This is a genomic window from Azospirillum tabaci (assembly GCF_014596085.1).
Classification (GTDB): Bacteria; Pseudomonadota; Alphaproteobacteria; order Azospirillales; family Azospirillaceae; genus Azospirillum; species Azospirillum tabaci.
On sequence record NZ_JACCJY010000018.1, the window covers coordinates 1 to 55773 of the forward strand.

General features: G+C 69.5%; 54 protein-coding genes, 1 other RNA gene and 1 riboswitch (1 of these 56 only partly in view). Of the genes, 40 read left to right on the forward strand and 15 right to left on the reverse strand.

The window, feature by feature from the left end:
• On the forward strand, positions 1–83 hold an 83-nt coding region (locus tag H0B54_RS16615), incomplete at its 5' end, for an NAD(P)(+) transhydrogenase (Re/Si-specific) subunit beta (protein WP_188261357.1).
• Positions 84–306: 223 nt separating this feature from the next.
• Positions 307–594: a DUF1330 domain-containing protein gene (locus H0B54_RS16620; RefSeq protein WP_188261254.1), complete on the forward strand. Its 288-nt coding sequence runs from the start codon at positions 307–309 to the stop codon at positions 592–594.
• Positions 595–665: 71 nt separating this feature from the next.
• Here the strand turns inward: H0B54_RS16620 and panB are convergent, their stop codons facing one another.
• Entirely contained in the window at positions 666–1490 is an 825-nt protein-coding gene (gene panB / locus H0B54_RS16625; RefSeq protein ID WP_188261255.1) for a 3-methyl-2-oxobutanoate hydroxymethyltransferase, read from the reverse strand.
• A 193-nt stretch (positions 1491–1683) separates the two neighbouring features.
• Positions 1684–1887, reverse strand: coding sequence for a 30S ribosomal protein S21 (gene rpsU, locus H0B54_RS29855; protein WP_012974546.1), 204 nt, complete (start codon positions 1885–1887; stop codon positions 1684–1686).
• Between the two features lie 216 nt (positions 1888–2103).
• Between rpsU and def the strand changes: the two genes are divergently transcribed.
• A complete protein-coding gene (gene def / locus H0B54_RS16635; protein WP_094304421.1) occupies positions 2104–2646 on the forward strand; it encodes a peptide deformylase in 543 nt (180 codons plus the stop codon).
• Between the two features lies 1 nt (position 2647).
• Positions 2648–3355, forward strand: a complete 708-nt coding sequence (locus H0B54_RS16640; RefSeq protein ID WP_094304419.1) for a COQ9 family protein — start codon at positions 2648–2650, stop codon at positions 3353–3355.
• A gap of 4 nt (positions 3356–3359) precedes the next feature.
• On the opposite strand, the gene H0B54_RS16645 is transcribed toward H0B54_RS16640, so the two are convergent.
• The 3 genes from H0B54_RS16645 to ssrA form a co-directional block, all read right to left on the reverse strand.
• Positions 3360–3737, reverse strand: a complete 378-nt coding sequence (locus H0B54_RS16645; RefSeq protein WP_094304418.1) for a TfoX/Sxy family protein — start codon at positions 3735–3737, stop codon at positions 3360–3362.
• 10 nt (positions 3738–3747) lie between these two features.
• Positions 3748–4317 carry an SspB family protein gene (locus tag H0B54_RS16650; RefSeq protein ID WP_094304416.1) on the reverse strand — a complete coding sequence of 190 codons (570 nt, stop codon included), beginning with the start codon at positions 4315–4317 and terminating at the stop codon, positions 3748–3750.
• A gap of 31 nt (positions 4318–4348) precedes the next feature.
• Positions 4349–4725, reverse strand: a transfer-messenger RNA (tmRNA) gene (gene ssrA, locus H0B54_RS16655).
• A gap of 96 nt (positions 4726–4821) precedes the next feature.
• On the opposite strand from ssrA, the gene thyX reads away from it, so the two are divergent.
• On the forward strand, positions 4822–5760 hold the full coding sequence (gene thyX, locus H0B54_RS16660; RefSeq protein ID WP_038528629.1) for an FAD-dependent thymidylate synthase: 939 nt from the start codon (positions 4822–4824) through the stop codon (positions 5758–5760).
• A gap of 31 nt (positions 5761–5791) precedes the next feature.
• Complete coding sequence (locus H0B54_RS16665; RefSeq protein ID WP_188261256.1) at positions 5792–7702, forward strand: O-linked N-acetylglucosamine transferase, SPINDLY family protein; 1911 nt, start codon at positions 5792–5794, stop codon at positions 7700–7702.
• Between the two features lie 36 nt (positions 7703–7738).
• Here the strand turns inward: H0B54_RS16665 and H0B54_RS16670 are convergent, their stop codons facing one another.
• Together H0B54_RS16670 and H0B54_RS16675 are read right to left on the reverse strand one after the other, a co-directional pair.
• Entirely contained in the window at positions 7739–8143 is a 405-nt protein-coding gene (locus H0B54_RS16670; protein WP_188261257.1) for a DUF983 domain-containing protein, read from the reverse strand.
• 60 nt (positions 8144–8203) lie between these two features.
• Positions 8204–8407, reverse strand: coding sequence for a hypothetical protein (locus tag H0B54_RS16675; RefSeq protein WP_188261258.1), 204 nt, complete (start codon positions 8405–8407; stop codon positions 8204–8206).
• A gap of 80 nt (positions 8408–8487) precedes the next feature.
• Between H0B54_RS16675 and H0B54_RS16680 the strand changes: the two genes are divergently transcribed.
• From H0B54_RS16680 to H0B54_RS16690, 3 genes are all read left to right on the forward strand, one after another.
• A complete protein-coding gene (locus H0B54_RS16680) occupies positions 8488–9456 on the forward strand; it encodes an ABC transporter substrate-binding protein (RefSeq protein WP_188261259.1) in 969 nt (322 codons plus the stop codon).
• A gap of 141 nt (positions 9457–9597) precedes the next feature.
• Positions 9598–10497, forward strand: coding sequence for an ABC transporter permease (locus H0B54_RS16685; RefSeq protein ID WP_188261260.1), 900 nt, complete (start codon positions 9598–9600; stop codon positions 10495–10497).
• Complete coding sequence (locus H0B54_RS16690; protein WP_094304404.1) at positions 10494–11291, forward strand: ABC transporter ATP-binding protein; 798 nt, start codon at positions 10494–10496, stop codon at positions 11289–11291. The genes H0B54_RS16685 and H0B54_RS16690 overlap by 4 nt, the downstream gene beginning before the upstream one ends.
• 22 nt (positions 11292–11313) lie before the next feature.
• On the opposite strand, the gene H0B54_RS16695 is transcribed toward H0B54_RS16690, so the two are convergent.
• Both H0B54_RS16695 and apbC read right to left on the reverse strand, forming a co-directional pair.
• Positions 11314–13122, reverse strand: a complete 1809-nt coding sequence (locus tag H0B54_RS16695; protein ID WP_188261261.1) for a monovalent cation:proton antiporter-2 (CPA2) family protein — start codon at positions 13120–13122, stop codon at positions 11314–11316.
• A gap of 189 nt (positions 13123–13311) precedes the next feature.
• Positions 13312–14484, reverse strand: coding sequence for an iron-sulfur cluster carrier protein ApbC (apbC, locus tag H0B54_RS16700; RefSeq protein ID WP_188261262.1), 1173 nt, complete (start codon positions 14482–14484; stop codon positions 13312–13314).
• Between the two features lie 184 nt (positions 14485–14668).
• On the opposite strand from apbC, the gene hflK reads away from it, so the two are divergent.
• The 4 genes from hflK (at position 14669) to H0B54_RS16720 (ending at position 18946) form a co-directional block, all read left to right on the forward strand.
• Positions 14669–15859: an FtsH protease activity modulator HflK gene (hflK, locus tag H0B54_RS16705; protein WP_188261263.1), complete on the forward strand. Its 1191-nt coding sequence runs from the start codon at positions 14669–14671 to the stop codon at positions 15857–15859.
• Between the two features lie 11 nt (positions 15860–15870).
• Positions 15871–16818, forward strand: coding sequence for a protease modulator HflC (gene hflC, locus H0B54_RS16710; protein ID WP_094304400.1), 948 nt, complete (start codon positions 15871–15873; stop codon positions 16816–16818).
• A gap of 127 nt (positions 16819–16945) precedes the next feature.
• A complete protein-coding gene (locus tag H0B54_RS16715) occupies positions 16946–17134 on the forward strand; it encodes a DUF2065 domain-containing protein (protein ID WP_188261264.1) in 189 nt (62 codons plus the stop codon).
• A gap of 255 nt (positions 17135–17389) precedes the next feature.
• A complete protein-coding gene (locus tag H0B54_RS16720) occupies positions 17390–18946 on the forward strand; it encodes a DegQ family serine endoprotease (RefSeq protein ID WP_188261265.1) in 1557 nt (518 codons plus the stop codon).
• An 84-nt stretch (positions 18947–19030) separates the two neighbouring features.
• Here the strand turns inward: H0B54_RS16720 and serB are convergent, their stop codons facing one another.
• Positions 19031–19942 carry a phosphoserine phosphatase SerB gene (serB, locus tag H0B54_RS16725; RefSeq protein ID WP_188261266.1) on the reverse strand — a complete coding sequence of 304 codons (912 nt, stop codon included), beginning with the start codon at positions 19940–19942 and terminating at the stop codon, positions 19031–19033.
• Between the two features lie 160 nt (positions 19943–20102).
• On the opposite strand from serB, the gene H0B54_RS16730 reads away from it, so the two are divergent.
• From H0B54_RS16730 to ilvC, 6 genes are all read left to right on the forward strand, one after another.
• Positions 20103–20603: a cupredoxin domain-containing protein gene (locus H0B54_RS16730; protein ID WP_188261267.1), complete on the forward strand. Its 501-nt coding sequence runs from the start codon at positions 20103–20105 to the stop codon at positions 20601–20603.
• 80 nt (positions 20604–20683) lie between these two features.
• Positions 20684–21676 carry a tRNA (adenosine(37)-N6)-dimethylallyltransferase MiaA gene (gene miaA, locus H0B54_RS16735; RefSeq protein WP_188261268.1) on the forward strand — a complete coding sequence of 331 codons (993 nt, stop codon included), beginning with the start codon at positions 20684–20686 and terminating at the stop codon, positions 21674–21676.
• 18 nt (positions 21677–21694) lie between these two features.
• Complete coding sequence (locus H0B54_RS16740) at positions 21695–22909, forward strand: aminotransferase-like domain-containing protein (protein ID WP_343068960.1); 1215 nt, start codon at positions 21695–21697, stop codon at positions 22907–22909.
• A gap of 306 nt (positions 22910–23215) precedes the next feature.
• A complete protein-coding gene (locus H0B54_RS16745; RefSeq protein WP_188261269.1) occupies positions 23216–24979 on the forward strand; it encodes an acetolactate synthase 3 large subunit in 1764 nt (587 codons plus the stop codon).
• Positions 24980–25029: 50 nt separating this feature from the next.
• The gene (gene ilvN / locus H0B54_RS16750; RefSeq protein ID WP_094304391.1) at positions 25030–25536 is read left to right on the forward strand and encodes an acetolactate synthase small subunit; all 507 of its coding nucleotides are present in this window, start codon (positions 25030–25032) and stop codon (positions 25534–25536) included.
• 163 nt (positions 25537–25699) lie between these two features.
• Positions 25700–26719: a ketol-acid reductoisomerase gene (gene ilvC, locus H0B54_RS16755; RefSeq protein ID WP_035672698.1), complete on the forward strand. Its 1020-nt coding sequence runs from the start codon at positions 25700–25702 to the stop codon at positions 26717–26719.
• A gap of 258 nt (positions 26720–26977) precedes the next feature.
• Here the strand turns inward: ilvC and phoU are convergent, their stop codons facing one another.
• Positions 26978–27682, reverse strand: a complete 705-nt coding sequence (gene phoU / locus H0B54_RS16760; protein ID WP_188261270.1) for a phosphate signaling complex protein PhoU — start codon at positions 27680–27682, stop codon at positions 26978–26980.
• Between the two features lie 183 nt (positions 27683–27865).
• Here phoU and H0B54_RS16765 point away from each other — a divergent pair, with 183 nt between their 5' ends.
• The 5 genes from H0B54_RS16765 (at position 27866) to mrdA (ending at position 33329) form a co-directional block, all read left to right on the forward strand.
• The gene (locus tag H0B54_RS16765; RefSeq protein ID WP_094304390.1) at positions 27866–28408 is read left to right on the forward strand and encodes a TIGR00645 family protein; all 543 of its coding nucleotides are present in this window, start codon (positions 27866–27868) and stop codon (positions 28406–28408) included.
• A gap of 465 nt (positions 28409–28873) precedes the next feature.
• Entirely contained in the window at positions 28874–29914 is a 1041-nt protein-coding gene (locus tag H0B54_RS16770) for a rod shape-determining protein (RefSeq protein ID WP_014240000.1), read from the forward strand.
• A gap of 90 nt (positions 29915–30004) precedes the next feature.
• Positions 30005–30874 (forward strand): rod shape-determining protein MreC, encoded by an 870-nt coding sequence (gene mreC, locus H0B54_RS16775; protein WP_094304389.1) that lies wholly within the window; start codon positions 30005–30007, stop codon positions 30872–30874.
• Positions 30871–31383 carry a rod shape-determining protein MreD gene (gene mreD, locus H0B54_RS16780; protein ID WP_035672710.1) on the forward strand — a complete coding sequence of 171 codons (513 nt, stop codon included), beginning with the start codon at positions 30871–30873 and terminating at the stop codon, positions 31381–31383. Before mreC ends, mreD begins: the two co-directional genes overlap by 4 nt.
• A 68-nt stretch (positions 31384–31451) precedes the next feature.
• Positions 31452–33329, forward strand: a complete 1878-nt coding sequence (gene mrdA / locus H0B54_RS16785) for a penicillin-binding protein 2 (protein WP_094304387.1) — start codon at positions 31452–31454, stop codon at positions 33327–33329.
• 24 nt (positions 33330–33353) lie between these two features.
• On the opposite strand, the gene H0B54_RS16790 is transcribed toward mrdA, so the two are convergent.
• The gene (locus H0B54_RS16790; RefSeq protein ID WP_188261271.1) at positions 33354–35015 is read right to left on the reverse strand and encodes a methyl-accepting chemotaxis protein; all 1662 of its coding nucleotides are present in this window, start codon (positions 35013–35015) and stop codon (positions 33354–33356) included.
• A gap of 254 nt (positions 35016–35269) precedes the next feature.
• Here H0B54_RS16790 and H0B54_RS16795 point away from each other — a divergent pair, with 254 nt between their 5' ends.
• Positions 35270–35947 carry a DedA family protein gene (locus tag H0B54_RS16795; protein ID WP_188261272.1) on the forward strand — a complete coding sequence of 226 codons (678 nt, stop codon included), beginning with the start codon at positions 35270–35272 and terminating at the stop codon, positions 35945–35947.
• A 17-nt stretch (positions 35948–35964) separates the two neighbouring features.
• Here H0B54_RS16795 and H0B54_RS16800 read toward each other — a convergent pair whose 3' ends face one another.
• Positions 35965–36627 carry a LysE family translocator gene (locus H0B54_RS16800; RefSeq protein WP_343068964.1) on the reverse strand — a complete coding sequence of 221 codons (663 nt, stop codon included), beginning with the start codon at positions 36625–36627 and terminating at the stop codon, positions 35965–35967.
• A gap of 231 nt (positions 36628–36858) precedes the next feature.
• Between H0B54_RS16800 and H0B54_RS16805 the strand changes: the two genes are divergently transcribed.
• The 8 genes from H0B54_RS16805 (at position 36859) to deoA (ending at position 45363) form a co-directional block, all read left to right on the forward strand.
• Positions 36859–37857, forward strand: a complete 999-nt coding sequence (locus tag H0B54_RS16805) for a BMP family lipoprotein (protein WP_211109415.1) — start codon at positions 36859–36861, stop codon at positions 37855–37857.
• A gap of 216 nt (positions 37858–38073) precedes the next feature.
• Complete coding sequence (locus H0B54_RS16810; RefSeq protein ID WP_188261275.1) at positions 38074–39609, forward strand: ABC transporter ATP-binding protein; 1536 nt, start codon at positions 38074–38076, stop codon at positions 39607–39609.
• Positions 39610–39724: 115 nt separating this feature from the next.
• Entirely contained in the window at positions 39725–40885 is a 1161-nt protein-coding gene (locus H0B54_RS16815) for an ABC transporter permease (RefSeq protein ID WP_188261359.1), read from the forward strand.
• Complete coding sequence (locus H0B54_RS16820) at positions 40878–41852, forward strand: ABC transporter permease (RefSeq protein ID WP_188261276.1); 975 nt, start codon at positions 40878–40880, stop codon at positions 41850–41852. Before H0B54_RS16815 ends, H0B54_RS16820 begins: the two co-directional genes overlap by 8 nt.
• Positions 41852–42280 carry a cytidine deaminase gene (gene cdd / locus H0B54_RS16825; RefSeq protein ID WP_188261277.1) on the forward strand — a complete coding sequence of 143 codons (429 nt, stop codon included), beginning with the start codon at positions 41852–41854 and terminating at the stop codon, positions 42278–42280. Before H0B54_RS16820 ends, cdd begins: the two co-directional genes overlap by 1 nt.
• A 15-nt stretch (positions 42281–42295) precedes the next feature.
• Positions 42296–43129: a purine-nucleoside phosphorylase gene (locus tag H0B54_RS16830; RefSeq protein WP_188261278.1), complete on the forward strand. Its 834-nt coding sequence runs from the start codon at positions 42296–42298 to the stop codon at positions 43127–43129.
• Positions 43126–44004: a deoxyribose-phosphate aldolase gene (gene deoC / locus H0B54_RS16835; RefSeq protein WP_188261279.1), complete on the forward strand. Its 879-nt coding sequence runs from the start codon at positions 43126–43128 to the stop codon at positions 44002–44004. The genes H0B54_RS16830 and deoC overlap by 4 nt, the downstream gene beginning before the upstream one ends.
• Positions 44005–44040: 36 nt before the next feature.
• Positions 44041–45363, forward strand: coding sequence for a thymidine phosphorylase (gene deoA / locus H0B54_RS16840; RefSeq protein ID WP_188261280.1), 1323 nt, complete (start codon positions 44041–44043; stop codon positions 45361–45363).
• Positions 45364–45403: 40 nt separating this feature from the next.
• On the opposite strand, the gene H0B54_RS16845 is transcribed toward deoA, so the two are convergent.
• A complete protein-coding gene (locus tag H0B54_RS16845; RefSeq protein ID WP_188261281.1) occupies positions 45404–47458 on the reverse strand; it encodes a phytoene desaturase family protein in 2055 nt (684 codons plus the stop codon).
• 213 nt (positions 47459–47671) lie between these two features.
• Between H0B54_RS16845 and H0B54_RS16850 the strand changes: the two genes are divergently transcribed.
• Complete coding sequence (locus H0B54_RS16850; protein WP_188261282.1) at positions 47672–48565, forward strand: DMT family transporter; 894 nt, start codon at positions 47672–47674, stop codon at positions 48563–48565.
• Between the two features lie 4 nt (positions 48566–48569).
• Here the strand turns inward: H0B54_RS16850 and H0B54_RS16855 are convergent, their stop codons facing one another.
• Positions 48570–48947 (reverse strand): STAS domain-containing protein, encoded by a 378-nt coding sequence (locus H0B54_RS16855; RefSeq protein WP_188261283.1) that lies wholly within the window; start codon positions 48945–48947, stop codon positions 48570–48572.
• 161 nt (positions 48948–49108) lie between these two features.
• Positions 49109–49206, forward strand: a riboswitch (TPP riboswitch).
• A gap of 69 nt (positions 49207–49275) precedes the next feature.
• Here H0B54_RS16855 and H0B54_RS16860 point away from each other — a divergent pair.
• From H0B54_RS16860 to H0B54_RS16885, 6 genes are all read left to right on the forward strand, one after another.
• Complete coding sequence (locus H0B54_RS16860) at positions 49276–50430, forward strand: ABC transporter substrate-binding protein (RefSeq protein WP_188261284.1); 1155 nt, start codon at positions 49276–49278, stop codon at positions 50428–50430.
• A 7-nt stretch (positions 50431–50437) separates the two neighbouring features.
• Entirely contained in the window at positions 50438–51322 is an 885-nt protein-coding gene (locus H0B54_RS16865; protein WP_188261285.1) for a branched-chain amino acid ABC transporter permease, read from the forward strand.
• The gene (locus H0B54_RS30265) at positions 51315–53054 is read left to right on the forward strand and encodes a branched-chain amino acid ABC transporter ATP-binding protein/permease (protein ID WP_343068962.1); all 1740 of its coding nucleotides are present in this window, start codon (positions 51315–51317) and stop codon (positions 53052–53054) included. Before H0B54_RS16865 ends, H0B54_RS30265 begins: the two co-directional genes overlap by 8 nt.
• Positions 53051–53761, forward strand: a complete 711-nt coding sequence (locus tag H0B54_RS16875; protein ID WP_188261286.1) for an ABC transporter ATP-binding protein — start codon at positions 53051–53053, stop codon at positions 53759–53761. Before H0B54_RS30265 ends, H0B54_RS16875 begins: the two co-directional genes overlap by 4 nt.
• A gap of 148 nt (positions 53762–53909) precedes the next feature.
• Positions 53910–55121, forward strand: a complete 1212-nt coding sequence (locus tag H0B54_RS16880; protein ID WP_188261287.1) for a hypothetical protein — start codon at positions 53910–53912, stop codon at positions 55119–55121.
• A gap of 70 nt (positions 55122–55191) precedes the next feature.
• Positions 55192–55773, forward strand: the 5' end (the start) of a protein-coding gene (locus tag H0B54_RS16885) for a chloride channel protein (RefSeq protein WP_246472571.1). The gene runs 1248 nt beyond the window's last position; only the first 582 of its 1830 coding nucleotides appear in the window; the start codon lies at positions 55192–55194; its stop codon lies off the right edge, out of view.

Here is a 55773-nt window from a genome sequence, read left to right on the forward strand (position 1 = left end):
AGCTGTTCTTCCGCCCCAACACCATGATGCTGTTCGGCGACGCCAAGAAGGTCACCGAAGAGGTCGTGAAGTCGATGGAGTGATACCGAAGGCGTTTGATGGCTTCCATCAAACGCCTTCGGTTCAAACCCGACAGCACATGGCGCAGCCATGTGCGAAAGGGGCATACGGCCGGCCGATCATGGAAATGTTCATGCGCCGGCCGTATGCCCCGCGCCGTCACGGCTGTGGGTTAGGATGAACCCCCGGGGCCGGTTCGCTCCGGGGGTTCTTTTTTGCCCTCACAAGAAACGGAGAGAGGATGCCATGCCCGCCTACATCATCGCCGACGTGAACGTGACAAATCCCGCGGCCTACGAGAACTACAAGAAGCTGACCCCGAACGCGGTCGCCAGGAATGGCGGACGCTTCATCGCCCGCGGCGGACAGGCGGAGGAACTGGAAGGCGGCTGGCAGCCCAACCGTGTGGTCATCCTGGAATTCCCGGACTACGCCACCGCCAAGGCCTTCTACGACAGCCCCGAATACCGCGAGGCGCGCGAGGCCCGGAAGGACGCCGCCGACTTCCGCATGATCGTGGTGGACGGCGCCTGACGCCCTCCGGAACAAGAAAAAAAGCCGTGCGGAGCCGCACGGCTTTTTTCTTTTGGAGAGGGAAGGGTGCCCTACGCCTTCTTGATGCCGAAGCAATGCTCCAGGCCGGGAAAGCTGCGGGCCTTCACCTCGGAGGCGTAGGTCGCTGCGGCCTCGCCGATGGCGGTGCCGAGCTGGGCGTAGCGCTTGACGAACTTGGGCTGGAACTCGCCGAACAGGCCGAACATGTCGTCGGACACCAGGACCTGCCCGTCGCAGGCGGGGGAGGCGCCGATGCCGATGGTCGGGATGGCCACATCCTCGGTGATCTGGCGGGCCAGCGACTCCATCGTGCCCTCGATGACCAGGGAGAAGGCGCCGGCCTCGGCGATGGCGCGGGCATCGGCGCGGATGCGCTCCGCCGCTTCCGGATCGCGGCCCACCGCCTTGTAGCCGCCGAGCGCGTTGACCGACTGCGGCAGCAGCCCGACATGGCCCATCACCGGCACGCCGCGGCTGGTCAGATAGGCCACCGTCTCGGCCATCTCCAGCCCGCCTTCCACCTTCACCGCCTGGGCGCCGCTCTCCGCCATGACGCGGGCGGCGTTGCGGAAGGCCACCTGGGGGCTCTCCTGATAGCTGCCGAAGGGCAGGTCCACCACCACGCAGGCGTGGCGCGAGCCGCGCACCACGGCGGCGCCGTGGGCGATCATCATGTCGAGCGTGACCGGAAGCGTGCTGTCGAACCCGTAGACCACCATGCCCAGCGAGTCGCCGACCAGAAGCAGGTCGACATGCGGGTCGAGCAGGCGGGCGACCGGAGTCGTGTAGGCGGTCAGGCAGACGATCGGCTCCCCGCCCTTGCGCGCGCGCAGCGCCGGCACGGAGACGCGCGGAGTGTCCTTGGATGCGCTCATTGGCGACCCTCCCCATGTATTTTCTTGGCAGACGTTCTTGTGCGGCGAAGCGGACCGCAGATGCACCAAAACCGCCCACGCGCAGGCGCGGGGCGGCAGGTGCAAGACACAAGAGGGGCAAGCGCGCGAACGCGCATGGATGCCCGGCGCGCCGGAGCGCGCCTGTCAATCCGGCGCGAAACGCGCCTGAGGATTAATAGCCCTCGCGCTCCATGCGCTTGCGGAGCAGCTTGCGGGTGCGACGCACCGCCTCAGCCTTCTCACGCGCGCGCTTCTCCGAGGGCTTCTCGTAGTTCCGGCGCAGCTTCATTTCCCGGAAAATGCCCTCGCGCTGCATCTTCTTCTTCAGCGCGCGGAGGGCCTGATCGACGTTGTTGTCTCGGACCAGAACTTGCACGTTAACCGTCACCTTTATCAAGTGAGCCGAGTTGCCATGAAGCAACAAACAGGCATGCGACAGGCATGCGCTTTCGGGCGCACCCCTTGTGTGGACCTTTATGTAGCACGGACGGGGCCGCCTGTGAAGCGGAGTCTTCCGATCCTGCGTGTCTCTAGGGGACAATGCGTGGGCAAAACGGTTGCCCGGCGGCCCATTGCGCCCAGATAATAGGGCATGGCCCTGTTGAAGATCGCCCGCATGGGACACCCGGTGCTGCGCAAGGTCGCAGACCCCGTGCCCGACCCGACGGCCCCGGAGATCCGGCGGCTGGCCTCCGACATGATCGACACCATGCTGGACGCGCCCGGAGTCGGGCTGGCGGCGCCGCAAGTGCATGAATCGCTGCGCATGATCGTGTTCCGCGTTCCCGCCCTGCGCTCCGGCGGCGAGTCGGTGGAGCCGACCGTCCTCATCAACCCGGTGATCGAGCCGCTGGATGGCGAGATGGAGCACGGGATGGAGGGCTGCCTGTCGATTCCCGAACTGCGCGGCGTCGTTCCGCGATTCGCGCGCATCCGCTACCGCGGAGTCGGGCTGGACGGCGAACCCATCGAGCGCGAAGCGGCGGGATTCCACGCACGCGTCATCCAGCACGAGTGCGATCACCTGGACGGCGTGCTTTACATCGACCGGATGACCGATCTGCGCTATCTGGCCTTCACCGACGAGGCGCATCACGTGACCGAGGCGCTGGAACAGCAGGAGGGGAGAGACTGACATGGATGCAGCGCTGGACATGGACGCGGTGCGGGACGACATCCTGCTGTCCACGCTTCCCAACATCGTCTTCGACGGCTGGAGCCTCCAGGCGCTGCGCGACGGCGCGCAGATGGCCGGCTACGACACGGCGACCATGCACCGCGCCTTCCCCGGCGGGGTGCCGGAGCTGGTCGAGCATTTCGGCGCCTGGACCGACCGCCGCATGCTGGCCGAGCTGGACAAGCACCCGCTCGACGAGATGAAGGTGCGCGAGAAGATCGCCCTGGCCATCCGCACCCATTTCGAGGTGCTGGAACCGCACATGGAGGCCAAGCGACGGCTGCTCGCCTACCTCGCCATGCCGCAAAACATCGCCATGGGGCTGAGCATGCTCTACCGCACGGTGGACGCCATGTGGTTTGCGGCGGGCGACACGGCCACCGACTTCAACCACTACACCAAGCGCGCCACGCTGGCCGCGGTGCTCAGCTCCGCGACCTTCTACTGGCTGGACGACCGGTCGGAGGGCCATGCGGAAACCTGGGCCTTCGTGGACCGCCGGCTGGACGACGTGATGAGCATGGGCAAGGCGATGTCCGCCATGGGCCGCGCCGGGCGCCTGCTCAGCCATCTGCCGAGTCCCGCGCGCTTCGCCCGTCAGATTCGCCAGCGTACCGGAAACGCTCCGGTGGACACAGCCTCCGCCCATATGGCGGAGAACATCTGACGGCTCAGGTCTCGGCCTTTTTAAGGGTGGTCTTCCTGCGGGGCGGCTTCTTGACGGCGGCGGTGCGGATCGCCGCCGCCAGGGCCGGGCGGGCCCAGAGCAGAAGCTCGTCCGGGTCGTCCAACGCCGAGTCGGGCGGCGGGAAATAGGGCAGGACCGTCGGCTTGTCGTCGAAGGGCTTGAAGGGGCGCAGGCCCAGCGCCTCGTAGTCCGCGCGGTTGCCGTCGTCGGTCTTGAAATACAGGACGTTGCGGGCGACCAGCGCGAAGACGACGCCGTCGCAATAGACCGCGTAACCGCCGAACATGCGGCGGGCGGTGATGGCCCCCAAGGGTGTCAGCGACTCGCACAGGAAACGGACGAGTTCGCTGACCGTGGCCATGGTGAAAAGCCTATTTTTTGCGGAAAGCGTCGAGCGCCACGACTTCGCCGCGCTTCGGCTCCTCGCCGGAGCGGTCCGAGTCGGGCTTGCCGGCGTCAGCCTTGGCCGCGTCGGACTTGGCGAGCTTCGCGATGGACGGCTTCGCCCCGTCCCGGCCGTCCGCTGCCTTCTTCTCCGGCGTCTCGCGCGCGGGGATGGTGGCGATCTCCGCCGATTCGGCGGGTTCGACGGGCTGGAACTGGAGGGCGAAATTCTCCGACGGATCGGCGAAGGTGGTGATGGCGGCGTAGGGGATGACCAGCCGCTCATGCACGTTGTTGAAGCTCAGCGTCACCTCGAAATGATCGTCGAGCGCCTCCAGCCCATAGAACTGGTACTGGATGACGATGGTCATTTCGTTGGGATACTGGGACGACAGATATTCGGGGATGTCGACGCCCGGGTAACCCGTCCGGAAGGTCAGATAGAAGTGATGATCGCCGGGGAGCCCGCGGTCCGTCACCTGGCGGAGCGCGTCACGGACGACACCGCGCAGGGCGGCCTCGACCATGCGGTCATAACGCAACTGCTCTCTCGGCATTCTTGGGCGGGTCCTTAACGCCAGACGGGTAAGTGTGGGCCTTCTGTTGCTAGGCGGCCCACGGCCCCACCCTCAGGTGCTACCCATCGGGGATTGATTTCGGTCAGTTACCGCTGTTAGGCGGCAACGGCGACCGGAGCAACGTTGTCGTTGGCAACTATTGCAATGGCCCGATAACGGCGGAACCATGCCGAGCGAAGACCATGCCTTTACCACGCGTGTCGATCCTATTTCGCCCCCAACGAACCCGCTCCCAACGGCAACGCCCGAGAGACCGGTGGTTTGTTTGGTGGAGGCGCCGGGTACCGCCCCCGGGTCCACAACGCTTATTCCGCAAGGCGTTTATCGCCATAGTCGGCTGCTGCCGACGGACCCAATATAGGCCCTTCGTCCGGATATGGAAAGGGGGTGCCGCGGATTCTGACCGGAGGCCCGTGCGAAGGGGGTGACTGTCCCGGTTCGCGGACGTAGAGTGCCGCCCGAATTTCAGTCCCCGGAGTACCCATGCCGATCACGCCCGAGCAGCGCGCCGAGATCGACCGCCTGCGCGCCGTCACCGCCACCACCCGCCGCGCCACCGTTCCGGCCCTGGAGGAGATCCTCTACGAGCCGATCGAGGTCCTGGACCACGGCTTCGTGCGCGTCGTCGACTACATGGGCGACGATTCGGCCGTCGTCCAGGCGGCGCGCGTGTCCTACGGCAAGGGCACGAAGAAGGTCACCGAGGACGCCGGCCTCATCAAGTATCTGATGCGCCACCGCCACTCGACCCCGTTCGAGATGTGCGAGATCAAGTTCCACGTCAAGCTGCCGATCTTCGTGGCCCGCCAGTGGATTCGCCACCGCACGGCGAACGTCAACGAATACTCCGCACGCTATTCCATCCTCGACCGCGAGTTCTACATCCCGACGCCCGAGAATCTGGGCGCCCAGGCCGTCGTCAACCGGCAGGGCCGCGGCGACGTTCTTCAGGGCGACGAGGCGGCGGCGGTGATGAAGCTGCTGCGCGACGATTCGGAGACGGTCTACGCCCATTACGAGGAGATGCTGAACCAGCGCGAGGACGGCACCACCATCGAGGAAGGGCGCCAGGGTCTGGCGCGCGAACTGGCGCGCATGAACCTGACGCTGAACTACTACACGCAGTGGTATTGGAAGGTCGATCTCCACAACCTTCTGCACTTCCTCAGCCTGCGCGCCGACCCGCACGCCCAGTACGAGATCCGCGTCTACGCGGAGGCCATGCTGGACGTGGTGAAGCGCTGGGTCCCCGCCGTGTTCGACGCCTTCAGCGAGTACCGGCTGGGCGGCACCCACATGTCGAAGACCGGCCTGGAGGTCGTGAAGCGCCTGCTCTCCGGCGAAGCGGTGACCCAGGAGGCCAGCGGCCTGTCCAAGCGCGAGTGGCGGGAGCTGATGGACCAGCTCGGCCGCGCCGAGTAACGCCCGCTTCAATCTCCGAAGGATCACCGTCATGACGCCGCCCCCGATGACTCCGCACGAGGCCGATGGACTTCACCGCCAAGGCCTCGTCGCGGCGCAGGCCGGGCGGTTCGACGAAGCCTTGGACCTGATTGGGCGGGCCATCGCCGCCTATCCCTCCGTCCCCGTCTGGTGGGCCAATTACGGGCTGGTGATGGAAAGTCTGGGCGACGTCGCCGGAGCGGCCAACGCCTATGCCGGGGCGCTGAACCTCGACCCGTCGCTGGAGATGGCGATGGACGGGCTGCTCACCATGGCGGAGGCGGTGCGCCGGGCCGGCGATTCCGCCCGCGCGGAGGCCTTCTTCCGCCGCGCCATCGCGCTGAACCCGAAGACGCTGGCCGCCGTCGCAAATCTGGGCGTGCTGTTGCGCGCCCAGGCCCGGCGGGCGGAGGCGGTGACGCTCTACGGGCGCGCCGGGCGGCTCGATCCGGCCAACTGGGCGCACCCCTACAACCTCGGCAACGCGCTGGCCGAGATGAACCGGCTGGGCGAGGCCGACGACGCCTATCGGGCGGCGTTCGCCCTCGCGCCGGGCCGGGCGGAGGTGCGGGCGAACCGCGCCACCCGCGTGCTCGCCATGCAGGGGCAGGCGGAGGAGGCCCTGGCGGAAATCGAAGCCGTGGTGGCGCAGCACGGCACCATCGATTCGCTGCACGCCTCGCGCCTCTACCTGATGCAGTTCGTGCCGGGGCTGACCATGCCGGCCATCGCCCAGGCCCACGCGGACTGGGGCGCCCGCTACCCCGACCGACCGGCACCCGCGGTGGCCGCTCCGGCGCCGAAGATCCGCATCGGCTATGTCTCGCCGGACTTCCGCGCCCATCCCGTGGGCTTCTTCCTGGAGCCGGTGCTGGCGAACCACGACCGGACGGCGTTCGAGATCGTCTGCTACGCCAACACCGCCAACCCGGACTGGAAGACAGAGCGGCTGATGGCCCACGCCGACCACTGGGTCTGGACCACGGGGATGGACGACGAGGCTCTGGCCCAGCGCATCCAGGCGGACGGCATCCACATCCTGGTCGATCTGGCCGGCCACACCTTCGGCAACCGCCTGCCGGTCTTCGCGCGCCGGGTGGCGCCGGTCCAGGCGACCTGGGCGGGTTATGTCGGCACCACCGGCCTGCCGGCCATGGACTATCTGATTTCCGACTCGCGGCAGAGTCCGCCGGGATCGGACGGCTGGTGCATCGAGGGCGTCGTGCGCATGCCCGACGCCTACGTCCCCTGGGCGCCGCCCGAGAACGCGCCGGCCGTGGCTCCGCTGCCGCTGGCGACGCGCGGTCACGCCACCTTCGGATCCTTCAACGCGCTGCCCAAGCTGAACGCGGAGGTCGCGGCGCTATGGGTGCGCGTGCTGGACGCCGTCCCCGGCTCCCGCCTGCTGCTGCGCACGCCGGGGCTGGACGACGCCGGCACCGCCGCCCACGCGCTGGCCCTGTTCGAGCGGGCCGGGCTCGACCCGGCGCGGGTCGATCTGCGGGGCGGGGCGCCGCACCGGGAGTTCCTGGCCGGCTACGGGGAGGTCGATGTGGCGCTCGACCCGTTCCCTTATTCGGGCGGTCTGACGACGCTGGAAGCGCTGTGGATGGGCGTGCCGGTGGTGACGCTGGGCGGTGACCGCTTCTGCGCCCGCCATTCGGTGACGCATCTCGCCTCGGCGGGGCTGTCCGCTCTGGTGGCCGACGGGCCGGAGGACTACATCGCCAAGGCGGCGGCGCTGGTGGCCGACCCGGCGGGGCTGGCGGCCCTGCGCGGCGGCCTGCGGGACCGGCTGGCGGCGTCCCCGGCGCTGAACGGCGTGCGCTTCACCCGCGCGCTGGAGGCCGCCTTCGGCGTGATGTGGCAGCGCTTCCAGGCCGGGCAGGGGCGGGCGAGCTTCACCCTGAACTTTGATTAAGCCAGCTTTGATTAAGCCAGCTTTGACTGAGCGGGATCAGGCGCGCTCCGACCCCGGCGCGCCGGTGCTCCACAGCAGTCCCAGCACCACGCCTTTGCAGCGCGGCAGCAGCAGGCCGGTCAGCAGCAGGGTCAGCAACGGCCAGATGGTGAGATGCACCCAGGTCGCCGGCTCGTAGCTCTGCTCGACCGACAGGACTGCCGGGATGATGATGTGGCCGACGATCAGGATGGTCATCCAGGGCGGGGCGTCGTCGGCGCGCAGATGGCCGAACGCCTCGCCGCAATGGGTGCAGTGGTCCACCGGCTTCAGGTAGTTCCTGAGCAGGCGCCCGCGTCCGCAGGCCGGGCACTGCCCCATCAGCCCGCGCAGCGCCGCCGTCGTCTTCGACCGCGCGCCGTCTTCCGCCCCATCGTTCACCGACCTGTCTTCCGCCGACATGACCCTACCCCTGCGTTCCGCTCCCCGAAGGGCTTCATATGGGGAGGGAGCGACCGATCGTCACGCCGTTCCGTCGCCCGCACTCCGGGGTTGCGCCACACGCAGGGCCTCCACGCGGCGGGCGATGTTCTCCAGCCGCATCTGAAGTTCATGGGCGCACAGCGCGTGCGCGGCGGCGCGGGCCTCCGCTTCGATGTCGGCGATGGCGGATTCGAGGGCTTGGAGTCGGGCTTGGAGTCGGGCGTCGCGCGGGTCTTCGCTCATCGGATTCCTGCTCCGGCAGTTGACGGACTGGCCCCTGGGCGTCTACGGGATGCACAAACCCCCTCCGGGAGCCTGGAGCCATGACGATCACCCGCCTGTTTTTCGCCGCCGCCACGGCGGCCGTCGCGCTGACCAGCGCCGCCGCCTTCGCCCAGACCAAGACCGTCGCCATCACCGCCATCGTCGAGCATCCGGCGCTCGACGCCACGCGCGACGGCGTGATCGAGGCGCTGAAGGCCGCGGGCTACACGCCGGGTGACACCCTGAAGGTCGAGTATCAGAGCGCCCAGGGCAACCCCGCGACCGCCGCGCAGATCGCGCGCCAGTTCGCCGGCGCCCGTCCGGACGTGATCGTTCCGATCTCCACCCCCTCCGCCCAGGCGGTCGTGGCGTCGACCCGCGACATTCCGGTGGTCTTCACCGCGGTGACCGACCCGGTCGGCGCGCAGCTCGTCCGCAGCCTGGACAAGCCGGGCGCCAACGTGACCGGCGTGTCGGACATGGCTCCGGTGACCGAGCATGTCGCGCTGATCCGCGAGATCGTGCCCTCGGTCAAGCGTCTGGGCGTCCTCTACAACCCTGGTGAGCCGAACTCCGTCTCGCTGGTCAAGGCGTTGAAGGACGAGGCGCAGAAGGCCGGGCTGACCGTGGTCGAGGCGACCGCCACCAAGTCCGCCGACGCCCAGCCCGCCGCCCGCAGCCTCGTCGGCAAGGCCGACGCGGTCTACGTGCCGCTGGACAACACGGTCGTCTCGGCGCTGGAGAGCGTCGTGGCGGTGGGCCAGCAGGCCAAGCTGCCGGTCTTCTCCGCCGACACCGACAGCGTGGCGCGCGGCACCGTGGCGTCCATCGGCTTCGACTACCGGCAGGTCGGCCGTCAGACCGGCGAGGCCGTGGTCCGCATCCTGAAGGGCGAGAAGCCGGGCGACGTTCCGGTGACCTTCGCCAAGGGCACCGACCTGTTCGTGAACCCGAAATCCGCGGCGGCGATGGGCGTGACCATCCCCGAGGCGGTGACCCAGCGCGCGACCAAGGTGGTCGGGCAGTAAGTTGTTTCGTTGAGGGGGAGTGGTTGCGGAGGGCCCCCCTCCCAACCTCCCCCCGCTCCGCAGGGGGAGGAGAAAGCCCTCCCCTGCGGAGCGGGGGAGGGTTTGGGAGGGGGCCCGACGCGACACCCCCAAGGACCAATCATGAGTGAAATCGCCTTCTTCGGGGCCGTCGAGATCGGGCTGGTGTACGCGCTGGTCGCCCTTGGCGTGTACCTGTCCTTCCGGGTGCTCGATTTCCCGGACCTGACGGTGGACGGCAGCTTCCCGCTGGGGGCGGCGGTCTGCGCCACGCTTCTGGTCGCCGGGGTCAACCCGTGGATCGCCAGCCTCGTCGCGGCGCTGGCCGGGTCGATGGCCGGTCTGGTGACGGCGACGTTGAACGTCCGCTTCAAGATCCTGCACCTGCTGGCCAGCATCCTGACCATGATCGCGCTGTTCTCGGTGAACCTGCGCGTGATGGGCCGCCCGAACGTGGCGCTGCTGATGCAGGACACCGTGCTGACGCCCTTTTACGGGCTGGGGCTGCCCGACCATGTGGTGCGGCCGCTGGTCGTGCTGGTCGTCGTCGTCGTGGTCGTTCTGCTGCTGGCCCGCTTCCTGAACAGCGAGTTCGGCCTCGCCATGCGGGCGACCGGCGTCAACGCCCGGATGGCCCGCGCCCAGGGCGTCGAGACGGACTTCCACATCTACGCCGGCATGGCCCTGTCGAACGGGCTGTGCGCCCTGGCCGGCGCGCTGTTCGCCCAGACCAACGGCTTCGCCGACGTGACCACCGGCATCGGCACCATCGTCGTCGGTCTGGCCGCGGTGATCGTCGGCGAGACGGTGCTGCCGGCCCGCGCGATGCTGTGGGCGCTGGTCGGCTGCGTTGTCGGTTCCATCCTCTACCGTCTGGCGGTCCAGCTGGCCCTGTCGGCGGACGCCATCGGGCTCCAGGCCTCCGACCTCAACCTCGTCACCGCCGTCCTGGTCGCGGTGGCGCTGATCCTGCCGCGGATGCGGCTGAAAGCCGCGTCGAAGAAGAGGGAGGCCGTCCGATGATCACGGTCAACGGCATCCACGTCACCTTCGGGCGCGGCACCCCGCTGGAGAAGCACGCCCTGCGCGGCGTCGACCTGACGATTCCGGAAGGGCAGTTCGTCACGGTCATCGGCTCCAACGGCGCCGGCAAGTCGACCTTCCTGGGCGCGCTGGCCGGCGACGTGATCGCCGAGACGGGCAGCATCGCCATCGACGGCGTGGACGTCACCCGCTGGGCGACGCCGAAGCGCGCCTCGCTGGTCGCCCGCGTCTTCCAGGACCCGATGGTCGGAAGCTGCACCGCGCTCACCATCGAGGAGAACATGGCGCTGGCCGCCGCCCGCGGGCGGCGCCGCGGCCTGGGCTTCGCCCTGCGCGGCGACCGCCGCCGGCATTTCCGCGAGCGCATCGCGGAGCTGGGGCTGGGGCTGGAGAATCGGCTGCACGACCGCATGGGCCTGCTGTCCGGCGGCCAGAGGCAGGCGGTCAGCCTGCTGATGGCGACGCTCGCCGGGTCGAAGATCCTGCTGCTCGACGAGCACACGGCGGCGCTCGACCCCGGAACGGCGGAGTTCGTGCTGGGCCTGACCCGCCGCATCGTCGAGGAGAACCGGCTGACCACGCTGATGGTCACCCACTCCATGCGGCAGGCGCTGGACTATGGCGACCGCACGGTGATGCTGCACGAGGGGCGGATCGTGCTCGACGTGTCGGGGGAGCAGCGCGCCGGTCTGGACGTGCCGCATCTGCTGGCGTTGTTCGCCAAGCAGCGCGGCGGCGAGGACATCACCGACGACAGCCTGCTGATCGGCTGAGTCGGAGCGGGACCGCGCCCGGTCAGACGGTCTTGCGGTCCCGCTCCTCCTCCGGTTCCTCGCGGTCGGCCTCGAAGAGGGCCTGAAGTTCGGCGGCGGCTTGGCGGGAGGTCTGGATCAGGCGGTTCTCGTCGTGATGCACGGCGTGCTGGCGGACCAGCGTGCGCTCGTCATGCTCGCGGAAGGTGTCCAGCGTGTGGCGGGTCTCCTCCGGCGGCAGGCCCAGCGACTCCAGGACGCCGCCGGTCAGCCGCAGGCTGGAATCGTAGGTCTCGCGCACGAAGTGCGTAACCCCGCGGTCCATCAGGAAATGGGCGTGGCGGCGGTTGCGGGCGCGGGCGTGGATGACGAGGTGCGGAAAATGGCGCGTCGCCAGCTCGACCACGCGCAGCGACTGCTCCATGTCCTCCAGCGCCACCACCAGCACCTTGGCCTTGTCCGCCCCGGCGGCGCGCAGCAGGTCGAGCCGCGTCGGGTCGCCGTAATAGACCTTGTTGCCGAAGCGCCGCACGACATCGACCTGCTCGGCGCTCTGCTCCAGCGCCGTGAAGGGGATGCCGCGCAGCCGCAGCACGCGCCCGACGATCTGCCCGACCCGGCCGAAGCCGCAGATCAGCACCGGCGGCTCCCCGTCCGGCGCGATGGTGTCGTAGGGGCGGACGGGCTTCACGATCAGGCGCGGCGCCAGCCAGCGCTCCTCCGCCGCGAAGACGAAGGGGGTGGCGATCATCGACAGCGTGACCACCAGCATCGCCGTCGCCGCCTGTCCCCCGGTCATCGCCCCGACGCCGACGGCCAGCCCGAACAGCACGAAGCCGAACTCGCCGCCCTGGCTCAGCACGGTGGACAGCCGCACCGACCCGCCCGGACGCAGGCCGGACAGGCGGGCCAGCCCGAACAGCGCCGCCGCCTTCAAAGCCATCAGCCCGAGCGCCAGCGACAGGTAGCGCACCGGCTCGGCCATCAGAGCCGCCACGTCGGCCCCCATGCCCACCGACACGAAGAACAGGCCGAGCAGAAGCCCCTCGAACGGCGCGATGTCGGCCTGCACCTCGTGCCGGTACTCCGAATCGGACAGCAGCACCCCGGCCATGAAGGCGCCGAGCGACATGGACAGCCCCGCCCAGGCGGCGAACAGGGCGGTGCCCAGCACGATCAGCAGGGCGGTGGCGGTGAAGATCTCCGGCGTCCGGGCGCCGTCCACGATGCGCAGCACGGGGCGCAGCAGGTAGCGCCCGCCGGCCAGGATCACCGCGATCGCCCCGCCGGCCTTCAGCACGGCCAGCCACGCCGTTCCGGCGTCCGGCACCTCACCCGCGCCGTGGCCGAGCAGCGGCAGCAGCGCCACCGCGGGGATGATGGCGAGGTCCTGGAAGAGCAGGATCGAGAAGGCGCTGCGCCCGGCGTTGGTGGTCAGCAGCTCCCGCTCCGCCAGCATCGGCAGCACCATGGCGGTGGAGGACAGGGAGAGGCCGAATCCGGTCACCGCGGCGGCGGCGGGGGTGAACCCCAGCAGGAGGATGGCGGCGGCGGCGATCACGACGGCGGTCACCGTGACCTGGGCGCCACCGAGCCCCAGGACGGAACGTCGCATCACCCAGAGGCGGGCGGGGCGCAGCTCCAATCCGATCAGGAACAGCAGCATGATGACGCCGAGTTCCGAGACGTGCCGGATCGCCTCGACGTCCGTCACCAGCCCGAGCCCGCCCGGCCCAATGGCCAGCCCTGCCGCGAGATAGCCGAGCGGCCCGCCGAAGCCGATCCGCTTGGCCACCGGCACCGCTAGGACCACGGCGGCCAGCAGCACCACCAACGTCACAAAATCCGGCATCGGGCCCGTCCGCGCTGTGTCGAGGGACGGAATATGGGGGGGCGCTTGCCCCCGGCACAACATTGCCCCCTCCCTAACCCTCCCCCGCTTCGCAGGGGAGGGAACCGAATCCCCTCTCCTGCGAAGCGGGGGAGGGAAGGGGCCCGCGGCGCAAGCCGTGGGAAGGGTGGGGGCAACGACCCCGCCGCCTTACGACACCACGATCCGCGGCGCCGCCCGCGCCGGGCCTTGCTCGCCGGCGATCTTCTCCCACACGCGCTTGGCAATTCCGCGGTACGCCTTCGCGTGTTCCGACTCGGGCTGCGACACGACGATGGGCTGGCCCTGGTCGGAGGTCTCGCGGATGTCGAGGTGCAGCGGGATCTCGCCCAGGAACTCCATGCCCAGGTCGGAAGCCTCCTTGCGGGCGCCGCCGTGGCTGAAGATGTCCGTGCGGTGGCCGCAGTTCGGGCAGCAGAAGTAGCTCATGTTCTCGATGATGCCGAGGACGGGCACGTCCACGCGGCGGAACATGTTCAGCCCCTTGCGGGCGTCCAGCAGGGCGATGTCCTGCGGGGTCGAGACGATGATCGCCCCGGCCAGCGGCACCTGCTGTGCCATGGTGAGTTGTGCGTCGCCGGTGCCCGGCGGCATGTCCACCACCAGAACGTCGAGCGTGCCCCAGTTCACGTCGCGCAGCATCTGCTGCAGGGCGCTCATCACCATCGGGCCGCGCCAGATCATCGGCGTGTCCTCGGCCACCAGGAAGCCCATCGACATCACCTTGATGCCGTAGTTCTCCATCGGCTCCAGGATTTTGCCGTCGCGGCTGGTCGGCCGGCCGGAGATGCCCAGCATGCGCGGCATGGACGGGCCGTAGATGTCGGCGTCCAGAAGCCCGACCTTCAACCCGTTCGCCGCCATGGCGAGGGCGAGGTTGCTGGCCGTGGTGGACTTGCCGACGCCGCCCTTGCCCGACGCGACGGCGACGATGGCCTTCACGCCCGGCACCAGCGGCTTCTGCTCCGCCGGCTGCCCATGGGAATGGCCACCATGGGAGTGGCCATGGCCGCCATGGGAGTGCCCATGATCGTGCCCGTGGCCCTGCTGCGGGGCCGCGCCCTGGCCGGCGGGGCGGTGCGCCGTCAGGACCGCGGTGACCGACAGGACGCCCGGCAGGGCCTCCACCGCTTTCTCGGCGGCGTGGCGCACCGGCTCGGCCTGGGCGCCGCGCTTGGGGTCCACCTCGATCGAAAAGGCGACGTGCCCGTCACGCACGACAAGTCCGGAGAGCATGCCGAGGCTGACGACGTCCTTGCCCCGTTCCGGATCGACAACCGTCCTCAGAGCTTCAAGGACTTGAGCTTCGCTGACCTGCGCCATGGTTGAAAACTCCGCTTCCTTCCCGATATTGGCGGATATCCGTCGGTGAAATCCTTCCCCGAATGGGATGGGCACTATAGGGCCGGCGGACAATAATGGTAAAGGGATCGGACGGTCCGGAAACGATTTGTTTTCCGGAATTTCCGTCCCAAGAATTGAGAGAGCGCGAAGGGGAACGAACGGAATGCCGTGGAGCAATCAGGGAGGGGGCGGCGGTGGCGGCCCCTGGGGTCCTCCGCCGGGTGGTGGCGGTCAGAATCCGTGGGGCCGTCCGCCGGGTGGCGGTGGCGGCGGTGGCGGTGGCGGCGGAGGGCCGCAGCCGCCGGACCTGGAGGATCTGCTGCGCCGCGGCCAGGACCGCCTGAAGCGGGTGATGCCGGGCGGCGTCGGCAGCGGCCGGGGCATCGCGCTCGTCGTCGGCCTGCTGGCCGCGGTCTGGCTGGCCAGCGGCATCTACCGCGTCGAGGCGGACGAGCAGGGCGTCGTGCTGCGCTTCGGCCAGTGGGTGCGCACCGAACAGCCCGGTCTGCGCTATCACCTGCCGTCGCCCATCGAAACGGTGCTGATGCCCAAGGTGACGCGCGTCAACCGCATCGAGGTCGGCTACCGCTCGGCCGGCGACGGGCGTCGCGGCGACCGTGACGTCCCCGACGAGTCGCTGATGCTGACCGGCGACGAGAACATCATCGACATCGACTTCACCGTCTTCTGGGTCATCAAGGACGCGGGCGAGTATCTGTTCAAGATCCGCGACCCCGAGGCCACCGTGAAGAAGGCGGCGGAAAGCGCGATGCGCGAGGTCATCGGCCGCACCGACCTGCAGCCGGCCCTGACCGAGGCCCGCCAGCAGATCGAAACCTCCACCCGCCAGCTCCTCCAGGCCATGCTGGACGACTATGAGGCGGGCATCGAGGTGACGCAGGTGCAGCTCCAGAAGGCCGACCCGCCGTCGCCCGTCATCGACGCCTTCAACGACGTGCAGCGCGCCCGCGCCGACCGCGAACGCGCCCGCAACGAGGCCGAGGCCTACCGGAACGACGTGATCCCGCGCGCCCGAGGCGACGCGGAACGGCTGATCCAGGAAGCCTCCGCCTACCGCGAGCAGGTCGTGAATCTGGCCCAGGGTGACGCCGATCGTTTCCGCAAGGTCTTCGACGCCTACTCGACCGCCAAGGACGTGACCGCCAAGCGCATGTATCTGGAGACCATGGAAGAGATTCTGCGCGGCGCGAACAAGGTCATCATCGACGGCAACGCGCAGGGCGCGCAGGGCGTGGTTCCCTATCTGCCGCTCAACCAGCTTCAGCCGGCCCCGGCTGGCGCGCAGTCGCCGAACGGCGCGGCGCGGCCCGCCGGCCAGCCGCCGGCCCGTTGAGGAGGGATGCCATGAACCGCACATTGTTGGTCGCCGGCATCGGCATCCTCGCCGCGGGCGTGCTCGCCTCGGCCTCGCTGTTCACGGTGAACGAGGCGCAGCAGGCGCTCGTCCTCCAGTTCGGCGAGCCGATGCGCGTCATCCGCGAACCCGGCCTGAAGGCCAAGGTTCCCTTCATCCAGGAAGTCCGCATCCTCGACCGCCGCGTGCTCGACCTCGACCCGCCGGTGGAGCAGGTCATCCTGGCCGACCAGAAGCGCCTGGACGTGGACGCCTTCGCGCGCTACCGCATCCTGGACCCGCTGCGCTTCTACCAGACCGCCGGCAACGAGGCGGTGGCCGAGACGCGGATGAACGCCATCGTGAACTCGGCGCTCCGCCGCGTCCTCGGCAGCGTGACGCTGCTCGCCATCCTGTCGGACGAGCGTCCGCGCGTGATGAACGACATCCGCGGGCAGGTGAACGACGAGGCGAAGCGCTTCGGCATCGAGATCGTCGACGTCCGCATCCGCCGCGCCGACCTGCCGGAGGAGACCAGCCAGTCGATCTTCGCCCGCATGCGGTCGGAGCGTGAGCGCGAGGCCGCCGAGGCCCGCGCCCAGGGTCAGGAGCAGTCGCAGCAGATCCGCTCCCGCGCGGACCGCGAGCGCACCGTCATCCTGGCCGAAGCGCAGCGCGATTCGCAGATCCTGCGCGGTGAAGGCGACAACCAGGCGCTGAAGTTGATCGCCGAGGCGACGTCGCAGGACCCGCAGTTCTACAGCTTCTACCGGACGCTCGAAGCCTACCGGAAGTCGCTGAACAAGGACGACACCACCATGGTGCTGTCCCCGACCGGCGAGTTCTTCCGCTACTTCGGCGACATCACCGGAGGCGGCAACGGCCAGCCGGGGTCGGCCTCCGGCAGCGCTCCGGCGCCGCAGCGGGCCCCGGCTCCGGCAACCGCCCAGCAGCAGTAAGACGTCGCGCTCGATTTCCCTTCCCCGGATCCCGGGGAGGGGGTGGGGTGGGGGCTCCCGTTCTCCCACCCCAATTTTGTCTTCATGCCTCCACCCGCGTCTTCAAGCCGGAAGTGCCGCCCGACCGATGACGGATTTCCTCACCGCGCTGGCCCTGGTCCTGGTGATCGAGGGCGTGCTCTACGCGCTGTTCCCGTCCGCGATGCGGCGTCTGATCGTCGAAGCGCTGACGATGCCGGAAAACCGTTTGCGCGCCGTCGGGCTGGTGACGGCGCTGGCCGGCGTCGGATTCGTCTGGCTTCTGCGCGGCGCCTGACACGCTTTTGCCGCGCGCGTCGCTGGACCGCGCCGCCATTTTCCGGCCATACTCCGACTTCTATACTCGCGCGTCCTCCGTGACGGATGGGACCCGTGCGCCTTTGCTTGAAGCGGTGAGGCGCGGGGATTACATCCGGCACACGGATCGGTGAAGCGCCCCCTCGGACCGCGATTCGCATGAAACCGCGAGCCGATTGGAACAGATGGCCGATTGGAACAAGAAGGTGCCGGATGTCCGGCAGGGAGAGCTGAGTTGAACCCGAACCACCCCATCCACCGCGCCGAGCCCGGCCGCGAAGCGGGCAACCGGTCGCTGGGCCGCCGGCTGCGCGTCGTGCCGCTGATCGCCGCTCTCCTGTTGGGGCTGTCCGCCGCCGTCGGCACCCCCGCCATGGCGCAGTCGCGCCCGGCGCCGACCAGCTTCGCCGACCTGTCGGAAAAGCTGCTGCCCGCCGTGGTCAACATCTCGACCAGCCAGGCGGTGCCGCAGCGCCAGCAGGGCTCCCGTCCCGAGATGCCGCAATTCCCGCCGGGCTCGCCGTTCGAGGAGTTCTTCCGCGACTTCTTCGACCGCCAGCAGCAGGACCAGCCGCAGCAACCGCGCAAGTCGACCTCGCTCGGCTCCGGCTTCATCATCGACGCCAAGAACGGCTACGTGGTCACCAACAACCACGTCATTCAGGACGCCGACGAGATCACCGTCATCCTGCAGGACGACACCAACATCAAGGCGGAGCTGATCGGCAAGGACCCGAAGACCGACGTCGCCTTGCTGAAGATCAACACCAGCCACCCACTGGTCGCCGTTCCCTTCGGCGATTCGGACGCGATGCGCGTGGGCGACTGGGTGCTGGCCATCGGCAACCCGTTCGGTCTGGGTGGCTCGGTCACCGCCGGCATCATCTCGGCCCGCCAGCGTGACATCAACGCCGGTCCCTACGACGACTTCCTGCAGACCGACGCCTCGATCAACCGCGGCAACTCCGGCGGCCCGATGTTCAACCTGAACGGCGAGGTCATCGGCATCAACACGGCGATCTTCTCGCCGTCGGGCGGTTCGGTCGGCATCGGCTTCGCCATCCCGTCCAACCTCGCCAAGCAGGTGGTCGCGCAGCTCCGCGAGTACGGCAAGACCCGCCGCGGCTGGCTGGGCGTGCGCATCCAGGGCGTGACCCCGGAGATCGCCGAGAGCCTGGGCCTGCAGGGCCACAAGGGCGCGCTGGTCGCTTCGATCACCCCGAACGGTCCGGCGGCCAAGGCCGGCATCCAGGCGGGCGACGTGGTGACCAAGTTCGACGGCAAGGAAATCAACGAGATGCGCCGCCTGCCGCGCGTTGTCGCCGAGACGCCGATCGACAAGGCCGTCCCGGTCGAGGTGTGGCGCAAGGGCAAGTCGCAGCAGCTTCAGGTGAAGGTGGGCGAGCTTGAGGCCGCCGAGGAGTCGGGCCTTCTCGCCGCCGCTCCGGACGAGCAGCGCCGCCAGCCCCAGCAGGCCCCGGCCCAGAAGCCGACCGAGACGCTGGGTCTGAAGCTGACCAACATCACGCCGGAGCTGCGCCAGCAGTTCGAGATCAAGCCCGAGCTGAAGGGTGTGGTGGTGACCGAGGTGGCGGGCAACTCCACCGCGTCGGAAAAGGGCATCCGCGCCGGCGACGTCATCATCGAGGTCGGCCAGGAGGAGGTCCGCAAGCCGGAGGACGTGACCGCCAAGATCCAGAAGGCCAAGGAGCAGGGCAAGAAGTCCATCCTGCTGCTGGTGGACCGTCACGGCGACCTGCGCTTCGTCGCCATCCCGCTCAGCCAGGGCTGATCCGGGAGCCATTCCCAAACGAAAAGGGCACCGGCGGGAGACCGCCGGTGCCCTTTCGCTTTGTGGCGTTGCGGAGGCGGGCCGTCAGCCCTCCACAAACTCCCCGATCCGGTAGCCCTGGGCGAACAGCAGGGCGGTCAGGTCGCCGTGATCCACGCGGGCGCGGGCCTGGGCGGCCACCGTCGGCTTGGCGTGGAAGGCGACGCCCAGACCGGCGGCCAGCAGCATCGGCAGGTCGTTGGCGCCGTCGCCGACGGCCATGGTCTCGACGGTCGGGACATGGCGTTCCCCGGCGTAGGCGAGCAGGGCCTCCAGCTTGCTGTCCTTGTCGAGGATCGGCTCGATCACCGCGCCGGTCATGACGCCGTCCACCACCTCCAGCACGTTGCCGCGGTCGTCGTCGAAGCCGACCCACTGGCGCACCCGCTCCGTGAAGCAGCGGAAGCCGCCGGAGACCAGCACGCAGGTCGCCCCGTTGGCGCGCATGGTGGACACCAGCGTCCTGGCGCCCGGCATCAGGGTGGCGCGCTGCCACACCTCGTCGACGACGCTCTCGTTCAGGCCCTTGAGCAGGGCGACCCGCTCGCGCACCGCTCCCTTGAAGTCGATCTCGCCGTTCATGGCGCGGGCGGTGATCGCGGCGATGTGGTCCTTCAGCCCGACGTAATCGCCCAGCTCGTCCAGCATCTCCTGCTCAATGATCGTCGATTCCATGTCGGCGACCAGCAGGCGCTTCTTCCGGTTGCCCGGCTTCTGGGCGATGACGTCCACGGCGAGCCCGCCCGGCACAAGATTGGCCAGCGCGCGGCGCACGGCGGCTTCGGCCTGCTCAGGCACCAGCCCTTCCTCGGCGATGTCGCAGGCGCGGTCCGGCGCCAGCCAGTCCGGCTTTGCGGTGTCGGCCCCCAGCGCGGTCAGGGACGCGCGGGCGGCCTGCACGGCCTGCTCGTCGAGAACGGCGGAGGCGGCGGCGATCAGCGTAACGACAGCGCTCATGGCGGGCGATCCTGGAAGAGCCGTGGGGAAGGGCGCGCGCGCTCCCTAGCACAGCCGGGAGTTTGCGCCAACCCACTCCGCCAAGCGTCATAGACATTCCGCGCCGTGAACCTCAGCGCCTGCCGCCGCGTTTCCGCTCAAATCGCGGGAGGGTTCGTCCATGATCCAGCGGCCTGCCACCCTTCACACCCCGTCCATTCTCGCTTTCACCCCGATCCTGGCCTTGCTCTTGGCCGGATGCGGCGCCGGGACCGATCTGGCGCAGCGTCCGCCGCCCGGCTATGTCGGTGACGTGGCGGCGCGCGTCGCGGCGGTGGATTGGGCGCAGGCCCGCCCCGTGACCGTGCGGTTGGACGAGTTCCGGTTCCAGCCCGACCGACTGGCCTTCGAACGGGGAACGCCCTACCGGCTGACGCTGGAGAACCGCGGGACCGTCGCGCACACCTTCACCTCGGACGGCTTCTTCAAGGCCATCGCGGTGCGGCGGGTCACCACCGGGCAAGGGGCCGTCGAGACGCCGGCCCTGGTGAATCTGGAACTCCCCGCCGGCCAGACCGATGTGGTGGAGTTCATCCCGATCCATGCCGGCACCTATGATCTGGCCTGCCACGAACCGCTGCACAGCAGCTTCGGCATGACCGGGACGATCACGGTTCGCTGAGGCGCCGCACCGGTCGGCCTTGCCAAGCGAAGCCTTCCCCTGCCATACGCTGTAGCCGGAGGAACGTCAGGCAAGGCGACATGACAGAGGACAGCCCGCGGAACCGGGATGTGCGGCACCGGCATGTGGTGGTGATCGGCGGTCCGACGGCCTCGGGCAAGTCGGGCATGGCGCTCGACATCGCCCTGGCGCGCAACGGCACGGTCATCAACGCCGACAGCATGCAGCTCTACGCCGAATTGGACGTGCTGACCGCCCGTCCGGGGGCGGAGGATCTGGCGCTGGCCCCGCACCGGCTCTATGGCGTGCTGCCGGCGGCGGAGCGCGGGTCCGCCGCGCGCTGGCGCGACATGGCGCTGGGCGAAATCGCCCAGGCGCACGCCGCCGGGCGCCTGCCCATCGTCGTCGGCGGCACCGGCCTCTATCTCCGCACGCTCATGGAAGGGTTGAGCGCCGTCCCGGCCGTCTCCGACGAGGTCCGCAAGGCCGCCCACGCCCGCCTGCGGGACCTGGGGGGCGAGGCGTTCCGCGAGGAATTGGTCCGCCGCGACCCCGCCTCGGCCAAGCTGAACCCCGGCGACACCACCCGCCTGACCCGCGCCTGGGAGGTGCTGGAGGCGACCGGCCACCCGCTGTCCCACTGGCAGACCCAGCGCGCCGAGGGTGCGCCGGAGGGGCTGGCCTTCGCCGTGCTCGTGCTCGACCCGCCGCGCGACGCGCTCTACGCCAACTGCGACCGCCGCTTCCGCGTGATGATGGGGCAGGGGGCGCTGGAGGAGGTCCGGCGTCTGGACGCGCTCGGCCTCGACCCCGATCTGCCGGCGATGAAGGCGCTGGGCGTGCCGGAGCTGCGCGACCATCTGCGCGGCGCGCTGACGCTCGACGAAGCCATTGCGCTGGCTCAGCAATCGACACGCCGCTACGCGAAGAGGCAGGTCACCTGGTTCCGCCACCAGCTCGCGGCCCGGCCTCCGGCCTCCGCGCTGCATGGCTGCCATACGATCAATTCGCTCTACTCAAGACCGCTTAGTGAAGCAATACTGACCTATCTTGAAACGACGTTGCGTCGTTGACCCTCAGGAGGATTGAAAGTGACGGTCGATTGGGGAAACGTGTTTGCCGGTCGCGTCGCCGGTATGGGAGCTTCGGAAATCCGGGAGCTGCTGAAGCTGCTCGAGCGGCCGGAAATCATCTCCTTCGCCGGGGGCATCCCGGACCCCGATTTCTTCCCGACCGCGGCCATCGCCCGCGCCTATGAGAAGATCTTCCAGTCCAACGGTGGGGCCGGCGGCGCGCTTCAGTACACCATCAGCGAGGGCTTCACGCCGCTGCGCGAGTGGATCTGCGCCTACATGGGCCGCCGCGGCATCCAGGCCGGGCTGGACGAGGTGCTGGTGACCAGCGGGTCGCAGCAGGCGCTGGAGTTCGTCGGCAAGCTGCTGATCGGGCCGGGCGAGAAGATCCTGGTCACCCGCCCGACCTATCTCGGCGCGCTCCAGGCCTTCTCGCCCTACGAGCCGCAGTACCTCTCCGTTCCCGGCGACGAAGAGGGGCCTGACCTCGCCGCGGTGGAGGCGGCGCTGGAGCAGAAGCCGAAGTTCTTCTACCTCGTCCCCGATTTCCAGAACCCCAACGGCACGACGATCTCGCTGGCCCGCCGCGAGGCGCTGCTGGACCTCTGCGCCAAGCACGGCGTGCCGATCGTCGAGGACGCCGCCTACACCGAGCTGCGCTACGAGGGCGAGCCGATCCCGTCCATCGTCGCGCTGGACGCCGCCCGCAACGGCGGCAAGATCACCAACGTGCTCTTCTGCGGCTCCTTCTCCAAGACGATGGTGCCGGCCCTGCGCGTGGGCTGGGTCAACGGCCCGGCCGAGGTCATCAACCGGCTGGTTCTGATGAAGCAGGCCGGCGATCTGCACACCAGCACCATCAACCAGATCGTGCTGCACGACGTGGTGTCGCAGAGCTTCGACAGCCACATCCGCCGCCTGCGCGCCGGCTACAAGGAGCGCCGCGACGCCATGCTGACCGCGCTGGCCGAGTTCGCTCCGGCGGGGGTGACCTGGACCAAGCCGGAAGGCGGCATGTTCGTCTGGATCGAGCTGCCGGAGGGCACCGACGGGGTGGACCTGCTGGCCCGCGCCATCAAGGACGCCAACGTCGCGTTCGTTCCCGGCTCGGCCTTCCACGCCGACCGCTCGGGCAAGAACACGCTGCGCCTCAGCTTCTCCAACAACAACCCGGAACGCATCCGCGAAGGCATCCGCCGCCTCTGCGGCCTGCTCCAGACCGTCGCGGCGTAAGCCCCGCCGCTCCTTGCGCAACGGCCTGCCTCCGCACCCGCAGGGGCAGGCCGTTTGCGTTTGGGGCCGGCGTTGCGGGGAGGGCGGTCTTTCCAGCTTGCGAAATATTTGGAAAAACTGCGGCAAAAAATCTTTTCGATCATTCGCAAAATGGGTTGACCGAGGACCGGCGGATTGTCTAGTTTGCCGATCCCGGCCTTCGCCTTTGGGGATAACCCCTTGTTTTCCCAGCAGGCCATCGCCGGGGTTTGAGAAGGAACAGGGCCGCCCGTGAAAAGAGGGGCCCCCATTGGAAGGTCGTGAGCTATGCCCGAACAGAAGCTGACCGGCGCGCAGATCGTCATCAAGGCCCTGAAGGATCAGGGCGTCGACATCATCTTCGGTTATCCGGGCGGCGCGGTACTTCCGATCTACGACGCCATCTTCCAGCAGAACGACATCAAGCACATCCTCGTCCGGCATGAGCAGGCCGCCGTGCACGCCGCGGAAGGCTACGCCCGCTCCACCGGCAAGGTGGGCTGCGTGCTGGTGACCTCCGGCCCCGGCGCCACCAACGCCGTGACGGGCCTGCTCGACGCGCTGTGCGACAGCATTCCGCTGGTCTGCCTGTCCGGGCAGGTGCCGACCCACCTGATCGGCAACGACGCCTTCCAGGAGGCCGACACCACCGGCATCACGCGCCCCTGCACCAAGCACAACTACTTGGTGAAGGACGTCAACCAGCTGGCCCGCACCATGCACGAGGCCTTCTACGTGGCGCGCAGCGGCCGGCCCGGCCCGGTGCTGGTCGACATTCCGAAGGACGTGCAGTTCGCCGACGGCACCTACATCCCGCCGACCGAGGTGAAGCACAAGACCTACCGCCCGCAGGTGAAGCCCGAGATCGCCCGCGTGGAGGAGGCCATCGAGCTGATCGCCACCGCCAAGCGCCCGATCTTCTACACCGGCGGCGGCGTGGTGAACGCCGGCCCGATCGCGGCCAAGCTGCTGACCCAGTTCGTGAAGATGACCGGCTTCCCGATCACCTCGACCCTGATGGGGCTGGGCGCCTTCCCGGCGTCGGACCCGCAGTGGCTGGGCATGCTGGGCATGCACGGCACGTACGAGGCAAACCTCGCCATGTACAACTGCGACGTCATGATCAACATCGGAGCCCGCTTCGACGACCGCGTGACCGGCAAGCTGTCGGAATTCGCGCCGGGCTCCAAGAAGATCCACGTCGACATCGATCCCAGTTCGATCAACAAGAACGTCGCGGTGGACATCCCCATCGTCGGTGACGCCGGCGCCGTTCTGGAGGACATGATCCGCATCTGGAAGGCCCGCCAGAAGCGCGCCGACCAGACCGCCCTGAAGGAGTGGTGGGGTCAGGTCGAGGGCTGGCGCGCCCGCAACTGCCTGAACTACAACCGCACCGAGGCGGTCATCAAGCCGCAGTACGCGCTGGAGCGGCTGCGCGAGGCGCTGCGCGGCAAGAACCATTACGTGACGACCGAGGTCGGCCAGCACCAGATGTGGGCCGCCCAGTTCCTGCCCTTCGACGAGCCGAACCGCTGGATGACCTCCGGCGGCCTGGGCACCATGGGCTACGGCCTGCCGGCGGCCATCGGGGCCCAGATCGCCCACCCGGACGCCATCGTGGTGGACGTGTCGGGCGAGGCGTCCTTCCTGATGAACATGCAGGAGATCGGCACGGCGGTGCAGTACCGCGCGCCCGTCAAGATCTTCATCCTGAACAACAAGTACATGGGCATGGTGCGCCAGTGGCAGGAGCTGCTGCACGGCTCCCGCTACTCCAACAGCTATTCCGAGGCGCTGCCCGACTTCGTGAAGCTGGCGGAAAGCTGGGGCTGCGTCGGCCTGCGCGCGACCACGGTGGCCGAGGTGGACGAGGTCATCGAGAAGATGCTGGCGGTCACCGACCGTCCCTGCATCGTCGACATCGCCGTGGACCCGAAGGAGAATTGCTTCCCGATGATCCCCGGCGGCAAGGCCCACAACGAAATCCTGTTCGGTCCGGAGGACAGCCCGTCCGACGCCACGCCGGAAGACGGCATGGTGCTGGTCTGATCGCGGCGACCAAGACGAACGGTTGAAGGCCCTCTGGCGGAGTACGGATCGTGGAAGAAAAGATCGAGAAGCACACCATCGCCGTGCTGGTGGACAACGAGCCGGGCGTGTTGGCCCGCGTCATCGGCCTGTTCTCGGGCCGCGGCTACAACATCGAAAGCCTGACGGTGGCGGAGGTGAACAACGCCGACCACCTGTCGCGCATCACGCTGGTCACCTCCGGCACCCGCATGGTGGTGGAGCAGATCAAGGCCCAGCTCGACCGCCTCGTGCCGGTGCACAAGGTGCACGACCTGACGGACGAGGGGCCGTCGGTGGAGCGCGAACTGGCGCTGGTCAAGGTCGCCGGCACCGGCGAGCGTCGCATCGAGGCGCTGCGCCTGGCCGACATCTTCAAGGCGAAGGTCGTGGACGCCACCCTGACCTCTTTCGTGTTCGAGCTGACCGGCACGACGGCGGAGGTCGACGATTTCGTCGGGCTGATGTCCCATCTCGGCCTCGTCGAGGCCAGCCGGACCGGCGTCGTCGCCATGTCGAAGGGGGCCACCGGGTTCTGATCCCGGCCTCATGACGGCCAGGGATGATGGGGGGACAACCCAGCCCGCCGTCCTTTATCAGTCTATCGAACAGTGTTCTGCTTGACGCGGCCCTTTCGCCGGTGGAGTAATTCCGCTGCGCAAAACTCGCACCACCAGATCGAAAAATCCAAGGAAGACCACCATGCGCGTCTATTATGATCGTGATGCCGACGTGAACCTGATCAAGGGGAAGAAGGTCGTCATCGTCGGCTACGGCAGCCAGGGCCACGCCCACGCCAACAACCTGCGTGACAGCGGCGTGAAGGACGTGCGCATCGCCCTCCGCCCCGGCTCGGCCACCATCAAGAAGGCTGAGAACGCCGGCTTCACGGTCATGTCCCCGGCCGAGGCCGCCGCCTGGGCCGACGTGGTGATGATCCTCACCCCGGACGAGCTGCAGGCCGACCTGTACCGCGACGACCTCGCCAAGAACCTGAAGGAAGGCGCCGCGCTCGCCTTCGCGCACGGCCTGAACGTGCACTTCAACCTGATCGAGCCGCGCGCCGACCTCGACGTGTTCATGATCGCGCCGAAGGGCCCCGGCCACACCGTCCGCGGCGAATACCAGCGCGGCGGCGGCGTGCCCTGCCTCGTGGCCGTTCACCAGAACGCCTCGGGCAACGCGCTGGACATCGCCCTGTCCTACGCCTCGGCCATCGGCGGCGGCCGCGCCGGCATCATCGAGACGACCTTCAAGGAAGAGTGCGAGACCGACCTGTTCGGCGAGCAGGCCGTGCTCTGCGGCGGCCTGACCGAGCTGATCAAGGCCGGCTACGAGACGCTGACCGAGGCCGGCTACGCCCCGGAGATGGCCTATTTCGAGTGCCTGCACGAGGTGAAGCTGATCGTCGACCTCATGTATGAGGGCGGCATGGCCAACATGCGCTACTCGATCTCCAACACCGCCGAGTACGGCGACTACAAGACCGGCCCGCGCATCATCACCCCGGAGACCAAGGCCGAGATGAAGCGCGTCCTGGAGGACATCCAGACCGGCCGCTTCGTCCGCGACTGGATGCTGGAGTGCAAGGCCGGCCAGCCGTCCTTCAAGGCGACCCGCCGCCGCAACGCCGAGCATTCGATCGAGCAGGTCGGCGAGAAGCTGCGCGCCATGATGCCCTGGATCGCCGAGCGCCGTCTGGTGGACAAGTCCAAGAACTGATCGGTTCCTGGATCGAGAAACGGGAAAGCGCGCCGCGAGGCGCGCTTTTTCGTTTTTGGGAGTTCTGCACGGTCTTGCCCCCACCCCGGTCCTCTCCCGCTCTCGGCGGACCTTCGGTCCGCCTGCCGCGTCAGCGCAAACCTTTGGTTTGCGCGAGAGCTGCGCAGGGGAGGGAGACGATGCGAAGCGGCGGCAGTTCCCTCCCCTGCGAAGCGGGGGAGGGTTAGGGTGGGGGCAAGTGCAACCGCCTGGGAAGCCTCACACATCCCCCCGCGACCGGTCCGCCTTCGGCCGCTCGTCGAGCAGTGGCCGGCCGGTGTGCACGAAATGCACCACCTCCGCGATGTTGGTCGCGTGGTCGCCGATGCGCTCCAGGCTCTTGGCGATGAACAGCAGGTGCATGTGGGCGGTGAACATCTCCGGCAAGCGGGCCGCCGACTGGTTGATGCTCTCGCACAGGCTGGTGTAGAGCGCATCCACCTCGTCGTCGGTGCGCCAGACGCGCAGCGCCAGCTCGACGTCGCCGTCCACATAGGCGTCCACCGCGGTGGTCAGGCGCTGGCGCACGAGGCGGCCCAGGTTGGGCAGGGTGCTCATCGCCGGGGATTCGGGGAACTCCGCCACGGCGACGGCGCGGCGGGCGGTGTTGGCGGCGTGGTCGCCCACGCGCTCCAGATTGCCGGCGATCTTCAGGGCGGCGATCACCTCGCGCAGGTCGTCGGCCACCGGCTGGCGCAGCACCAGCATGCGCATGCAGTTCGCCTCGATCTCGTGCTCGTAGCTGTCGAGGCGCGCGTCGGACTCGACGATGGCGCGGGCCTGCTCGGGGTTGCGCTGGGTCAGGCAGGTCAGCGCGCCGTCGAGCTGGGTTTCCGCCGCCCCGGCCATCTGCACGATGCTGGCCTTCAGCCGCTTCATGGCGTCTTCGAACGCGGTGACGATGTGCGGGGCGGGGTTCTTCATGGGGGCGGGCCTTATCGGTGCGGCGGACGGCCGGGACGTTACCGTTTCGTGGCGCCGCGAACCAGCTTTCTTCCAACAATCCCGCGTGGCGGACGCGGCATGGGAACGGTTGATTTCGCATCTGCGAAATGGCAAGAGTCCGGCGCTGTTACCCCTTATGACCAATCACGGACGCCGACCGTCATGATCGAACGCCGTTTCGAACAGATCATCTTCGCCAGCCGCTGGCTGCTCGCCCCCTTCTATCTGGGGCTCGTCGTGTCGCTGGTGCTTCTGCTGGCGAAGTTCACGCAGGAGATTTTCCACATCGTTCCGCATGTGCTGGAGATGCAGGAAAAGGACGTGCTGCTGGCCGTGCTGACGCTGATCGACCTGTCGCTGGCCGGCAACCTGCTGTTGATGGTGATCTTTTCGGGATACGAGAACTTCGTGTCCAAGATCGACGTTGCCGACCACAAGGACCGCCCGGACTGGATGGGCAAGGTCGATTTCGGCGGACTGAAGCTGAAGCTGATCGCCTCCATCGTGGCGATCTCCGGTATCCATCTGCTGAAGGGCTTCATGAACATCGACAACACCGGCAAGGAGAACCTGATGTGGATGGTCATCGTCCACATGACCTTCGTGGTGTCGGGCGTCCTGCTCGCCCTGATGGACCGGCTGGAAGGCGATCATCACGGGGCCAAGATGAAGGCCGCGGAAGCGGCGAAATCCGCCCATCATTGACGCCGGCATCGAGGCCAGGGGGCGGGGCGCCGGAGCGGTTTCAGACCGGACACAAAGCCGTTGCGGCGGGTCGGGAATCGGCATAAAGGATACCCCCGCCGCGAACGGAGCGGTTGGCCGGACGCCGGAGGTTTCCGCCTCCTGTTGACGGAAAATTAACCCTGACGCGGCAGTGTGGCGGGCACCGGAGGACGGCGTTCCGCCAGGACTTCGGGAACTGGACATTCCGCCGGGACCGGCCTTGCCTCAAGGACCGCCTCCCATCGACCAGAGCGCCGGACCGGCGCCGGCGTCCGCCCCACGGGCGCCGGAAACAGGGTTCGGCAAGGCGTGCCGGTTGCACTCTCCGCTTGAGCGCGAAGGGGCATTCGTCTATGGAACCGTTGGCGGGCGTGGCCCTCCGCACCGGAGCGGGCACATCGCCGGCAAGGCCGTCTCAACCGCATTGAAGAGTTAGTCGGGTCCATGCTTTCCAAACTCCTCGGCGTGCTTTCCGCCGACATGGCGATCGATTTGGGGACGGCCAACACCCTGGTCTACGTCAAGGGCCGCGGCATCGTTCTGAACGAACCCTCGGTCGTGGCCATCGCCAACGTCCGCGGCAAGAAGCAGGTGCTGGCCGTCGGCGACGAGGCGAAGATGATGCTGGGCCGCACGCCGGGCAACATCCAGGCCATCCGCCCCCTCCGCGACGGCGTCATCGCCGACTTCGAAGTCGCCGAGGAGATGATCAAGCACTTCATCCGCAAGGTGCACAACCGGCGCAGCTTCGCCAGCCCGCAGGTCATCATCTGCGTGCCGTCGGGCTCCACCGCCGTCGAGCGCCGCGCGATCCAGGAATCGGCGGAGGCCGCCGGCGCCCGCCGCGTCTTCCTGATCGAGGAGCCGATGGCCGCCGCGATCGGTGCCGGGCTCCCGGTGACGGAGCCGACCGGCTCCATGGTCGTGGACATCGGCGGCGGCACCACCGAGGTGGCCGTGCTGTCGCTGGGCGGCATCGTCTATTCCCGTTCCGTCCGCGTGGGCGGCGACAAGATGGACGAGGCCATCATCGGCTACATCCGCCGCACCCACAATCTGCTGGTCGGCGAAGGCTCGGCGGAGCGGATCAAGAAGGAAATCGGGTCGGCCTGCCCGCCGGAAGACGGCGAGGGCCGCATCCTGGAGATCAAGGGCCGCGACCTGATGAACGGCGTGCCCAAGGAACTCATCATCTCCGAGCGGCAGATCGCCGAGTCCCTGGCGGAGCCGGTGTCGGCCATCGTCGAGGCGGTGAAGGTCGCGCTGGAGCACACGGCGCCGGAACTGGCCGCGGACATCGTGGACAAGGGCATCGTGCTGACCGGCGGCGGCGCCCTGCTGGGCAATCTGGACTTCGTCCTGCGCCACGCCACGGGCCTGCCGGTGTCGATCGCCGACGACCCGCTGTCCTGCGTCGCGCTGGGCACCGGGCGGGCGCTGGAGGAGATGAAGACGCTGCGAAACGTCTTGGTCAGCGCCTACTGATTGGTGTATTGCTCGGTTGGGTTCCCCCGGTGGTTCGTCCATTCGTCGGCCTAGCCGGGGGCGGATCGCGTACCTGGACGGGATGATCCTGTGAAGCCTCGCAATTCCGGTTCCGTCGTGCGCCTTGCCGCCCCGTTGCGGGCGCTCGCCCAGCGCTTCTCCTTCCTGTTGCTGGTTCTCGCCTCCGTCGCGCTGATGATGGTGGGCCGGATCGACGCGCTGTCGGTGGACAGCGCGCGCGCCCGGGTGACCGACGCCTTCGCCCCGATCCTCGACGCGATCTCGCGCCCTGCCGCCACCGCCGCCCATGTCGTGGAGTCGGTTGTCGAGGTGCAGAACGCCTTCGAGGAGAACCAGCGGCTGAAGGCGGAGAACGCGCGGCTGCTGCAGTGGAAGCAGGCGGCGCTGCGGCTGGAGGCTGAGAACATCAGCCTCCGTTCGCTGCTGAAGGCGACGCCCGAGCCGTCCTCCTCCTTCATCACGGCGCGGGTCATCGCCGCTCCGGGCAGTTCCTTCCTCCGGACGCTGGTGGTCACCGCCGGTCGCCGCGACGGGGTGCGCAAGGGGCAGGCGGCCATCGCCGGCAGCGGACTGGTCGGCCGGGTGATCGAGGTCGGGGAGTGGTCAGCCCGCGTCCTCCTGCTGACCGACATCAACACGCGCATCCCCGTGGTTCTGGAGCGCTCGCGCCAGCGGGCTGTGATGGCGGGCGACAACTCCGACCAGACCCGGCTCCTCTACCTGCCGCCGGAAGCGCCGGTTCAGGTGGGCGAGCGGGTGGTAACCTCCGGTCACGGCGGGCAATTCCCGCCGGGCCTGCCGGTGGGCGTGGTGTCCTCGGCCGGTGAACGTGGCGTCCGGGTGCAGCCGAACGTCGATCTGTCGCGGGTCGAGCACCTGCAGCTGGTCGAATTCAGCTTGCCGGGAAGCGAGTCGGAACCGTCATCCGAGTCGAAATGACGCTGACCTTGTGGCAGCGGCTGGACAAGACCGGGCGGAATCTCGCACCCTTCGCGGTGACGGTCATGCTGGCGCTGGCCGGGATGATCCCGGTGCCGCTGCCCGGCTATGCGTCGGTGGCGCCTTTCCTGACCGCCATCGCCGTCTATTATTGGGCGATCCATAGACCCGACCTGATGGGGCCGGGCACCGCCTTCCTGATCGGTCTGCTGCAGGACCTGCTGACCGGCGGACCGCTGGGGGTGAACGCGCTGGTGCTGGTGCTGGTCCATTGGGCGGTGTCCAGCCAGCGGCGCGTGCTGGCGTCGAGCACCTTCGCCCTGATGTGGTTCGGCTTCGGGCTGGTCATGATGGGCGTGGCCTGCATCCAGTGGCTGGCTTTTTCGGCGCTTCAGGCAACGGTGCTGCCGTTCCGGCCGGCCCTGTTCCAGGCGCTGCTGACCATGGCCTTCTTTCCGGCCATCGCCTGGATGCTGATCCGCGTGCACCGCGCGTTTCTTCAGGGTTGATGGACTGGGGTGAGGGCAGGGATAGCCGGCAGGGATGATCTGGCAGGGGATGTGAGCCTTTGACTGCGATGGACCGCGACACCGACCGCTACCGCCTGCTGACCCGCCGCGCCGCCGTGCTGGGCGGGCTGAAGCTCGCCGGTCTGTCCGCTCTGGTCGGGCGGCTCTATTACCTGCAGGTGGTGGAGTCCGCGCGCTTCACCATGCTGGCGGAGGAGAACCGCATCAGCCTGCGGCTGGTCGCCCCGTCGCGCGGCACCATCGTCGACCGGTTCGGCGCGCCGTTGGCCGTGAACCAGCAGAATTACCGCGTCGTCGTGGTGTCGGAGCGCACGCGCAACATCCAGGACACGCTCGACAAGATCTCCAAGATCGTTCCGCTGACCGACGGCGACCGCCGCCGCGTGATGCGCGAGCTGCACCGCAAGCGCCGCTTCGTGCCGGTCACCGTGCGCGAGAACCTGACCTGGGAACAGGTCGCCACCATCGAGATGAACACGCCGGACCTGCCCGGCGTCGCCATCGAGGTCGGCGAGATCCGCCATTACCCGGAGGCTGAGGCGACCGCCCACATCCTGGGCTATGTCGGCGCCGTGTCGGAAGCGGAGCTGAACGGTGATCCCGTGCTGTCGCTGCCGGGCTTCCGCATCGGCAAGGCCGGGATGGAGAAGTACCACGAGAAGGCGCTGCGCGGCACGGCCGGCACCAGCCAGCTCGAAGTCAACGCGGTCGGGCGCGTCATCCGCGAGCTGTCGCGCGACGAGGGTCAGCCGGGCCGCGAGGTCCAGTTGACCATCGACATCGGCCTGCAGAAATTCGTGCAGCAGCGGCTGGCGCAGGAGGTCAGCGCATCGGCCGTGGTGATGGACGTCCACACCGGCGGTATCTACGCCCTGTGCTCCCACCCCAGCTACGACCCCAACCAGTTCACCATGGGCATCAGCGCCGAGCTGTGGGAGGAATTGTTGTCCAACCAGGCGACCCCGCTGAACAACAAGGCGGTGGCCGGGCAGTACCCGCCGGGCTCCACCTTCAAGCCGGTGGTGGCCTTGGCGGCGCTGGAGTCCGGCCTGATCAGCCGCAACCACTCGGTGTTCTGCCCGGGCCACATGGACCTTGGCGACCACCGCTTCCACTGCTGGAAGAAGGGCGGGCACGGCACGGTGGACGTGGTCGGCGCGCTGCGCCATTCCTGCGACGTGTGGTTCTACGACGTGTCGCGGCGCATCGGCATCGACCGCATCGCCGAAATGGCCAACCGCTTCGACATGGGCCAGTTGACCGGGCTGGACCTGCCGCACGAGCGGCCGGGCCTGATTCCCTCCATCGACTGGAAGAAGGGCGCCCTGGGCAAACCCTGGGCGCAGGGCGAGACGCTGATCGCGGCGATCGGGCAGGGTTATGTGCTGTCCACGCCGATGCAGCTCGTCGCCATGACCGCTCGGCTGGCCAACGGCGGCTTCGCGGTGAAGCCCCACCTGACCAAGCAGATCAAGGCGCTGTCGGGCGAGCAGACGAGCTGGCCGCCGATCGGGGTGAAGAAGGAGAATCTCGACCTCGTCCTGCGCGGCCTCTACGAGGTGACCAACGCGCCGAACGGCACCGCCTACAAGTCGCGCATCACCGAACCCGGCTATGAGATGGCCGGCAAGACGGGCTCCGCCCAGGTCCGCCGCATCACCATGGCGGAGCGCAGCACCGGCGTGAAGAAGAACGAGGACCTGCCCTGGCGGGAGCGCGACCACGCGCTGTTCATCTCCTACGCGCCGGTCAGTTCCCCGCGCTACGCCTGCGCGGTGTTCGTGGAGCATGGTGGCGGCGGGTCCACCGCGGCGGCGCCGATCGCGCGCGACATCCTGCTGGAATGCCAGAAACGCGATCCGGGCCGCGCCGCCGTGGCGGAAAGCGCCCCGCCGCCGCCACCGCCGGGCGGCACCCGGGGCTGAGGGCCTTGGGAAACGCGCGGCGGGTTACGCCGCGCGCACGTCGGCCAGGAACTGATCCACCTCGCGCTTCAGGCTGGACGCGCGCTCGGCCAACTGGTCGGCCGCCTCCTTCACGCTGTGGGTGGCAGCGCTGGTTTCCGACTCCGCCTGCTGGATGCCGGCGACGTTGCTGGACACCTCCGCGGTGCCGTTGGCGGCCTGCTGGGCGTTGCGGCTGATCTCGCCGGTCGCCGCGCTCTGCTGCTCGACGGAGGCGGCCATTTCCGCGGTGGAGCGGTCGATGTCCTCGACCTGGGTGATGATGGCGCGCATCGCCTCCACCGTCCGGCCGGAGGCGTTCTTCACCGCGGCGATCTGGTTGCCGATCTGCTCAGTCATCGCGTGGGTCTGGTTGGCGAGGTTCTTGACCTCGCTCGCCACCACGGCGAAGCCCTTGCCGGCTTCCCCGGCGCGGGCCGCCTCGATGGTCGCGTTGAGCGCCAGCAAATTGGTCTGGGCGGCGACGGCGTTGATGGAGGCGACGATCTGGTCGACCTGCTCGATGGCGGCGGACAGGGAGTCGAGCTGGGTCTGGGCCAGATTGGCCCCCTCCGCCGCGGCCTTGGAGCGGGCGGCAGCGCGGGTCACGCGCTCGGCCAGTTCATGGATGGAGGCGGACATCTCCTCCGACGCCGAGGCGACGGTCTGCACGTTGGCGCTGGCCTCCTCCGACGCGCCGGCCACGGCGTTGCACTGGGCGCCGACCTCCTCGACCGCGGAGGCGAGCTGCGCCGCGGTGGCCTGAAGCTCCGTCGCGGCGCCGCCGACGTCGTTCACGATGACGCCCACCTGCGATTCGAAGCGACCGGCCAGCGCGAGCATAGCCGCGCGCTTTTCCGCCTGGGACCGCGCCTCGGCCTCCTTGGCCTCGCGCTCCATCGCGCGGCTTTGGAGCAGGTTGCGCTTGAACACATCCGCGGTGGCGGCGATCGCGCCGACCTCGTCCTTGCGGTCGGTGCCGTACACCTCGGTGTCCAGCTTGCCGTCGGCCAGCCCACGCAGGCAGGCGACGATGGCGGTCACCGGGCGGACGATGCCGAACTGCGACATGAGCCAGCCCAGCAGCAGGCCGGCGAGAATGCCGACCGCGGCGGCGGCGATGAGTTGGACGGACCGCCGCTCCGCCAGTTGGGAGGCGTCGTCGGACAGCCGTGACGCCTTGTCGTCGGTGTAGGCGGTGTATTTGACGCTCAGCTCCTGGAGCTTCCGCGCGGCGACGGCGCTGTTCTTGACCGATGAGAGAATGTCCTGATGGAATCCGACGGCGCCCTTCGCGTTGATCTGACGGGCGATGGCCAGGGTCTGTTCCAAGTGAGTCTTGTAGAGCGACAGCGCCGCTTCGAAGTCTGCCAGCAAGCGCTTCTGTTCGAGGTCGGCGGTCTCCTTGACTCTGGTGAGGTTCGTGGACAGCGATTCGCTGCTCGTCGCGATGGAGGGCAGGACCTCCGGCAGGTCGGCAGGGTTGGCGGCAAGGCGGTATTCGTCGCGGAGCAGTTCGACCACCAAGCGATTCAGCCGTGCGCCGAGCCTCATGTCATCGCCGGAAGCCTTGATCTCGTCGGTGGCGCGGCTCAGCGCGTCCAATCCGGAGACCGACGCGGCCGTGATGCCGGCGCAGATGGCTCCCAGCATGACGATGATGGACAAGATTTTCGTGGATATCTTGAGGTTGCTTAGAAGCATGGCGGTTCTCTCTTTTTTGACATAGCGGATTGGATGTGCCATGTCAGGTATCGAACGGAGACCATCGACTGCATACAGGAGTGTGTAAGTCTCTTACCTATTTTATATCCAAACATTTCTCATCTGAATGTGACATGCGGTTTCACGCCGCGACATCGTTCAGGAACCGACGGCCCGCCGGCTTGTTTTTCGAAGGATTAAAATCTGGGTGGGCAGAAATGGCTGGCGGACTGACCAATTGGCTGGTCGATGTGATGCACACGATGAACTACGTGGGCATCTTCCTGCTGCTGGTCCTGGCGCGGGTCATCCCGCCGGTTCCCGCGGAATCGGTCATTCCATTGGCCGGCATCGCGGCGGCGCAGGGCGAGTACAATCTGCTCGGCGTCGCCCTGGCCGGAGGGTTGGGCTCGCTGGCCGGGCAGCTGGTGTGGTTCCTGCCCAGTCGGCTGATGGGCCGCGACCGGCTGGAGGCCTTTTTAAAACGCTACGGGCACTGGCTGACGATCCACCCCAAGAAGGTCCGACGAAGCACGGAGTGGTTCGGAAAGCACGGCGGCATCGCCGTCTTCCTGACCCAGCCGGTGCCGGGGGTGCGGACGCTGATCTCGATCCCGGCGGGGGCCTGCCGGATGTCGATCCCGCTCTACTGTCTGTATTCCGGGGCCGGGTCGATCCTGTGGACGCTGCTGCTCGCCTGGACCGGCTACATGCTGTCCCGCTGGCCCTTCGCGCACAGCATGGTCGGCTATTTCACCGTGGGGCTGCTGGTGGTCTTGGTCGGTCTGTACCTGTACCGGCTGGTCAGCCATTTCCACGGCATCCGCCGCGCCCAGAAATCGTCCCGCGGGACGGGCGACGATCCGCCGGTGGCGGGGGCCCCGCTCAATCCTTAGGGCTCAGCCCGTAAGGCTCACCCCATGGCCCAGCCGACCATGCCGGTGACGGCCATGCCGAGCGCCCAGAGGCCGAAGGCCGCCAGCGCCACCCCCGTGCAATGGTTCAACCGGGTCAGCCCGCGGTCGGAAATGCGGTGGCGCACGGCGGCGACCCCCATGGACAAGGTGAGCCACCACAGCGAGGCGCCGATGAAGACGCCGGCCACCAGCGTGGTGGCGTCGACCCGCCCCAGATTGCCGCCCAGCCCGAACCCGGCGAAGATGGCGATGAAGGCCATGATGGTCGCCGGGTTGGTCAGGGTCAGCGACAGGCCGGTCATGAAACCGCCGAGGAAGGACGGGGTGTCGGGCGCGCTGGCGGCCTCGCGCTCCTCCTCCTCCGGCTTCTGGCGGAAGGTGCGGATGGCGACGACGATCAGGAAGATGCCGCCGACGAGCTGGAAGGCGATCTCATGCCCCTGAAGGAAGTCCAGGGCGGCGGACACACCGAAGGCGGCGATGGCGCCGTAGATGGTGTCGGCCACGGCGGCGCCGAAGCCGGTGAAGAAGCCCATCAGCGGCCCGTGCTGGAGCGTGCGCCGGATGCAGAGCAGGCCGATCGGACCGACGGGGGCGGCGATGGCGATTCCAAGGACGATGCCTTGCAGCAGCACCACCAGACCATGCACGCCGATCACCTCGTCCAATCTGCGATTCCCCTCCTCCGGGCCCCTCCTCCGGGCAATGGCGGGCGTGATAGCGGGCCACCGCCCTTCCGTCAACCGGCGTCGCGGGGTGAGGTCGCGTCCGGGCTGTGACCTGCGGCGGCGATCCCCCGCCATGTGCCCCCTGTCGCGGGAGGGGAGGAGCGGCTATCCTGAACGCCACGACCCGGCAAGCGGGCGAACCGGAACGGGGAAAGCGGAACGATGACGATGACGCGCATTCTGACCATCCTGGCCCTGTCGCTGACGGCGGCGACCGTTCCCGCCGCGGGTTCCGCCCTGGCGGCGGACGAGTTCATGCCGGCGGTGGTGTTCGACCAGGGCGGCAAGTTCGACAAGTCCTTCAACGAGGCGGCCTACAACGGGGCGGAGCGCTTCAAGAAGGAGACCGGGATCGTCTACCGCGAGTTCGAGGTCACCAGCGAGAGCCAGCGCGAGCAGGCGCTGCGCAACATGGCGCGGCGCGGCGCCACCGTCATCACGGCGGTCGGCTTCTCCCAGTCCGCCGCTGTGGACAAGGTGTCGCGGGAGTACCCCAACACGAAATTCTGCCTGATCGACGACAAGCTGGACCTGCCCAACGTCCAGTCGGTGACCTTCAAGGAGCATGAGGGGTCGTTCCTCGTCGGCATGCTGGCGGCGCTGGCCTCGCAGAGCGGGAAGGTCGGCTTCATCGGGGGCATGGACATCCCGCTGATCCGCAACTTCCAGACCGGCTACGAGCAGGGCGTGAAACATGTGAAGGCGGACGGCGAGGTCTTCACCAACATGACCGGCACCACCCCCGCCGCCTGGAACGACCCCACCCGCGGTGCGGAGCTGGCCAAGAGCCAGTTCGGGCGCGGCGCCGACGTGGTCTTCGCGGCGGCCGGGGCAACCGGGCTGGGCGTGCTCCAGGCCGCCGCGGACGCCGGCAAGCTGGGCGTCGGGGTGGACAGCAACCAGAACTGGATCCACCCGGGCAAGATCCTGACATCCATGGTCAAGCGCGTGGACGTGACCGTCTACGACTGCATGAAGTCGGCCAAGGACGGAAGCTGGACGGCCGGCCACCGCGTCGTCGGGCTGAAGGAGGAGGGCGTCGGCTACGCGCTCGACGAGAACAACCGCAAGCTTGTCACGGCGGAGATGGAGAAGGCCGTCGAGGACGCCAAGCACAAGATCATCGCGGGCGAGCTGGCGGTGAAGCCGTATCAGCCGTGAGGGGTTGATCAGCGAACGGTTGCCCCCTCCCTAACCTTCCCCCGCTCTCGGCGGACCGAAGGTCCGCCTGCCGCGTCAGCGCAAACCTCCGGTTTGCGCGAGAGCTTCGCAGGGGAGGGAACTAAGCTCCCTCTCCTGCGAAGCGGGGGAGGGAAGGGGCCCGCGGCGAAGCCGTGGGAAGGGTGGGGGCAAGAACCTCTCCATAAAAGACATTCCATGCCCCAACTCCCCCCCGCCTTGGAAACCCGCGGCGTCAACAAGTGGTTCGGCGCCAACCACGCCAACCGCGACGTGTCGCTGGCCGTGCCGAAGGGCACCATCCACGGCGTGATCGGCGAGAACGGCGCCGGCAAGTCGACGATCATGAGCATCGTCTACGGCTATCTGCCCGCCGATGGCGGCACGATCCTGGTGGACGGCCGCCCGGTGGCGGTGCGCAGCCCGCGCGACGCCCTGGCCGCCGGGATCGGCATGGTCCACCAACATTTCATGCTCGTCGATCCCTTCACCGTGCTGGAGAACGTGCTGCTGGGGGCGGAGGGCGGCGTCACCCTGGCCGCCGGGATGGCGCGGGCGCGCACGGAGCTGATCCGGCTCGCCCGCGACTACGGGCTGGAGGTGGACCTCGACCGCCCGGTCGGCGAGCTGCCGGTGGGGGCGCAGCAGCGGGTGGAGATCCTCAAGGCGCTCTACCGCGGCGCCGACATCCTGATTCTCGACGAACCCACGGGTGTCCTCACCCCGCAGGAGACCGACCACCTCTTCCGCATCCTCCGCGCGCTGCGCGAGCAGGGGAAGACGGTGGTCATCATCACCCACAAGCTGCGCGAGATCATGGAGCTGACCGACAACGTGACGGTCATGCGCCGCGGGCAGGTGGTGGCGAACGTCGCCACAGCCCACACCAGCCGCGAGGAACTGGCCGAGCTGATGGTCGGGCGCAAGGTGCTGCTGCGCGTGGAGAAGGCGCCGGCCCGCCCCGGTGCGCCGGTGCTGGAGGTCGCCGGCCTGCGCGTGCGGGACGGCGCCGGCGTGGAGCGGGTCAAGGGCGTCGGGCTGACCGTGCGCGCCGGGGAGATCGTCGGCATCGCCGGCGTGTCGGGCAACGGCCAGTCCGAGCTGCTGGAGGCGTTGGCGGGGATGCGCCCGCTGGCCGGCGGCTCCGTCCGCCTGCGCGGGGAGGAACTGGCGAACCAGCCTGACCGTTTCACCGCGCGGGGGTTGCGCGCGCTCGGGGTCGGCCATGTGCCGGAGGATCGGCAGCGCGTTGGCCTCGTCACGAGCTTCGAGGCGCAGGAGTGCGCGATCCTCGGTCATCAGGGCGATCCGGCCTTCAATGGGCGGCTCCTGATGGACCGCCGTGCTTTGTTCGACCGCTGCGCCGCGGAGATGGACGCCTACGACGTGCGGCCGCGCGACCCGCGCCTGCCCGCCGCCAACTTTTCCGGCGGCAACCAGCAGAAGATCGTGCTGGCCCGCGAGATGGAGCGGAACCCCGACCTGCTGCTGGTCGGCCAGCCCACCCGCGGCGTGGACATCGGCGCCATCGAGTTCATCCACCGCCGTCTGGTGGCCCTGCGCGACCAGGGAAAGGCGATTCTGCTGGTGTCGGTGGAGCTGGACGAAATTCGCGCCCTGTCCGACCGCATCCTCGTCATGTTCGATGGCCGTCTGGTCGGCGAGGTCGCCCCGGCCGAGGCGGACGAGCGGCGCCTCGGCCTGATGATGGCCGGGGTGGCGGAGGCAGCGTAAGGTTGACCCCGAACGCTCCCGCTTGCGCTGGCCCCGTGCGCGGGGCACTTTCCAGTGGGCAGGGACGTTCAAGCCGTCCGGCGTGTGAACGGGCGTGACCACGGATGGAGCCGGGATGGCGCAGGACGCGGCGCAGGGGGTGACGGGCCGGAGCTTCGGCCGGCCGGGCGAGGTGCCCGGCTGGGTCGGCTACGCGCTTCTGCCGCTGCTGAACCTGCTCGCCGCCCTCGCCCTGTCCGGGCTGGTCATCCTGGTGATCGGCGAGAATCCGCTGGACGTGCTGGCGCTGCTGGTGACCGAGGCGGTCGGCTATCCGGAGGCCATCGGCTACACCCTCTACTACACGACCAGCTACATCTTCACCGGACTGGCGGTCGCCATCGCCTTCCATTGCGGGCTGTTCAACATCGGCGGGGAAGGGCAGGCCTATCTCGGCGGTTTGGGGGCCGGGCTGGTCGGGCTGGCGCTGACCGGCTGGCCCTGGCCGGTGGCGGCGCTGGGGGCGGTGGCCCTGTCGGCTCTGTTCGGGGCGGTGTGGGCGGCGATCCCCGGCTGGCTCCAGGCCAAGCGCGGCAGCCACATCGTCATCACGACGATCATGTTCAACTTCATCGCCGCCGCGGTCATGACCTATCTGCTGGTCGACGTGCTGATCCGCCCCGGATCGCAGTCGCCGGAAACGCGGGAGTTCGATCCCGGCGTCTGGCTGCCCACCATGGACCGGGTCCTCGGCTGGGCCGGCATCGCCGTCCCGGCCTCGCCGCTGAACCTGTCCTTCCTGTGGGCGCTGGCCTGCTGCGCGCTGTTTTACCTGTTCCTGTGGCGGACCCGCTGGGGCTACGAGATTCGCACGGTCGGGCGGAACGAGCGGGCGGCGGTCTATGCCGGCATCTCCCCGGCGCGGAACATCATCCTGGCCATGGCGATCTCCGGGGCGCTTGCCGGCTTCGTCGGGGTGAACGAGATCATGGGGGTGCAGCACCGCATCCTGCTGAACTTCACCGGCGGGGTGGGCTTCGTCGGCATCGCCGTGGCGCTGATGGGGCGCAACCACCCGGTGGGGATCGTCCTGGCGGCGCTGCTGTTCGGCGTGCTGGCGCAGGGGGGCGGGCAGGTGTCCTTCGAATACCCCACCGTGAACCGGGAGCTGGTGATGGTCATCCAGGGCCTCGTCATCCTGTTCGCCGGGGCGCTGGAGAACCTGTTCAAGCCGCGGGTCGAGGCGCTGTTCCGCCGCCGCGGCGGGGGCCATGATGGGGGAACAGCGCATGGATGACGCCCTGCTCGTCGTCCTGCTGCTGGCCGACGCCACCATCCGCGTGGCGACCCCGCTGGTGCTGGCCGCCTTCGCGGCGCTCTACAGCGAGCGGGCGGGGGTGGTGGACATCGGGCTGGAGGGCAAGATGCTGGCCGGCGCCTTCTTCGCCGCCGCCGTCGCCTCCTCCACCGGCAGTCCCTGGTTGGGCTTGGGCGCCGCCGTCGCGGCCTCGGTGGCGCTGGCGCTGGTCCATGGCTTCGCCTGCATCACCCACAAGGGCAATCAGGTGGTGTCGGGCATGGCGATCAACATCCTGGTCGCCGGGTTGGCGCCGACCCTGGCCTACGCCTGGTTCCGCCAGGGCGGCCAGACCCCGCTGCTGCCGGGGGAGGCGCGGCTGCCGCAGATCCATCTGCCGGGGGTGGAGGCGCTGTCCGGCGTCCCGGTCCTCGGCCCCGTCTACCGGGAGCTGATCGACGACGCCAGCGTCCTGATCTGGCTGACGGTCCTTCTGGTGGTGGCGACCCATTGGGTGTTCACCCGCTCGCGCTTCGGGCTGCGGCTGCGCGCGGTGGGGGAGAACCCCTCGGCGGTTGACACGGCGGGGCTGTCGGTCACGCGGCTGCGCTATCAGGCGGTGATCATCACCGGGGTGCTGACCGGAATCGCCGGCGCCTACCTGTCCACCGCGCACGGCGCCGGCTTCGTGCGCGACATGACGGCGGGCAAGGGCTATCTGGCGCTGGCCGCGCTGATCTTCGGGAAATGGCGGCCCTGGCCGACGCTGTTCGCCTGCCTGCTCTTCGCCTTCACCGACGCGGTGCAGGTCCGCCTGCAAGGCGTGCCGCTGCCGGTGGTGGGGGTGATCCCGGTGCAGTTCATCCAGATGCTGCCCTATGTGCTGACCGTGCTTCTGCTCGCCGGCTTCGTCGGCCGGGCGGTGGCGCCCAAGGCCAGCGGCGTCCCCTATGTGAAGGAGCGGTGATGAGCGACCCGCAAGAGGCCCCGATTGTCGACTCTTTGATCGCCGCCGCCCGCGACGCGATGGCGCAGGCCTACGCGCCCTATTCTCATTTTTCGGTCGGTGCGGCCATTTTGGGCGAGTCCGGGCGCATCCACGCCGGGGCGAATGTGGAGAACGCCGCCTACCCGCAGGGCCAGTGCGCCGAGGCCTCGGCCATCGGGGCGATGATCCTTGCCGGGGACCGGACCATCCGGGCGATCTCGGTCATGGGCGGCAAGCCCGGCGACGGGCGGCTCTGCACGCCCTGCGGCGGGTGCCGCCAGCGCCTGCGCGAGTTCGCCAAACCCGACACGCCGATTCATGTCTGTGGACCGGAAGGGCTTCGCCAAACGTTTCGGTTGGACGAGTTGCTGCCCCACTCCTTCGGCCCCGACAATCTCGACTTCTGAGGGGAACTGACCGTCATGACCGCCGCACGCGCCGCCGCGGAAATCCTGCACCGGGTCCCCGGCTTCCGCCCGCGGGTGGGAATCGTGCTCGGCTCCGGCCTGGGCGGGGTCGCCGACCGGATCGAGGGGGCGACCGTCATGCCCTACGGCGACCTGCCCGGCTTCCCGCTGCCCAGCGTGGAAGGACACATGGACCGGCTGGTGCTCGGCCATCTCGGTGGCCAGCCCGTCGCCTGCATGCAGGGCCGCGTCCACGCCTACGAGGGCAACGGCTTCGACGCGCTGAAGACGGCGATCCGCGCGCTGAAGCTGGCCGGCTGCGACACGCTGGTGCTGACCTGCGCCGCCGGCTCGCTTCGGGTGGAGGTGGGGCCGGGGCGGCTGATGGCGATTTCCGACCACATCAACATGCTGGGCGCCAACCCACTGACCGGTCCCAACGAGGACAGCTTCGGCCCGCGCTTCCCCAGCATGACCGACGCCTGGGACCCGGCCCTGCGCGCGCTGATGCGGCGCCGGGCGTTGGAGTTGAACATCGATCTGGTCGAGGGCGTGTACGCCGCCTATCCCGGCCCCTCCTTCGAGACGCCGGCCGAGGTCCGGATGTTGAAGGTCCTGGGGGCGGACGCGGTCGGCATGTCCACGGTGCCCGAATGCATCGTCGCGCGGCATTGCGGCCTCCGGGTCGCGGGCTGCGCGGTCATCACCAACCTGGGGGTGGGACTCGGCGACGGGCCGGTGGACCATGACCAGACCCTGCGCGCCGCCTCGGCCGCCGCCTCCGACCTGGAGCGGCTGCTGACCGGCTTTCTCGACGGGCTGAACATAGACGAAGGACGCCGGTCATGAAACTTCCCGCCGATCTGCAACGGGCGCTCGACACCGTGGCCGCCGTCAAGGCCGACGCCAAGGGAGCCGGCCGGGCCATCGGCCTGCTCGACCTGACCAGCCTGAACGACGACGACACCGACCAGACGGTGGAAGCGCTGTGCAAGCGCGCCGTCAGCCCCGCCGGAAAGGTCGCCGCGGTGTGCGTCTGGCCGCGCTTCGTCAAGACCGCGCGCAAGGCGCTGAAGGGCAGCGGCGTGAAGATCGCCACCGTCGTCAACTTCCCCTCGGGGGAGGCCGACGCGGCGACGGTGGCGGCGGAGACCAAGGCGGCCATCAAGGACGGCGCGAACGAGATCGACGTGGTGCTTCCCTACCGCGCCTTCATCGACGGCGCCCGCACCCAGCCGATGAACGTCATCCGCGCCTGCCGCGAGGCCTGCGGGACCGACGTGACGATGAAGGTGATCCTGGAATCCGGCTGCTTCCCCGACCCGGAGCTGCTGGCCTGGGCCGCCCGCGACTCCATCGCCGCCGGGGCCGACTTCCTGAAGACCTCCACCGGCAAGGTGCAGCCCGCCGCGACGCTGGAGGCGGCGGCGCTGCTGCTGCACGTCATCCACGAATCGGGCAAGCCGGTGGGCTTCAAGGCGGCGGGCGGCATCCGCAACGCCGATGGGGCGGCGGCCTTCCTGGCGCTCGCCACCGCGATCCAGGGCAAGGGATGGGCCAAGCCGGAGACCTTCCGCTTCGGCGCGTCGGCGCTGCTGGACTCGCTGCTTGCCACAGCCGGCCATGGCGGCGGCGGCAAGAGCGACGGCAAGGACGGCAAAGACGGCAAGGGTGACGGCAAGGGCGGTGGGGCGGTTGCCCAGCCGGCCACCGCCGGCTATTGATCCGCGCGACGGTTTGACCACGGAACGGACGCACGGATGCTTCCCCAGGAACTGATTCGCAAGAAGCGCGACGGCGCACGCCTGGACGCGGCGGAGATTGGCGCCTTCGTGCGCGGCATCACCGACGGCTCCGTCAGCGAAGGGCAGGCGGCGGCCTTCGCCATGGCCGTCTTCTTCCGCGGCATGACGCTGGAGGAGCGGGTGGCCCTGACGCTGGCCATGCGGGACTCCGGGACGGTGATGCGCTGGGACCATCTGGACCTGCCGGGACCGGTGGTCGACAAGCATTCGACCGGCGGCGTCGGCGACAAGGTCAGCCTGATCCTTGCCCCGGCGCTGGCTGCCTGCGGCGGCTTCGTGCCGATGGTGTCGGGCCGTGGGCTGGGCCACACCGGTGGAACGCTCGACAAGTTCGAGAGCATCCCCGGCTACCGCGCCAAGCCCGACCGGGCGACGCTGGAGCGGGTGGTGAAGGAGGTCGGCTGCGCGGTGATCGGGGCCACCGACGACATCGCACCCGCCGACCGCCGCCTCTACGCCATCCGCGACGTGACGGCGACGGTGGAGACCATCGACCTGCTGACCTCCTCGATCCTGTCGAAAAAGCTGGCGGCGGGGCTGGACGCGCTGGTGATGGACGTGAAGTTCGGCTCCGGCGCCTTCCTGCCCGACATCGCCAAGGCGCGGGAACTGGCCGACAGCCTCGTCACCGTGGCCGAGGGCGCGGGGCTGCCCACCGTCGCCCTGCTGACCGACATGAACGAGGTGCTGGGCCTGACCGCCGGCAACGCGCTGGAGATGCGGGAGTGCATCGATATCCTGCGCGGCGGCGCAGCCGACTCCCGGCTCTACGAGGTCACCGCCGCCCAAGCCGCCGAACTGCTGGTGCTGGCCGGGCTGGCTCCCGACGCCGCTGAAGGCCGCGCCCGCTTCGACCAGGCGATGGCGAGCGGGCAGGCGGCCGAGCGCTTCGCCCGCATGGTCCACGCGCTGGGCGGCCCGGCGGACCTGCTGGACGCTCCGGACCGGTATCTGGACGCTGCCCCCGTCGTCCAGCCGGTCTTCGCCGAGCGGGCGGGCGTGGTGGCGGCCATCGACGTGCGGGCGGTCGGCATCGCCGTGGTGGCCCTGGGCGGCGGGCGGACCAAGACGACTGATCCCGTCGATTTCGCCGTCGGGCTGGCCGAGGTTGCCGGGTTGGGCGCTTCGGTGGGACCGTCCGGGCGCCCGCTCGCCATCGTCCATGCCCGCAGCGCGGCGCAGGCGGAGAACGCGGCAGCGCTGCTCCGCCGCGCCTTCACCGTGGCCGACACCGCCCCGCCGGCCGGGCCGCTGATCGCCGACCGCATCCGGCTGTAAAGGGCCGGCTGTAAAGGGCCGGCTGTAAGAGGTCGGGGCGTCACGCGGCGTGGCGCCCGTCCTCGGCCTGCCACGCCCGCACCGGCCCCACCAGAGCCTCCGCGGCGAGGCGGCCCGAGATGACGCAGGCCTCCACCCCCGGACCGGGGAAGACCCCGCCGCCGGCCAGCAACAGGCCGGGCACCGGCGACTTGGCGGGAAGCGCCGGATCGGTGCCGTAGATCGCTCCCTCCGTCGTGTGGGCGTAGCGGGCGAAGGTGGCGGGGCTGGCCTCCTGCCGGTGCAGGATATGGCGCTCCAGATCCGGGATCACGGCCGCGGCTGCGGCGATCATCGCATCGCCCTCCCGCGTCTTCCGCGCGCGGTAGTCGATGGCGGAGCGGTCCCAGGCGCCGCCCGCCGGGTCCAGCCGCATCAGCGTCAGCGCCGCGCAGCCCGGCGGCGCCAGACCGGCGTCATGGGCGGAGGGCAGCGCCAGCGCCATCCCGGCATCCGTCAGAAAAGTCATAGCCGGCAGGTCCGGGCGGATGTCCAGCGCCAGCGTGACCAGGAAGGCGGAGGTCGTGGGGCGCAACGCCCGGCATCGCTCCACGCAACCGGCGGGCAGATGCTCCTCCCCCACCAGTTCCAGCAGGGTCCGCCGGGCGTCGGCGTTGGATATCACCGCGGCGGCGACGACGCGCTCCCCGCCCATGGTTTCGACCCCGGCGGCCCGGCCGTCCTCGACCAGAATGCGGCGGACGGGGGTGCGCAGCCGGACCTCGCCGCCCTTGGCGCGGATCGCCTCGACCAGCGCGTCGGCCAGCCGCTGCGATCCGCCCTCCGGGTAGGCGCCGCCATCGAAGAAGTAGCCGAAGATCGGGGCCATCTGGGTGGCACCCAGCCGCTCCGGCCGGTCGGACAAATAGCCGGTCAGGCTGGACAGCAGGGCGCGGGCTCCGGCGTCGGGCACGTAATGCTCCAGCATCTCCAGAAAGCCGCGCTCCTGCCAGCCGAAGGCCTGCGGGCACTCCAGCGGATAGGCGCGCATCGCCGCGACGCTGCGCGGGATGTGGGGAAGGCCGGTCTCGGCGCAGCCGCGGTAGAGGTCACGGTAAACCCCGCGCATCTCCTCCAGAAAGGCGGCGGCCCCGGCGGCGCTGCCGGGATGCTCCCGCGCGATCAGGGCGGCCAGCCCCGCGGCGTCGCCGGGCAATGGCTGAAGGGCGCCATCCCGGACGATGGCGCGGTTCACCGGGTGCCAGCGCAGGCGGTCCGCCACTCCGACCGTGCGCAGCAGATGCCCGACCGGCCCGTCCGGACGGGTGCCGCTGACGTCATGCACGCCGGCGTCGAAGATGAAGCGGCCCATCGTCCCGTCGCGCATCCGCAGCTTGCGGTCCCAGGAGGAGCAGTAGCCGCCCGGACGGTCGTGCGCCTCCAGGACGGTGACGCGAACCCCGGCCTCCGCCAGCAGGGCCGCCGCGGTCAGCCCGCCGATGCCGGCGCCCACGATGACGACACCGTCCGTTTGTTCAAGGACGGCGGACGCGGGCCAAGGGTAAGGCTCCCGCTCGGCCAGCCGGCGGGCGACGGTCCGGTTGACCAGCCAATCCGGCAATCGGCGGTTCCCCAGCAGGCCGACCAGCGTGGCGAGGGCGGAGGTGACAGCGCCGACCTCCGTTGCGACGGCGAAGCCGGCGGCGCCGGCCAGGAAGACCACTCCCCACAGCGCGGTGACCGCCTTGTTGACGGCGACGAACTGCGGCAGGTGCCACAGGCCGGGCGGTGTCGTCTCACGGGCGTAGGGCAGGGTGAAGGGACGGCCCAGCGCGAGCGAGGCGAAGGCCATGCCGGCCAGGACTAGATGGACGGTCACCCCCATCCGCTCCAGCGGTCCGATGAGGAGCAGCAGGGCGAAGAAGGCGGCGGCGATCAGTTCCGGCGCCTTCGGCGATCCTGCACGCCAATCATGGGCGCAGAGCGTCAGGCTGAGCAGCAGCGCCGCCAGCACGGCCGCCGCATGGCCCGCCGGCTGGAGGACGCCGAAGGCGATCCAGGGCGAGACGCCGACGAGGATACGGATCGGTTGGGGTATCGGCTTTGACAGGAGCATGGCGGACCCTTGCGGTGGTGACGCCCGCCAGACTGTCCACCGCGTCGGCCAGGGCCAGCGCCGATCCGCGAAAGGCCGGCTTCGCTTCGCCAAACGCCCGAACGTCGATTCACGAAGCGCGAAACGCCGGTGTCCCGCCGAACGCCGCCGCGCGGGCCAGACCTGCGGTTGCGGCATTGGGCAGTGTTATGGTTGCTCAGATACTGTGCAATCATGACCCAAGCCGCCGCTCTTCCCGCCGCTGCCAGCGATGACACACGCCGCGCCATCGGCTGCTTCCTGCTGGCCATCTTCCTGTTCGCGGGCATGGACACGCTCATCAAATATCTGAGCGGCGGCTATCCGGTGGCGCAGCTCATGTTCGCGCGGTCGGTGGTGGCGCTGGTGCTGGTCGGCGGCATTTCGGTGGCGCGCGGCGGCTGGGGCGGGATGCGCACGCGGCGGCCCTTCGCCCACGTCTTCCGCTCGCTGGCCGGGCTGCTGTCGATGGGCTGCTTCTTCTACGCTTTCCGGCATCTGCCGCTGGCCGAGGTCTATGTGCTGAGCTTCGCCGGGCCGCTGTTCATCACGGCGCTGTCCATGCCGCTGCTCGGCGAGTCGGTGGGCTGGCGGCGCTGGGCGGCGGTGCTGGTCGGGTTCGGCGGCGTGGTGGTGATGGCCCGCCCGGAGGCCGACGCACCGCTCCTGCCGATTTTCGTCGGCGTGGCCGCGGCCTTCTTCTACGCGCTGGCGATGATCGCGGTGCGCGGCCTGTCGCGGACGGAGAGCAACACGGCCATCGTCGTCTATCTGCTTCTGACCACCACGGTGGTGAGCGGCGTGGCGGCGATCCCCGACTGGGTGCAGCCGGGCGGGTTCGACCTCGGGCTGATGCTTCTGGTCGGCACTCTGGGCGGGGCGGCGCAGGTGCTGATGACCCAGGCCTTCCGCCTGGGCCGCGCCGCGGTGGTGGCGCCCTTCGAGTACACGGGGATGATCTGGGCGACCCTGCTCGGCTTCCTAGTCTTCGGCGACGTGCCGACCCCCACCGTGCTGGCCGGGGCGGGGATCATCATCGCCAGCGGGCTCTACATCCTCTATCGGGAAACGCTGCGCCGCGGCGGCTGACGAGTCAGGCGGCGGCGGGAAGCGCCAATGCGCGGTCGATGAGGCGCGGGGAGTCCGTCAGGGCGATGATCCGGCTGCGTTCCAGCACGCGCCGGATTCGCGGCGGGTGATTCTCGAAGGCGATGGCGCCGTCGTGGTCGAGCACCGCGTTGCGGAGCGCCAGCAGAATGCCGATGCCGCAGGAATCGAGGAACTCCACCCGTCCCAGATCGACGCACAGGATCAAGGCCTGCGCGTCCACGACGCGGCGGAGCAGGGGCGTCAGGCCGGGCAGGGCCGCGTGGTCGACCCGCCCCGACAGGACGGCGCGCAGCCCGCATCGGCCCTGCGCCGTGGCGAAGGGGTGCAAGGTGACGGTGCTGTGCGACGGGGTGGGCCGCATGCTTCGTGACGACTTTCCGGTTGGGGCGACGGTCCGGCCCGGGCCGGCGGCGGCGGAAGGAACCACGGGAAGCGCGACTCTCCGGTGTCTGTTGCGTTGCGAAATTGTGAAAAGGTGCCGGGCCGCCGCTTGACAGCCGCGCGACGGACTCACACTGTGCACACGAACGGCTGGGGTGCCTGCCGCAAGGCGGGCTGAGACCACACCCATCGAACCTGATCTGGGTCATGCCAGCGAAGGGAGCCAAGCGTTCGAGGCTGTGCCGCCGCTACACCCCTGGCCTCCTCGTCCTCGCGCGGTTCTTCGCCGGGCAGGAGGAGACACATCCATGCGGCGCTTCCTTTCCATCCTCTCGGCAACGGTCTTTTCGGCGGCCTTTTCGGCGTCGCTCCTCCCGGGCGCGGCGCGGGCGGGCGAGGCCTCGGTCCCCGTGCTGGTGCCGCTGACCGGCTTCCTGTCGCTGGAGGGCACGAGCCAGCGCAACGGCGCGGTCCTGGCGCTGAAGGACGCGCCCGCGGGTGTCGCGGTGCGGTCGGAGGTGATCGACACCGGCACCTCGCCGGAGGCCGCCGTTACGGCGCTGGAGCGCGCGGCGGGCGGCAAGGTCACGGCGGTGGCGGCCAGCATGCTGGGCACGCAGATGCTGGCGATGCTGCCGCTGGCCCAGGATTACGGCATTCCGCTGGTCACCGTGTCCGGCACGGCGAGCATCACCGAGCAGGGCAACCCCTGGGTCTTCCGCTTCTTCCCCGGCGACGCCGTGACCAAGGAGGCCCACGCCCGCTACGTGGCGGAGGAGTTGGGCAAGAAGCGCCCGGCGGTGATTTACCAGACGACCGCCTACGGGCAGAGCGGCAAGGCCCATCTGGAGCAGGCCTTCAAAAAGTTGGGCGTCGAGCCGGTGTTCGAGGAGGGAGTGGACCCCGCCGCCAAGGATCTGTTGCCCGTCCTGACCAAGGCGCTGGCGGCCAAGCCCGACGTGCTGGTGCTGCATCTGCATTCCGGCCCGACCGCCCTGTTCATCCGGCAGGCGGCGGCCAATGGGGTGGCGGTGCCCATCGTCGCCGGCTCCGCCATGCACCAGCCGAGCACGGCGGCGCTTCTGGAACCGGCCGAGCTGAAGGGCGTCTGCGCCGAGACGGCGGCCTCGCCGATTTCCGGCGGCAGCCCGGAGGTCGAGGCCTTCACCGCGGCCTACCGCGCCGCCTTCAACGCGGAGCCGGACGCCTTCGCGCTGGGCCAGTATGACGGCATCCGCATGGTGCTGGCGGCGGTGCAGGCCGGCGCGGGGACCGCCGAGGCGGTGCGCAAGGCCCTGTCCGCGGGGACCCACCAGGGGCTTGCCATGACCTACCGCTCGGACGGCAAGGGCAACATGGCGCATTCCGCCGTGATCGTCTGCTACGACGGCGCCTCGCGCGTGCCGGCGATCGCCAAGCGCTACGACAACGTGACCGGCGTGGTGACCGGCATGGCGAAGTGAGCGGGCCTTGATCACCCTGCAGCTTCTCGTCAACGGCCTCGCCCTGGGCGCCGCCTACGCGCTGGTCGCGCTGGGCTTCGTGCTGGTGCTGAACGCCACCGCGGCGGTGAATTTCGCGCAGGGCGATCTCGTGATGGCCGGCGGGCTGCTCGGCGTGGCGCTGGCGCCCCATCTGCCGGCTTACCTGCCGTTGCCCGGGCTGCTCCTGCTGCCGGTGGTGCTGGTGCTGATGGCCGGGCTGGGGCTTGTGCTGGCGGCGGCGGCCTATCTGCCGCTGCGCCGCCGCCCGCCGGTGGCGGTCTTCATCAGCACCATCGCGGCGGGGATCATCCTGCAGAACGGCGCCTCCGTCCTGTTCGGGCCGGAGCCGCGGGCGGCACCGCCGCTGCTGAGCGGGGGAACGCTCGACCTCGGCGGGCTGGTGGTGGCGGAGCAGTCGCTGGCCATCATCGCCGTCGCCGCTCTGCTGATCGCCGGGCAGCAATGGCTGTTCGGGCGGACCCAGCTCGGCCGCCGCCTGCGCGCCACGGCCCAGGACCCGGAGATGGCGCGGGCCTGCGGCGTGCGGGTGACGGCGATGATTCTGATCACCTTCGCGCTGGGCACCGCCTTTGCCGGGGCGGCGGGGCTGCTGCTCGCCAACCGCTACTTCGTCACCCCCACGGCGGGCGGCGACCTGATCCTCAAGGCCTACATCGCCGTGACCATCGGCGGCTGGGGCTCCGTCCCCGGGGCGGTCGCCGGCGCGCTGCTGATCGCGCTGTTCGAGGTGGGGGTGTCGTCGGTGCTGTCCTATCCGGTGGCGCTGGGGCTGCTCTACGCGACGCTGCTGGTCATTCTGGTCGCCCGCCCGCAGGGGCTGTTCGGGGAGGCGGCGCGGCGCCGTGCGTAACGGTGTGCGCAAGTTGTGGGCGCTGGCCCCCACCCTGACCCTCCCCCGCTTCGCAGGGGAGGGGATTGGGGTCGCGGTGCTGGTGGCGTACGCGCTGCTGTACGCGTCGCCGTACGGGCTGCGCGTGCTGACCGTGGCGGGGGTGTACGCGTTGGCCGCCATCGGCTTCCAAATCGTCTTCGGGCTGGGTGGGGCGCTGTCGCTGGCCCATGGCGCTTTCTTCGGAATCGGGGCCTACGCGACGGGCATCCTGGGCAGCCAGTGGGGTCTTGGCTTCGCCGCGACCTTTCCGGTCTCGCTGCTGGTGCCGCTGCTGCTGGCCCTGCTGGTCGGTCTGCCGGTGCTTAGGCTGGAATCCCATTACTTCGCGCTGGCGACGCTGGGCATCGCGCAGGTCGTCCATCTGCTGGCGGTCAACAGCCCCGGCCTGACCGGCGGCGCCAACGGATTGCCGGGCGTGCCGGGCATTGTCCTGTTCGGCTGGGCGGTGCCGCGCGGCCTGCCGCTGGCGGCGGCGGTCTGGGGCTTCGTGGCGCTGGGCGGGCTGGTGGCCTGGAGGCTGGCGCGCGGGCACTGGGGACGGGCGCTGACGCTGGTGCGCGACGACCCGTTGGCTGCGGGCACGCTGGGTCTGGACGTCGGTGGGCTGCGGCTGGCCGCTTTCGCGCTGAGCGCCGTTTATGCCGGTGCGGCGGGGGCGCTGGCCGTGCACACCCAGCGCGTCGTCTCGCCGGAGGTGCTGGAGTTCCCCGTGATGGTCTCCGTCCTCACCATCGCCGTGGTCGGCGGGCGGGGGCGGGTGGCCGGGGCGATCCTGGGGGCGGTGCTGCTGCTCCACCTGCCGGAGTGGTTCCGCTTCCTGGAACGCAGCTACCTGATCGTCTACGGCGTGGCCCTGCTCGCCACCATCGTGCTGGCGCCGCACGGGTTGACCGGCCTGCTCGACCGGCTGTTCCCGTCCCGCCCGGCACCGTTGCCCGAGCCCGCCGCCCCGCCGGAAACGGCCATTCCGACGGGGCCGCTGCTGCGGGTGGAGGGGCTGACCAAGGGCTTCGGCGGGGTGCGGGCGGTGGATGGGGTGTCGCTGACGCTGGAGGCCGCGACCATCACCGGTCTGATCGGCCCCAACGGTTCCGGAAAGACGACGCTGGTCAACCTGATCTCCGGACTGGAGACGCCGGACGGCGGGCGGGTGATGATGGGCAATTCGGATATGGCGGGACAGCGGCCCGACCGCATCGCCCGCGCCGGGATCGCCCGCACGTTCCAGGCGGTCAGCCTGCCGGAGGGCGCCAACGTCTTGGCCGCCGTGGCCGCGGCGCGGCTGGAGCGCGACGGCTCGATCGCCCTGGCCGAGGCGCACGCCCTGTGGGCGCTGGAGCGGCTGGGCGCTGCGGACCTCGCCGCCAAGCCCTGCGCCGGTCTGCCCGCGGCGCTGCGCCGCCGGGTGGAACTGGCCCGCGCGCTGGCCCGCCAGCCCGCCGTTCTGCTGCTCGACGAGCCGGCGGCGGGGCTGACCGACGGGGAGAAGGCGGAACTGGCCGGTCACCTGCGCGCCATCGCCGCCACGGGCACCGCGCTGCTGGTGGTGGAGCACGACATGGGCTTCCTGCTGCCGCTCGCCGGCCATGTGCTGTGCCTGGACCAGGGGCGCCCGCTCTACGAAGGCCCACCGGAGGGGGTGCGCAGCGATCCCGCCGTGGTCGCCGCCTATCTGGGGGAGGGGGTATGACGGGGGCTCCCCTGTTGCAGGTCGAGGGGCTGACCGCGGGCTATGGCGGGGCGGTTGCCGTGGACCGCCTGTCGCTGTCCGTGGCGGCGGGCGAGGCGGTGGCCCTGCTGGGCGCCAACGGGGCGGGCAAGTCGACGCTGCTCAAGGCCATCCTCGGCCTCGTCCCGGCGATGGGTGGGCGTATCCGGCTGGCGGGCGAGGAGATCGGCGCCCTTGCCCCGGAGCGGCGGGTTCGCCTTGGCCTGGGCTATGTGCCGGAGGGGCGGCGCGTCTTCCCCGGCATGAGCGTGCGCGACAACCTGGAGGTGGCGAGCTGGCTGGGTCGGGCCGAGCGCGTCCGCGACCTGGAGCGCGTCTTCGCCCTGTTCCCGGCGCTGGAGGGCAAAGCGGAGGAGCGGGCGTGGCGCCTGTCCGGCGGGCAACAGCAAATGCTTGCGGTGGGCCGCGCGCTGATGGGCCGCCCGCGGGTCCTGCTGCTCGACGAACCGTCGCTCGGCCTGTCGCCCAAGCTGGCGGGGGAGGTCTTCGCCGCCGTCCGCGCCATCGCCGCGACTGGAACCGCGGTGCTGGTCGCCGAGCAGAGCGCGGCCCGCGCCCTGTCGGCCGCTGGTCGCGTCGTCCTGCTGCGGCTCGGCAAGTCGATCCATGACGGGCCGGTGGAGACGCTTCCCGGCGACGCGCTGCGGGACGCCTTTCTGGGCGGCTGATCCGCGGTCGCAGGGCGGCGCCGGACGCAATTCGGCATTGCGGCAACAGGCCGGGATCTTTGTCGTGACTTTCTCGTCTTGCGCTTGCCGATCCCAAACGGCGGGGATAGCTTCCGGCGTCGCCCTGCCCGTAAGGATTACCTCTGCCATGTTGGACAAAGCCGTCGCTGCTGCACTCTCCTCCCTTCTTCTGCTGGGCGCCGCTGCCGCCCACGCCGATGGGGCGCAGGTGGCGGAGCTGGTCCCCGTCAACCCGCCAACCATGTATTACCCGGCGCCGTCCTCCGGCCCGGCGCCGGCGCCGGCGCCCCGCACCGTCGCTCCGTCGGCACCGTCGGCGCCAGCCGCCGCCGATCCGACCGAGAAGACCGGACCGGCCGAGCTTGAGGATGGCTGGGAAGGCGGCCCGTCGCGCGACCGGGACGGCAAGTTCGCCTATTGCGCCATCGAGGGCCGCTTCGACACCGGCCATGTCCTGATGATCGCGCGCAACATCAAGGGCGAGGTCAACCTCGGCATGGGCATTCCCGGCGCCGAACTTCCGGGCAGCGAGCAGTGGAAGGTCAAAGTCGTGGTGGACGGCAAGCTGACGCGCGAACGCCGTGCGCTGGCGCCCAAGCCGGACATGCTGGTCATCCCCAACGGCAAGGACGAGGAGCTTTACACCGCCCTGATGAACGGCAAGGAGGTGGTCTTCGCCTCCGACGCCGACCGCATGGCCTTCGCGTTGAAGGGCACCAAGAAAGTGCTCACCGACCTGAAGACCTGCGTGGACAAGGCCGGCGCCGTTCCGCCCATCGACACCCGCACCAAGAAGGCCGCGACCCGTCCCGACGAGCTGCCGGAAGGGCTGGCCGACCTGCTGAAGGCGGCCGGCGTGCGCGACGTCAAGCGCGTGTCGCTGGAAAACGTGCCGAAGGGCGAGCGCCCCGCCGACATGGCCTGGCGCATCGGCCCGATCGTCGGCGGCATCCGCGAGCGGATGGTCGAGGAGGGGGCCAAGCTGGAGGATCTGTCCGCCGGCTACGTCGACGCAATGAAGAAGCGCTGCGAGGGCGGCACGCCGACCGCGTCGCTGAGCGCCGTCGAGGATCTTCCCGGCCTGATGCTGCGCACCGGCTCAGTCGATTGCGCGCTGAAGGAAGGCAAGATGCACGTCTCGCTGACCTTCTTCCTGGCGCCCAGCCGCCTGTTCACGATCCTGTTCCATGAGGCGCAGGAGGCCGACATCGGGCTGGCCGACAAGGTGCGCGACAATCTGGCGGAGGTTCTGCGCCGACTCGCCGTCAACCCGCCGTCCGCTCAGCCGTCCGCTCAGCCGTCCTCCTCCCCGGCGTCGGCGCAGACGGGCAAGCCCTAAGGGGGTAGGTCCGCGCCCTGCGGTTGACGGCGCGGAGGCAGGGTACACATTGTCCGGCATGCCGGATGACATGACGGGAATCCGGGGCGCCGCGGGGGACGCGGCCGGCGCCCTGACCAGAGCACGCAACCCCGGCCGGCGGTTCCTCAGGGTGCTGACACGGCGGAGCCTGCGCGACAGCGTCCTGGGCGTGCTGATGCTCGCCGGGGCCATCGGCGCCGGGGTCGGGCTGGCCGTGGCCATGCTGCACGAGGCCGTGGTCTGGACGCAGAGGTTCGTCTTCTCGGTGTCCCACGGGCAGGATCTGGGCGAGGCCGCGTTGGGCGACCCCTGGCGGACCCTGCTCGTTCCGGCCATCGGTGGCCTGCTGCTCGGCGTGATGGTGAAGCTGGTGCGGCGCTGGCGATCCAACGACATCGTCGACCCCGTCGAGGCGAACGCGCTCTACGGGGGCAAGATGTCCCTGATCGACAGCCTGCGCCTGACCTTGGCGACCCTGCTGTCCAACGGCTCCGGCGCGTCGGTGGGGATGGAGGCGGCCTACACCCAGGCGGGGGCGGGCATCGCCTCGACGCTCGGCCAGAAGCTCCATCTGCGGCGGGCGGACCTGCGCACGCTGGTCGGCTGCGGGGCGGCGGCGGCCATCTCCGCC

Coding starts and splice junctions, on each gene's coding strand:
- thyX (WP_038528629.1), top strand. CDS start 4,822: ATGCCGATCACGCCCGAGCAGCGCGCCGAGATCGACCGCCTGCGCGCC.
- cdd (WP_188261277.1), top strand. CDS start 41,852: ATGAGCGACCCGCAAGAGGCCCCGATTGTCGACTCTTTGATCGCCGCC.
- H0B54_RS16815 (WP_188261359.1), top strand. CDS start 39,725: ATGGCGCAGGACGCGGCGCAGGGGGTGACGGGCCGGAGCTTCGGCCGG.
- H0B54_RS16690 (WP_094304404.1), top strand. CDS start 10,494: ATGATCACGGTCAACGGCATCCACGTCACCTTCGGGCGCGGCACCCCG.
- mreD (WP_035672710.1), top strand. CDS start 30,871: ATGACGCTGACCTTGTGGCAGCGGCTGGACAAGACCGGGCGGAATCTC.
- H0B54_RS16765 (WP_094304390.1), top strand. CDS start 27,866: ATGATCGAACGCCGTTTCGAACAGATCATCTTCGCCAGCCGCTGGCTG.
- H0B54_RS16645 (WP_094304418.1), bottom strand. CDS start 3,737: ATGGCCACGGTCAGCGAACTCGTCCGTTTCCTGTGCGAGTCGCTGACA.
- H0B54_RS16845 (WP_188261281.1), bottom strand. CDS start 47,458: ATGCTCCTGTCAAAGCCGATACCCCAACCGATCCGTATCCTCGTCGGC.
- H0B54_RS16860 (WP_188261284.1), top strand. CDS start 49,276: ATGCGGCGCTTCCTTTCCATCCTCTCGGCAACGGTCTTTTCGGCGGCC.
- H0B54_RS16745 (WP_188261269.1), top strand. CDS start 23,216: ATGCCCGAACAGAAGCTGACCGGCGCGCAGATCGTCATCAAGGCCCTG.
- H0B54_RS16665 (WP_188261256.1), top strand. CDS start 5,792: ATGACGCCGCCCCCGATGACTCCGCACGAGGCCGATGGACTTCACCGC.
- H0B54_RS16695 (WP_188261261.1), bottom strand. CDS start 13,122: ATGCCGGATTTTGTGACGTTGGTGGTGCTGCTGGCCGCCGTGGTCCTA.
- H0B54_RS16810 (WP_188261275.1), top strand. CDS start 38,074: ATGCCCCAACTCCCCCCCGCCTTGGAAACCCGCGGCGTCAACAAGTGG.
- H0B54_RS16770 (WP_014240000.1), top strand. CDS start 28,874: ATGCTTTCCAAACTCCTCGGCGTGCTTTCCGCCGACATGGCGATCGAT.
- H0B54_RS16875 (WP_188261286.1), top strand. CDS start 53,051: ATGACGGGGGCTCCCCTGTTGCAGGTCGAGGGGCTGACCGCGGGCTAT.
- H0B54_RS16880 (WP_188261287.1), top strand. CDS start 53,910: ATGTTGGACAAAGCCGTCGCTGCTGCACTCTCCTCCCTTCTTCTGCTG.
- deoA (WP_188261280.1), top strand. CDS start 44,041: ATGCTTCCCCAGGAACTGATTCGCAAGAAGCGCGACGGCGCACGCCTG.
- H0B54_RS16820 (WP_188261276.1), top strand. CDS start 40,878: ATGGATGACGCCCTGCTCGTCGTCCTGCTGCTGGCCGACGCCACCATC.
- H0B54_RS16670 (WP_188261257.1), bottom strand. CDS start 8,143: ATGTCGGCGGAAGACAGGTCGGTGAACGATGGGGCGGAAGACGGCGCG.
- H0B54_RS16620 (WP_188261254.1), top strand. CDS start 307: ATGCCCGCCTACATCATCGCCGACGTGAACGTGACAAATCCCGCGGCC.
- H0B54_RS16675 (WP_188261258.1), bottom strand. CDS start 8,407: ATGAGCGAAGACCCGCGCGACGCCCGACTCCAAGCCCGACTCCAAGCC.
- panB (WP_188261255.1), bottom strand. CDS start 1,490: ATGAGCGCATCCAAGGACACTCCGCGCGTCTCCGTGCCGGCGCTGCGC.
- ilvC (WP_035672698.1), top strand. CDS start 25,700: ATGCGCGTCTATTATGATCGTGATGCCGACGTGAACCTGATCAAGGGG.
- H0B54_RS16650 (WP_094304416.1), bottom strand. CDS start 4,317: ATGCCGAGAGAGCAGTTGCGTTATGACCGCATGGTCGAGGCCGCCCTG.
- H0B54_RS16640 (WP_094304419.1), top strand. CDS start 2,648: ATGGATGCAGCGCTGGACATGGACGCGGTGCGGGACGACATCCTGCTG.
- H0B54_RS16855 (WP_188261283.1), bottom strand. CDS start 48,947: ATGCGGCCCACCCCGTCGCACAGCACCGTCACCTTGCACCCCTTCGCC.
- H0B54_RS16680 (WP_188261259.1), top strand. CDS start 8,488: ATGACGATCACCCGCCTGTTTTTCGCCGCCGCCACGGCGGCCGTCGCG.
- H0B54_RS16805 (WP_211109415.1), top strand. CDS start 36,859: ATGACGATGACGCGCATTCTGACCATCCTGGCCCTGTCGCTGACGGCG.
- H0B54_RS16850 (WP_188261282.1), top strand. CDS start 47,672: ATGACCCAAGCCGCCGCTCTTCCCGCCGCTGCCAGCGATGACACACGC.
- H0B54_RS16715 (WP_188261264.1), top strand. CDS start 16,946: ATGACGGATTTCCTCACCGCGCTGGCCCTGGTCCTGGTGATCGAGGGC.
- H0B54_RS16730 (WP_188261267.1), top strand. CDS start 20,103: ATGATCCAGCGGCCTGCCACCCTTCACACCCCGTCCATTCTCGCTTTC.
- mrdA (WP_094304387.1), top strand. CDS start 31,452: ATGGACCGCGACACCGACCGCTACCGCCTGCTGACCCGCCGCGCCGCC.
- def (WP_094304421.1), top strand. CDS start 2,104: ATGGCCCTGTTGAAGATCGCCCGCATGGGACACCCGGTGCTGCGCAAG.
- hflK (WP_188261263.1), top strand. CDS start 14,669: ATGCCGTGGAGCAATCAGGGAGGGGGCGGCGGTGGCGGCCCCTGGGGT.
- serB (WP_188261266.1), bottom strand. CDS start 19,942: ATGAGCGCTGTCGTTACGCTGATCGCCGCCGCCTCCGCCGTTCTCGAC.
- H0B54_RS16685 (WP_188261260.1), top strand. CDS start 9,598: ATGAGTGAAATCGCCTTCTTCGGGGCCGTCGAGATCGGGCTGGTGTAC.
- phoU (WP_188261270.1), bottom strand. CDS start 27,682: ATGAAGAACCCCGCCCCGCACATCGTCACCGCGTTCGAAGACGCCATG.
- H0B54_RS16830 (WP_188261278.1), top strand. CDS start 42,296: ATGACCGCCGCACGCGCCGCCGCGGAAATCCTGCACCGGGTCCCCGGC.
- H0B54_RS16795 (WP_188261272.1), top strand. CDS start 35,270: ATGGCTGGCGGACTGACCAATTGGCTGGTCGATGTGATGCACACGATG.
- deoC (WP_188261279.1), top strand. CDS start 43,126: ATGAAACTTCCCGCCGATCTGCAACGGGCGCTCGACACCGTGGCCGCC.
- apbC (WP_188261262.1), bottom strand. CDS start 14,484: ATGGCGCAGGTCAGCGAAGCTCAAGTCCTTGAAGCTCTGAGGACGGTT.
- hflC (WP_094304400.1), top strand. CDS start 15,871: ATGAACCGCACATTGTTGGTCGCCGGCATCGGCATCCTCGCCGCGGGC.
- miaA (WP_188261268.1), top strand. CDS start 20,684: ATGACAGAGGACAGCCCGCGGAACCGGGATGTGCGGCACCGGCATGTG.